Annotated in this window: 57 protein-coding genes and 4 pseudogenes (1 of these 61 running past the window's edge); 41 read left to right on the forward strand and 20 right to left on the reverse strand. The window is 61.5% G+C overall.

Annotated features, from left to right (window positions below):
- The 4 genes and pseudogenes from EN859_RS38790 to EN859_RS29775 form a co-directional block, all read left to right on the forward strand.
- Positions 1–218 (forward strand): annotated as a pseudogene (locus tag EN859_RS38790) (hypothetical protein); the annotation flags it as partial.
- 12 nt (positions 219–230) lie between these two features.
- On the forward strand, positions 231–677 hold the full coding sequence (locus tag EN859_RS29765; protein ID WP_127856274.1) for a pyridoxamine 5'-phosphate oxidase family protein: 447 nt from the start codon (positions 231–233) through the stop codon (positions 675–677).
- A gap of 107 nt (positions 678–784) precedes the next feature.
- Positions 785–1,183, forward strand: coding sequence for a c-type cytochrome (locus EN859_RS29770; RefSeq protein WP_127856273.1), 399 nt, complete (start codon positions 785–787; stop codon positions 1,181–1,183).
- A gap of 71 nt (positions 1,184–1,254) precedes the next feature.
- The gene (locus EN859_RS29775) at positions 1,255–2,811 is read left to right on the forward strand and encodes a bifunctional aminoglycoside phosphotransferase/ATP-binding protein (protein ID WP_245525764.1); all 1,557 of its coding nucleotides are present in this window, start codon (positions 1,255–1,257) and stop codon (positions 2,809–2,811) included.
- A gap of 7 nt (positions 2,812–2,818) precedes the next feature.
- Here EN859_RS29775 and EN859_RS29780 read toward each other — a convergent pair whose 3' ends face one another.
- Positions 2,819–5,509, reverse strand: coding sequence for a bifunctional acetate--CoA ligase family protein/GNAT family N-acetyltransferase (locus EN859_RS29780; protein ID WP_127856271.1), 2,691 nt, complete (start codon positions 5,507–5,509; stop codon positions 2,819–2,821).
- Between the two features lie 291 nt (positions 5,510–5,800).
- Between EN859_RS29780 and trxC the strand changes: the two genes are divergently transcribed.
- The 4 genes from trxC to EN859_RS29805 all read left to right on the forward strand — a co-directional run bounded on the left by trxC (position 5,801) and on the right by EN859_RS29805 (position 8,606).
- Complete coding sequence (trxC, locus tag EN859_RS29790) at positions 5,801–6,250, forward strand: thioredoxin TrxC (RefSeq protein WP_127856269.1); 450 nt, start codon at positions 5,801–5,803, stop codon at positions 6,248–6,250.
- An 11-nt stretch (positions 6,251–6,261) separates the two neighbouring features.
- Positions 6,262–7,515 (forward strand): MgtC/SapB family protein, encoded by a 1,254-nt coding sequence (locus EN859_RS29795; protein WP_127856268.1) that lies wholly within the window; start codon positions 6,262–6,264, stop codon positions 7,513–7,515.
- An 87-nt stretch (positions 7,516–7,602) separates the two neighbouring features.
- Entirely contained in the window at positions 7,603–7,989 is a 387-nt protein-coding gene (locus EN859_RS29800) for a hypothetical protein (RefSeq protein ID WP_127856267.1), read from the forward strand.
- A gap of 29 nt (positions 7,990–8,018) precedes the next feature.
- The gene (locus tag EN859_RS29805; RefSeq protein WP_127856266.1) at positions 8,019–8,606 is read left to right on the forward strand and encodes an NAD(P)H-dependent oxidoreductase; all 588 of its coding nucleotides are present in this window, start codon (positions 8,019–8,021) and stop codon (positions 8,604–8,606) included.
- 6 nt (positions 8,607–8,612) lie between these two features.
- Here EN859_RS29805 and EN859_RS29810 read toward each other — a convergent pair.
- The 4 genes and pseudogenes from EN859_RS29810 to EN859_RS29830 form a co-directional block, all read right to left on the reverse strand.
- Positions 8,613–8,873 (reverse strand): annotated as a pseudogene (locus EN859_RS29810) (alcohol dehydrogenase); the annotation flags it as partial.
- 41 nt (positions 8,874–8,914) lie between these two features.
- A complete protein-coding gene (locus EN859_RS29815) occupies positions 8,915–9,271 on the reverse strand; it encodes a hypothetical protein (RefSeq protein ID WP_127856265.1) in 357 nt (118 codons plus the stop codon).
- Positions 9,268–9,840 (reverse strand): hypothetical protein, encoded by a 573-nt coding sequence (locus EN859_RS29820; RefSeq protein ID WP_127856264.1) that lies wholly within the window; start codon positions 9,838–9,840, stop codon positions 9,268–9,270. The genes EN859_RS29815 and EN859_RS29820 overlap by 4 nt, the downstream gene beginning before the upstream one ends.
- Before the next feature lie 430 nt (positions 9,841–10,270).
- Positions 10,271–11,254, reverse strand: coding sequence for a zinc-dependent alcohol dehydrogenase family protein (locus EN859_RS29830; protein ID WP_127856263.1), 984 nt, complete (start codon positions 11,252–11,254; stop codon positions 10,271–10,273).
- A 262-nt stretch (positions 11,255–11,516) separates the two neighbouring features.
- On the opposite strand from EN859_RS29830, the gene arcD reads away from it, so the two are divergent.
- The 4 genes from arcD to arcC are packed head-to-tail and all read left to right on the forward strand — an operon-like array spanning position 11,517 to position 16,160.
- On the forward strand, positions 11,517–12,983 hold the full coding sequence (arcD, locus tag EN859_RS29835; RefSeq protein ID WP_127856262.1) for an arginine-ornithine antiporter: 1,467 nt from the start codon (positions 11,517–11,519) through the stop codon (positions 12,981–12,983).
- The gene (locus tag EN859_RS29840; RefSeq protein ID WP_127856261.1) at positions 12,980–14,212 is read left to right on the forward strand and encodes an arginine deiminase; all 1,233 of its coding nucleotides are present in this window, start codon (positions 12,980–12,982) and stop codon (positions 14,210–14,212) included. The genes arcD and EN859_RS29840 overlap by 4 nt, the downstream gene beginning before the upstream one ends.
- Positions 14,213–14,230: 18 nt before the next feature.
- A complete protein-coding gene (gene argF / locus EN859_RS29845) occupies positions 14,231–15,232 on the forward strand; it encodes an ornithine carbamoyltransferase (protein ID WP_127856260.1) in 1,002 nt (333 codons plus the stop codon).
- Between the two features lies 1 nt (position 15,233).
- Positions 15,234–16,160 (forward strand): carbamate kinase, encoded by a 927-nt coding sequence (gene arcC / locus EN859_RS29850; protein ID WP_127856259.1) that lies wholly within the window; start codon positions 15,234–15,236, stop codon positions 16,158–16,160.
- A gap of 232 nt (positions 16,161–16,392) precedes the next feature.
- Here the strand turns inward: arcC and EN859_RS29855 are convergent, their stop codons facing one another.
- Positions 16,393–17,667 (reverse strand): hypothetical protein, encoded by a 1,275-nt coding sequence (locus EN859_RS29855; protein ID WP_127856258.1) that lies wholly within the window; start codon positions 17,665–17,667, stop codon positions 16,393–16,395.
- Between the two features lie 50 nt (positions 17,668–17,717).
- Here EN859_RS29855 and EN859_RS29860 point away from each other — a divergent pair, with 50 nt between their 5' ends.
- From EN859_RS29860 to EN859_RS29895, 9 genes and pseudogenes are all read left to right on the forward strand, one after another.
- Positions 17,718–18,158: a hypothetical protein gene (locus EN859_RS29860; RefSeq protein WP_127856257.1), complete on the forward strand. Its 441-nt coding sequence runs from the start codon at positions 17,718–17,720 to the stop codon at positions 18,156–18,158.
- A 169-nt stretch (positions 18,159–18,327) separates the two neighbouring features.
- Positions 18,328–18,894 (forward strand): DUF305 domain-containing protein, encoded by a 567-nt coding sequence (locus EN859_RS40565; RefSeq protein WP_348632954.1) that lies wholly within the window; start codon positions 18,328–18,330, stop codon positions 18,892–18,894.
- 55 nt (positions 18,895–18,949) lie between these two features.
- On the forward strand, positions 18,950–19,189 hold the full coding sequence (locus EN859_RS39705; RefSeq protein WP_245525765.1) for a hypothetical protein: 240 nt from the start codon (positions 18,950–18,952) through the stop codon (positions 19,187–19,189).
- On the forward strand, positions 19,150–19,416 hold the full coding sequence (locus EN859_RS39710; RefSeq protein ID WP_245525766.1) for a hypothetical protein: 267 nt from the start codon (positions 19,150–19,152) through the stop codon (positions 19,414–19,416). The genes EN859_RS39705 and EN859_RS39710 overlap by 40 nt, the downstream gene beginning before the upstream one ends.
- A 117-nt stretch (positions 19,417–19,533) precedes the next feature.
- Positions 19,534–19,758: a DUF2933 domain-containing protein gene (locus EN859_RS29875; protein WP_245525767.1), complete on the forward strand. Its 225-nt coding sequence runs from the start codon at positions 19,534–19,536 to the stop codon at positions 19,756–19,758.
- A 2-nt stretch (positions 19,759–19,760) separates the two neighbouring features.
- Positions 19,761–20,428 (forward strand): annotated as a pseudogene (locus EN859_RS29880) (isoprenylcysteine carboxylmethyltransferase family protein).
- A 78-nt stretch (positions 20,429–20,506) separates the two neighbouring features.
- The gene (locus tag EN859_RS29885) at positions 20,507–21,928 is read left to right on the forward strand and encodes a multicopper oxidase family protein (RefSeq protein WP_127856255.1); all 1,422 of its coding nucleotides are present in this window, start codon (positions 20,507–20,509) and stop codon (positions 21,926–21,928) included.
- 45 nt (positions 21,929–21,973) lie between these two features.
- Entirely contained in the window at positions 21,974–24,412 is a 2,439-nt protein-coding gene (locus EN859_RS29890; RefSeq protein ID WP_127856254.1) for a heavy metal translocating P-type ATPase, read from the forward strand.
- Positions 24,409–24,630, forward strand: coding sequence for a hypothetical protein (locus EN859_RS29895; protein ID WP_245525768.1), 222 nt, complete (start codon positions 24,409–24,411; stop codon positions 24,628–24,630). Before EN859_RS29890 ends, EN859_RS29895 begins: the two co-directional genes overlap by 4 nt.
- Positions 24,631–24,735: 105 nt before the next feature.
- Here EN859_RS29895 and EN859_RS29900 read toward each other — a convergent pair whose 3' ends face one another.
- Both EN859_RS29900 and EN859_RS29905 read right to left on the reverse strand, forming a co-directional pair.
- Positions 24,736–26,049 (reverse strand): glucoamylase family protein, encoded by a 1,314-nt coding sequence (locus tag EN859_RS29900; RefSeq protein WP_189502328.1) that lies wholly within the window; start codon positions 26,047–26,049, stop codon positions 24,736–24,738.
- Between the two features lie 75 nt (positions 26,050–26,124).
- Positions 26,125–26,769, reverse strand: a complete 645-nt coding sequence (locus EN859_RS29905) for a CBS domain-containing protein (protein ID WP_127856252.1) — start codon at positions 26,767–26,769, stop codon at positions 26,125–26,127.
- Between the two features lie 135 nt (positions 26,770–26,904).
- Between EN859_RS29905 and EN859_RS29910 the strand changes: the two are divergent.
- The 13 genes and pseudogenes from EN859_RS29910 to EN859_RS29970 form a co-directional block, all read left to right on the forward strand.
- Positions 26,905–27,129 (forward strand): annotated as a pseudogene (locus EN859_RS29910) (hypothetical protein); the annotation flags it as partial.
- Positions 27,129–27,407 (forward strand): hypothetical protein, encoded by a 279-nt coding sequence (locus tag EN859_RS29915; protein ID WP_189502326.1) that lies wholly within the window; start codon positions 27,129–27,131, stop codon positions 27,405–27,407. The pseudogene EN859_RS29910 and the gene EN859_RS29915, both read left to right, overlap by 1 nt.
- 667 nt (positions 27,408–28,074) lie before the next feature.
- Positions 28,075–29,046, forward strand: a complete 972-nt coding sequence (locus EN859_RS29920; protein WP_245525769.1) for an HlyD family efflux transporter periplasmic adaptor subunit — start codon at positions 28,075–28,077, stop codon at positions 29,044–29,046.
- The gene (rbbA, locus tag EN859_RS29925) at positions 29,030–31,765 is read left to right on the forward strand and encodes a ribosome-associated ATPase/putative transporter RbbA (RefSeq protein WP_127856251.1); all 2,736 of its coding nucleotides are present in this window, start codon (positions 29,030–29,032) and stop codon (positions 31,763–31,765) included. Before EN859_RS29920 ends, rbbA begins: the two co-directional genes overlap by 17 nt.
- Positions 31,766–31,779: 14 nt before the next feature.
- Entirely contained in the window at positions 31,780–32,907 is a 1,128-nt protein-coding gene (locus EN859_RS29930) for an ABC transporter permease (RefSeq protein ID WP_127856283.1), read from the forward strand.
- An 85-nt stretch (positions 32,908–32,992) separates the two neighbouring features.
- Entirely contained in the window at positions 32,993–33,640 is a 648-nt protein-coding gene (locus tag EN859_RS29935) for a DUF6064 family protein (protein ID WP_127856250.1), read from the forward strand.
- Positions 33,641–33,883: 243 nt separating this feature from the next.
- Positions 33,884–34,531, forward strand: coding sequence for a helix-turn-helix domain-containing protein (locus EN859_RS29940; protein ID WP_127856249.1), 648 nt, complete (start codon positions 33,884–33,886; stop codon positions 34,529–34,531).
- Positions 34,532–34,887: 356 nt separating this feature from the next.
- Positions 34,888–35,070, forward strand: coding sequence for a hypothetical protein (locus EN859_RS29945; RefSeq protein WP_127856248.1), 183 nt, complete (start codon positions 34,888–34,890; stop codon positions 35,068–35,070).
- A 1,163-nt stretch (positions 35,071–36,233) separates the two neighbouring features.
- On the forward strand, positions 36,234–36,761 hold the full coding sequence (locus EN859_RS29950) for a GNAT family N-acetyltransferase (protein ID WP_127856247.1): 528 nt from the start codon (positions 36,234–36,236) through the stop codon (positions 36,759–36,761).
- Between the two features lie 283 nt (positions 36,762–37,044).
- Positions 37,045–37,590 carry an iron transporter gene (locus EN859_RS29955; RefSeq protein ID WP_127856282.1) on the forward strand — a complete coding sequence of 182 codons (546 nt, stop codon included), beginning with the start codon at positions 37,045–37,047 and terminating at the stop codon, positions 37,588–37,590.
- Positions 37,591–37,694: 104 nt separating this feature from the next.
- Positions 37,695–38,054, forward strand: a complete 360-nt coding sequence (locus EN859_RS29960; protein WP_127856246.1) for a cupredoxin domain-containing protein — start codon at positions 37,695–37,697, stop codon at positions 38,052–38,054.
- 26 nt (positions 38,055–38,080) lie between these two features.
- Complete coding sequence (locus tag EN859_RS29965; protein ID WP_281015637.1) at positions 38,081–38,899, forward strand: FTR1 family protein; 819 nt, start codon at positions 38,081–38,083, stop codon at positions 38,897–38,899.
- A complete protein-coding gene (locus EN859_RS29970; protein WP_127856244.1) occupies positions 38,896–40,311 on the forward strand; it encodes a 4Fe-4S binding protein in 1,416 nt (471 codons plus the stop codon). Before EN859_RS29965 ends, EN859_RS29970 begins: the two co-directional genes overlap by 4 nt.
- A gap of 12 nt (positions 40,312–40,323) precedes the next feature.
- Here the strand turns inward: EN859_RS29970 and EN859_RS29975 are convergent, their stop codons facing one another.
- Entirely contained in the window at positions 40,324–41,481 is a 1,158-nt protein-coding gene (locus EN859_RS29975) for an NnrS family protein (RefSeq protein WP_127856243.1), read from the reverse strand.
- 303 nt (positions 41,482–41,784) lie between these two features.
- Here EN859_RS29975 and EN859_RS29980 point away from each other — a divergent pair, with 303 nt between their 5' ends.
- Positions 41,785–42,174, forward strand: coding sequence for a hypothetical protein (locus EN859_RS29980; protein ID WP_127856242.1), 390 nt, complete (start codon positions 41,785–41,787; stop codon positions 42,172–42,174).
- A gap of 153 nt (positions 42,175–42,327) precedes the next feature.
- Entirely contained in the window at positions 42,328–42,804 is a 477-nt protein-coding gene (locus EN859_RS29985) for a plastocyanin/azurin family copper-binding protein (protein WP_127856281.1), read from the forward strand.
- A 61-nt stretch (positions 42,805–42,865) separates the two neighbouring features.
- Here EN859_RS29985 and EN859_RS29990 read toward each other — a convergent pair whose 3' ends face one another.
- The 3 genes from EN859_RS29990 to EN859_RS30000 are packed head-to-tail and all read right to left on the reverse strand — an operon-like array spanning position 42,866 to position 45,247.
- Entirely contained in the window at positions 42,866–43,120 is a 255-nt protein-coding gene (locus EN859_RS29990) for a DUF2249 domain-containing protein (RefSeq protein WP_127856241.1), read from the reverse strand.
- A gap of 37 nt (positions 43,121–43,157) precedes the next feature.
- Entirely contained in the window at positions 43,158–43,784 is a 627-nt protein-coding gene (locus tag EN859_RS29995; protein WP_348632955.1) for a UbiX family flavin prenyltransferase, read from the reverse strand.
- Entirely contained in the window at positions 43,739–45,247 is a 1,509-nt protein-coding gene (locus tag EN859_RS30000) for a UbiD family decarboxylase (protein WP_127856239.1), read from the reverse strand. The genes EN859_RS29995 and EN859_RS30000 overlap by 46 nt, the downstream gene beginning before the upstream one ends.
- Here EN859_RS30000 and EN859_RS30005 point away from each other — a divergent pair.
- The 5 genes from EN859_RS30005 to mog all read left to right on the forward strand — a co-directional run bounded on the left by EN859_RS30005 (position 45,246) and on the right by mog (position 48,867).
- Positions 45,246–45,854 (forward strand): hypothetical protein, encoded by a 609-nt coding sequence (locus EN859_RS30005; protein ID WP_245525771.1) that lies wholly within the window; start codon positions 45,246–45,248, stop codon positions 45,852–45,854. The genes EN859_RS30000 and EN859_RS30005 overlap by 2 nt on opposite strands.
- Positions 45,855–46,003: 149 nt before the next feature.
- Entirely contained in the window at positions 46,004–46,453 is a 450-nt protein-coding gene (locus tag EN859_RS30010) for an SCP2 sterol-binding domain-containing protein (RefSeq protein WP_245525772.1), read from the forward strand.
- Between the two features lie 11 nt (positions 46,454–46,464).
- A complete protein-coding gene (locus EN859_RS30015; protein WP_127856279.1) occupies positions 46,465–47,448 on the forward strand; it encodes a peptidase U32 family protein in 984 nt (327 codons plus the stop codon).
- Between the two features lie 4 nt (positions 47,449–47,452).
- Entirely contained in the window at positions 47,453–48,352 is a 900-nt protein-coding gene (locus EN859_RS30020) for a U32 family peptidase (RefSeq protein ID WP_127856237.1), read from the forward strand.
- A gap of 8 nt (positions 48,353–48,360) precedes the next feature.
- Positions 48,361–48,867, forward strand: coding sequence for a molybdopterin adenylyltransferase (mog, locus tag EN859_RS30025; RefSeq protein ID WP_127856278.1), 507 nt, complete (start codon positions 48,361–48,363; stop codon positions 48,865–48,867).
- A gap of 68 nt (positions 48,868–48,935) precedes the next feature.
- On the opposite strand, the gene EN859_RS30030 is transcribed toward mog, so the two are convergent.
- The 8 genes from EN859_RS30030 to EN859_RS30065 all read right to left on the reverse strand — a co-directional run.
- A complete protein-coding gene (locus EN859_RS30030; protein WP_127856236.1) occupies positions 48,936–49,214 on the reverse strand; it encodes a DUF2249 domain-containing protein in 279 nt (92 codons plus the stop codon).
- Between the two features lie 233 nt (positions 49,215–49,447).
- Entirely contained in the window at positions 49,448–50,314 is an 867-nt protein-coding gene (locus EN859_RS30035; RefSeq protein WP_245525773.1) for an FAD:protein FMN transferase, read from the reverse strand.
- 133 nt (positions 50,315–50,447) lie between these two features.
- A complete protein-coding gene (locus tag EN859_RS30040) occupies positions 50,448–51,002 on the reverse strand; it encodes a nitrous oxide reductase accessory protein NosL (protein ID WP_127856277.1) in 555 nt (184 codons plus the stop codon).
- Positions 51,003–51,004: 2 nt separating this feature from the next.
- Positions 51,005–51,835: an ABC transporter permease gene (locus EN859_RS30045; RefSeq protein ID WP_127856234.1), complete on the reverse strand. Its 831-nt coding sequence runs from the start codon at positions 51,833–51,835 to the stop codon at positions 51,005–51,007.
- Entirely contained in the window at positions 51,832–52,749 is a 918-nt protein-coding gene (locus EN859_RS30050) for an ABC transporter ATP-binding protein (protein ID WP_127856233.1), read from the reverse strand. The genes EN859_RS30045 and EN859_RS30050 overlap by 4 nt, the downstream gene beginning before the upstream one ends.
- A complete protein-coding gene (locus EN859_RS30055; protein WP_127856232.1) occupies positions 52,746–54,134 on the reverse strand; it encodes a nitrous oxide reductase family maturation protein NosD in 1,389 nt (462 codons plus the stop codon). The genes EN859_RS30050 and EN859_RS30055 overlap by 4 nt, the downstream gene beginning before the upstream one ends.
- Positions 54,135–54,138: 4 nt before the next feature.
- Positions 54,139–56,064, reverse strand: a complete 1,926-nt coding sequence (gene nosZ / locus EN859_RS30060) for a TAT-dependent nitrous-oxide reductase (protein ID WP_127856231.1) — start codon at positions 56,062–56,064, stop codon at positions 54,139–54,141.
- A gap of 24 nt (positions 56,065–56,088) precedes the next feature.
- Positions 56,089–56,489: the end of a NosR/NirI family protein gene (locus tag EN859_RS30065; RefSeq protein WP_245525777.1), read on the reverse strand. The gene runs 1,843 nt beyond the window's last position; the window shows 401 of its 2,244 coding nt (coding positions 1,844–2,244); its start codon lies off the right edge, out of view — the gene reads right to left on this strand; it ends in the stop codon at positions 56,089–56,091.

Here is a 56,489-nt window from a genome sequence, read left to right on the forward strand (position 1 = left end):
CTCGGGAAGCCGACCGTGTGGTTTGCCTTAGCCAGCCGGGACGGTTCCGCGCGCTGGGTTACCACTATCAAAGTTTCCCCCAACTTTCCGACGGCGAGGTCATCGCTGCGATGGACGAGGCTGCCCAGCGCCCGCAGCACCGAAATCAGAAGCGTTCCCCTGGCCCAGGTTCAGGCGCAGCCAGAGAAACAACGACACGGGATGGTCGCGAAAAATAGGAGATAGCATCGATGCTGATCCGCACGCTTTCTGCGCTGGAATGTACGAAATTGCTGGCCGCCCATCGTATCGGCCACTTGGCATGCGCGAAGGACGGGCAACCCTACGTCGTGTGCCTCAACTACGCCTACGCTGACAATCACCTCTACGCCTTTTCCTTGCTAGGCAAGAAGATCGACTGGATGCGGGCCAATCCGCTGGTGTGTGTCCAGGTCGACGAACACGGCCAGGGGCGGGGCTGGAGGAGCGTGGTTGTCGACGGCCGCTACGAAGAGCTGCCGGACCGGATCGGCCACAAGGTGGAACGCGATCATGCATGGGCGTTGCTGAGCAAACATGTCGACTGGTGGGAACCCGGCGCCCTCAAGCCGGTCATGCCTCCCGTGTCAGACAGCACGCCGCACGTTTTCTTCAGGATTCTCGTCGAGCAGGTGTCTGGCCGCGAAGCAAGTGAGTAAGCTGTTTCAGCAACTCGAGGCGACCGTCCCTGCCCGCAAATTGATCCGGATCAACGTCCCTGCGCGCCGACGCTGTAGGCTCCGGCCATCAATCGGTGGACACGCGGATGAAATTCCTGATCGCGGCAGCTTTCGTAACCATGGTCCTCAATGCGTCAACGGCGCAGGAAATGAGTTATGGACAGGCGGAATATCTGAATTCTTGCGCGGTCTGTCATGGTCCCGAAGGCAAAGGCGACGGCCCCTTGGGCGACGAGCTAGTGAAGCGACCAGCCGACCTGACACACCTCTCCAGACAGAACGGCGGCGAATTCCCTTACTGGCGCGTCTTTGCAGTGATCGACGGCCGCACCATGGTGCCGGCGCATGGCGAGCGCGATATGCCGGTCTGGGGCCGCCAATTCCTCCCCGATGACGCTAAGAAATACGGCCCCAACGCCGGAGAAATCGTCACCACGGAACGGATCCACAATCTGGCTGGTTATGTTCAGACGCTGCAGCGGTAATGTCCGATGGCGGAAAGCTATTCGAATTATCGCCTTTGGTTTCAATCGCCCAGGCGAACGGGAGGCCGATAGTGATCGTTGAAGACCAGAAGGCTGCGGTCGCATTTCTACTCAACCCCGCCGCTTATGGCGAGACCGGCCCGGTTGAGGCGATTGAGACCCACATTTCGCGTCTCTTCCTGGTCGGCCAGCGCGCCTTCAAGATGAAGCGGGCGGTCAAGCTGCCCTATGTCGATTTCTCGACGCCGGCTCTCCGTCTCGCAGCTTGCGAGAAGGAGGTCGAGCTCAATTCCAGGACCGCTCCCGGGCTCTACCTCGGTGTGCGGCGCATAACGCGAGAAGACGGCAGGCTCGCCTTCGACGGAACCGGCGAACTGGTCGATGCGGCGGTCGAGATGATTCGCTTCGACCAGTCGCAGCTCCTCGACCGAATGGCTGTCGGTGGCGAACTGACGCCGGCATTGATGACAGCGGTGGCGCGCATGATCGTGCAATACCATCGCGGCGCACCTGAGATCCACACCGGCAGCGGGTCGGCGAACCTGACGTGCGTGCTCGCCATCAACGAGGCAGGCTTTGCCACCAGCCATGTTTTCGAAAGAGCCGAAATCGACGGATTCACAGAGGCCTTCCGCATCGCCCTCGCCCGTCATTCCGAGCTGCTCGACCGGCGGGAGGCGGCGGGCAAGGTCCGCCGTTGTCACGGCGATCTGCATCTGCGCAACATCTGCCTTTTCGACGGCGAGCCACGCCTCTTCGATTGCATCGAATTCAATGACCAGATCGCCAGCATTGATGTGCTCTACGATCTGTCCTTCCTGCTGATGGACCTTTGGCATCGTGGCTTTCCGGAATTCGCCAATCTGGTGATGAACCGCTACTTCGACGAAGCAGACGACGAGGACGGCTTCATCCTGCTGCCCTTTTTCATGGCAGTGCGGGCCGCAGTGCGCGCCCATGTCACGGCAACGCAGGTCGAGGAAGCAAGCACCGATTCCGACGGACTGATCGCCGAGGCCAGATCCTATTTCGCGCTAGCCCGAACACTGCTCAAGAGTGTCTCTCCTCGCCTGATCGCCATCGGCGGCCTGAGCGGTTCCGGCAAGACGACCGTTGCCGAAGCACTCGCCGCACAGGTCGGCGCCCCACCTGGCGGGCGCATTGTCGAGAGCGACCGCATCCGCAAAGCCATGCATGGGGTGCCCGCCGAGACGAGACTGCCGGACAGGGCCTATCGGCCGGAGGTGTCGGACCGCGTCTATCGTGAAATGGCATGGCGCGCCGGCCTGATCCTTTCCGAAGGCGGCTCGGTGGTCGCCGATGCCGTGTTCGACAGGCCCGCCGACCGCGAGCGGATCGAAAAGGCCGCGCGTGACAGGGGTGTCGTTTTTGCCGGATTTTGGCTGACAGCGGATCCGCTCGTTCTTTGGCAGCGGGTCAATGAGCGCAAGAGTGGCCCCTCCGACGCCACTGTCGACATCCTTTCGCGGCAATTGCAGCGAAATGGCTCCCAATCCAACTGGCGCAAGGTCGATGCCGATCGAAAGCCCGCTGACGTCACCGCCGAGTTGATGCACCTCTCGCAAGCCGCCGCATCAGCAGGCGGCCCCCTCAAGACAGCATCCTGACAGCCGGCTATCGGCTCCACCCGAGGTCCAGCCTCGCCAGCGACAGGCCAGCCTGGCTCGGATGATGCGCAATCGAAAACCCGAATTCACGGCACATCGCCAGCATCCTGATGTTTTCGGTGAGCATTATCCCCTCGATCCGGCTGATCCGATCTGCCTTGGCATAGTCGACGATCTGCCTGAGCAGTTCCCAGCCGAGGCCATGGCCCTGCAGGTCCGTGCGCACCAGCAAAGCATATTCGGCGGTGGTGTGGTCCGGATCGCAGGAAAGCCGGCTCACGCCTGCCAGCGCGCCTGTGCTCTGATCCAACGCGACGAAAGCCATGTCCCGGTCATAGTCGAGCTGTGTGAGCCGTTTCAGCATTTGGTCCGAGAAGTTCTTGCGTGGAGAAAGGAAACGCAGGCGCAGATCGTCCGGCGAAATCCGAGCGAGGAATTCCGGATAAAGCGCAATGTCAGCCGGCTTGATCGGCCGGATGTGAAAACGGGCGCCGTTGGCCGAGAACTTCCTGTCCCAGCCCGACGGGTAAGGCCTGATCGCGAGTGCGGGGTTCGGCCCCGGCTCCTCGACGCGTTCCGGTTCGATCTCGATGCGGGCATCGAGTGCGACCACGCCATCGGCGTCGGCCAGCAACGGGTTGATGTCGATGGAGACGAGGCACGGAAAGTCAACGATCATCTGCGACAACCCATTGAGCGCAGCGACGATTGCCCCACGGTTCGCCGGCTTGCGATCGCGGAATCCGGCAAGCAGGCGGCCGATCCGGGTGTGTTCGATCAGGTCACCGGCAAGCACATCGTCGAGCGGCGGCAACGCCATCGCCGTATCGTCCATCACCTCCACCGCGACCCCGCCGGCGCCAAACAGGATTACCGGACCGAAGATCGGATCACGACTGACGCCGAGGATGACTTCCTGCGCCTGTTTGCGCGCCACCATTGGCTGGACAGCATAGCCTTCGATGGTGGCTGCCGGCGCGTGCTTGCCTACGCGCGCCTCGATTGCTCTGGCCGCCTTGCCGGCCGCCGCGGCGGTTGCGAGGTTGAGCTCTACGCCGCCGATGTCGGACTTGTGCGAGATCGTCCTCGACAGCAGTTTGACGACGACCCGTTCGGAAGTCTTCAAAAGCCGGCCTGCCGCCTGCTCTGCCTCGACGGCGGATTTGGCGACAATAGTTTGGGGTACCGCAATGCCATAGGCGGAGATCGCCGCCTTGGCTTCCGGCTCCATCAGCATTCGTCGACCTTCCTTCGCGACCTGCCTCAGTATGGCAAGCACGGCTGCGCGGTCGCTGGTGGTATCCTCGCTACGGCTCGACGGTGTTCGCATCAGCGACCGCTGGGCTCTGGACCAGTCGCTGAGGTAAGAAACGGCGGTCGCTGCATCCGCAGGTGTTTCGAAGCTGGCGATGCCGGCGTCCTGAAGGATGCGCCGCCCGTCGCGCGCCGTGTGTTCCCCAAGCCAGCAGGTCAGCATGGGTTTGCCGCCGATCTTGCCCTCACTGGTGAGTTCGGCCACCGCCTTTGCCACAGCAAGCGGCGAGCCCAGCCCCGTTGGGCAGTTCATCACCAGGACGACGTCGGTTCCCGGATCGGCTGCGACGGCCTCAACGGCCGCCTTGTAGCGTTCAGGCGGAGCATCCCCAATGATGTCCACCGGGTTGGCGTGCGACCAGGTGGGCGGCAGTGTGGTATTCAGGCGGACGACCGTCGCCGGCGAAAGGGCCGCCAGTTCCCCCTTGCAGTCCATGAGCTGGTCCACAGCCAGCACACCGGCGCCGCCGCCATTGGTGACGATGCCGACACGGGCTCGATCGAGCGGTGCGAAGCGAGCGGTCGTTTCAGCGGCGTCGAACAATTCGGCAAGACCCTTGACGCGCAAAATACCCGCTCGCTGAAGAGCAGCCTCTACCACTCGGTCGGCGCCCGACAGCGCGCCGGTGTGGGTCGCCGCTGCTTTCGCCGCCTGCTCGTGGCGGCCCGACTTGATCGCGATCACCGGCTTTATGCGCGCCGCAGCACGTGCGGCCGACATGAACTTGCGCGGATTGGGAATGGTTTCGAGATACATCACGATTGCGCGTGTCCGCGCATCGCCCGCCAGCATGTCGAGGCAGTCGGCGACATCGACATCCGCCATGTCGCCCAGGGAAACGATCTGCGAGAAGCCGACATTGTTGTCCGCGGCCCAGTCGATCAACGATGTGGCAATGGCGCCGGATTGCGACAGCAGCGCGATGTTGCCGGGCCTGGCTGCCATATGCGCGAATCCTGCGTTCAGCTTCACAGGTGGGATTATCAGCCCGAGCGTATTCGGCCCGATGATCCGGAAAAGAGTAGGCTTCGCAGCGTCGAGCATCGCCTGGCGCAGGCCATTCTCGTGCGTCAGTCCGGCGGTGATGACGACCGCTGCGCGCGTGCCCTTTTCACTGAGGTCACGCACGACGCCGGGAACCGTCTCCGGCGGCGTCACGATGACGCCGAGGTCGGGAACGCCTGGCAGGTCGGCAGCCTTCGCATAGCAGTGTCGACCAGCCAGTCCCGAATATTTCGGGTTGACCGGCCATATCTCGCCCTCGAACCCGCCATTGACGATGTTGTCAAAGACGACACGGCCAACCGAGCCGTCACGCACGGATGCGCCGAAGACGGCAACCGACTTCGGGCTGACTGCATGTTCGAGATTTCGGATCGTCACTGCTTGGTCTCCCGTTCGTGGCGATAATCGGCGGGCGATCTTGCGCGTTCATTGCGTTGGATCAAAGCCTCTCCCGGCGATCGCAATTAGCTGTTGCCAGAAGTCGAGGCGATCGCCGGCGCTCGCGAAATGCCAATTTCAAGCAGTCCTCGACCATGGGACAGATCACGCCCGTGGCGGGAGCATTGCTTCAGGAAGGTATCGACATAGTGGTGATCCTCAACGCGCTACGCACTCTTGGCGATGCGCGTCTCGGGCGCGCATAGTTGACAACAGCAAAGGTGAATGGCCATGGCGCAGGAAAATCTGGTGGTTTGCGGCAAGTGCGGCGGGGTCAATCGCCTGCCGCCAGCGCGCAATGCCAAGGATGCAAAATGCGGAAAGTGCGGCATCAAGCTGTTTTCGGGTCACCCGGAAGATGTCGATGCAGAGACCTTCGATCGCCAGATCACGCGAAGCAGCCTACCTGTTGTCGTCGATATCTGGGCGCCATGGTGCGGCCCCTGCAAGATGATGGCGCCGGCCTACGAAGCGGCAGCGAACGAACTGGAGCCGCATGTTCGGCTCATCAAGCTCAATTCCGACAACGAGCAGGCCGTTTCAGCCAGGCTCGGCATTCGCGGCATCCCGACTATGATCCTCTTCGATGGCGGGCGCGAACTTGCGCGCACCTCCGGCGCCATGACGGCCGGTCAGATCGTCAGGTGGGTTCGCGACCATCTGCCGATGGCCACCGCCTGAAGCCGTCAAAAATGGATCCGCTCATCGCCCGACTCGGACTGGCACTGGCAATAGGCCTTCTCGTCGGATTGGAGCGCGGTTGGCGGGAGCGCGATGCGCCAGATCGCAGCCGGACGGCCGGAATTCGCACGTTTGGCATATCCGGCCTGCTTGGCGGCATCCTCGCGGCACTGGCCACCGCGCTCGGTGCAGTGTCCGTGCTGGTCGGCGGGTTCCTCGCCTTTGCGGCAATTTTCGCTTGGTACAAGGCGCGCGAGGCCGCCCACGACGAGGATTTCAGCGTCACGACAGTAATAGCAGGCCTTGGTGTGTTCGCGCTCGGCGGGCTTTCGGTCGCCGGCGACTACCGGGCCGCTGCTGCCGGAGGGGCGGCACTAGCGGCAATCCTTGCCAGTCGCGAGATCCTGCACGGTCTCTTGAAGCGGCTGACCTGGATCGAACTTCGCTCGGCGCTGATCCTGGCAGTGATGACCGCGATCGTCCTGCCCTTGTTGCCAAACCGGACATTGGACCCGTGGGGCGGTTTCAATCCGTGGGAGGTCTGGTTCCTTACGGTGCTGATGGCGTCGATATCGTTCGCGGGCTATGTCGCCGTTCGCGTCCTGGGAGATACGCGCGGTCTGCTCGTCAGTTCGCTCGCGGGCGCGGTCGTCTCGTCCACCGCCGTGACGATGGCGCTTGCTCGTAGCGCCGTGTCCGCAAACAGTCCGCTGCCGCTCGTCGGCGCGGCTTCGCTGGCGGCTATGGTTTCGGTCCTGCGCGTCTGCACCGTGGTGCTGATCGTCGAGCCAAGCGTATTCGTCGTGGCGGGCATCCCAGCGATTGCAGCGGCGCTCGCCTTCGCATTCTGCGGAGCATTCTTTTTAGTCCGCGCCAGCGGGGATCACAAAAGTGGCGGACCGGCACGTAACCCATTCGAATTGGTTCCGCTGCTGCTCTTTGCGCTGCTCTTTGCGGTTGTCGCCACCGCGAGCGCCGCATTGGCTGCTCAATTCGGTGGAGGCGGCTTGCTGGCGAGTTCGATGCTTGCGGGCACGTTCGATGTTGATGTCTCGGTGCTCAGCGCGCTGCGCCTGGTCAAGCATTCGGTCGCTGTCGAGACAGTGGGCCAGGCGGTGCTCGCAGCACTGGCGGCAAACGCCATCGGTCGGCTGTCTCTGGCCGTATTTGCCGGCCCGGTCAGGTTCTGGCTGCCGCTGGCCGGCATAACCCTGGTTGCGGCGGCTGCCGGCTTCGGCGCCATGTTGCTGCCACCGAACTTCTGACAGCGCCAAGACTCCTAAGCCTCCCTTGATGCGGATCAAGGCCGAGCCTGCTCGTCGCATTACAAAACTCGGTCAAAGGAGTTCGCCATGACCAATGTGAAGCACCTCAGCCCGAAATTCCGCCACGTTAGGCTGCTGCTTGCCCGTGAGAAGGCCCATCCGGACGGCGACCGCGAGGAGGGCTATGACGTGCTCGCCCCGCTGGGCAGCGACGGCCGGATCGACGCCAACGAGTGGAAATCTCACCGGGCTTCCTGCCGCGTTCGCCATTTTCGCACCGGTGAAGAGGATCTGATCGGCCGTCTGCGGCGCAAGTCCGGCGGACAATGGTATTTCGACTATGCCGAAGGCGACCGCGACGACGAGATCGGCTTTCATCTCGGTGACGAGCGCTTCGTAACCGGTGAGTATGTCTCGATCGAACGCAACGGCGCCATGCACACCTATCAAGTGGCAAGGGTCGAACGGCCTTAGCTCAAGACAAGGCGCCTCTGGGGCAAACCATGCCGCGACGCACTCTGATTGTGGTCGGCCATCCTGATCCATCTCCGGATCGGCTCTGTAGCGGTCTGGCGCAAGCCTATGCCGAGGGCGCGGAACAGGCGGGGCATGTCGTCCGTCGGGTCGATCTCGCGACGCTCGATTTTCCGATGCTGCGGACGATGCAGGAGTTTGAACACGGCGCGGTGCCCGGCAGCTTGAAGGAGGCCGCCGAAGCGATCGTCTGGGCGGAGCATATCGTCTTTGTCTTTCCGCTTTGGCTCGGAACCATGCCGGCCCTGCTCAAGGCGCTTCTGGAACAGGTTATGCGGCCGGGAACGGCCTTTGCTTACCCGGACAAGGTCGGCGGCTTTACCAGGACACTGCTTCGCGGCCGCTCCGCTCGTATCGTAGTGACGATGGGCATGCCTTCCATTCTTTACCGGCTTTGGTTCCTCGGCCACGGCATCGCCGGCATGCGTCGAAGCATCCTCCATTTTGTCGGCATCCGTCCGGTGCGCGAGACCTTGTTCGGCATGGTCGCGGGCGCCAGCGACTCGACACGGGCGAAGTGGATCGAACAAATGCGCAGGCTGGGGGAGTTCGGCTAAAGCAGTTCACGGCACAAGGACGGCGGCACCACTCAGTCTTCCGGCGCGCAGATCGTCCAACGCCTGGTTTGCCTGTTCCAGCGGATAGACCTTTGTATGCGTGCGAACCTGCGCGCTCTTCACAATGGGAAAGAACTCTTCCGCGTCGCGACGTGTCAGGTTTGCAACCGACACCAATTCTGCGCACTCCCACAGCAATCGGTAAGGCGTAGCCGGAATATCGCTCATGTGGATTCCGCTCACCACTCGCCCGCTTCGCACACGCCGCGCGATCTCAGTAATGGATTCGCCGGACCGAACCTCTTAGCTTAGACGAAAAGGTACCAGAACGGCGGGAAGGTTAGCAGGAATCCTATCCCGAGCAAGACGAGTGCTGCGATATTGACGGTGCGCATGTTCACCGTTTCCCTTCGCCAAATCCGTGACAGCCCGTACCAAGCAACCAGCCAAACGATGATCGCTACGGTCGTCTTGCCGGAGAGCGGGCCGACAGGATTGTAGAAATTCAATAGATCATGCAGTCCGGGCGACAGCTCGGACGCGAAGGCTAGAACGCCGATGGCAGCACAACCGATGCCCGCAGCTAGAATGGCCGCAGCTCCGGGGCCATTCGGGATCGTCTCAGGCGTCTTTCCAAACTCGACTGTATTTCGCAACGTGTTCATGGCGCTTCCCCCTGCATCAGAATGATCACATCGCCACCCCGAATCGGAGCGTATTTGTTCAGGAATGCACCGAACGCTCCGGCGATTCCCGTGGCGACAAAGGCAGCCACGGCGAAGGCCAGTACGGAGATGCGCATGTTTCGGTGTTGAATGATTGCTCGTCCGTATTTCATGGTGACGTAGGCCACCATGGTTATGGCGATCGGCGCCAGCCAGCCTGCATGCTCTTTCCACTCCATGCCGATGTTATGCCACTCGGATGTCTTCCCGCTCGACAGGAGCAATCGCCGCGGATAGTCCGCGAGATCGGTCACGCCTTCTGCCGGAACGGCTCGATACCAAGGATAGATGACGTAGGTGCCAGAGAACACAGTGAGCCACGCAAGTATCACCATCGCCACGAGGTAAAGACCAAGCAGTGTTTGGCCTCCCGCGCTCATCGCCGACGGCGCCCCGGGCGCGGAAATTCGATACAGTTCGACCAGTGCGCCGGAGAACGCCAGCATGAACAGGGCTCCAAACCCCATTCCGTGCAGCACAGTCATGAAGTCGTGCGTTGTAATTTCCATGACACACCCCTTTCATTGCCTGGCTATGTTAGCGATCCCGCATGTTGTGCCATTGATCTATATCAAAATAGCCCACTTACGGGCGTTACGCTACTCACCGCTGGCAACGTTTTACCCTTCTGCCGGGTCAACCTCGCGACGCTCGATTTGCTGATTCTGCGGGCGATGCAAGAGTTCAAACACGGCGCATTTCCTGACAGCCTAAAGGTACCGCCGAAGGATCTGGAGCAGGTCATGCGACCGGGAACGGCTTCGCCTACCGGACAAGCGTGGCGGCTTCACCACGACACTGCTTCGCGGCAGATCTGCTCGCGTGGTCGTGACCATGGGCATGCCCTCCGTTCTTTACCCGCTATGGCTCCTCGGCGACGCGACACGGACGAAGTGGATCGAACAAATGCGCAGGCTGGGGGAGTTCGGCTAGAGCAGTTCACGGCACCAGAACGGCGGCACCACTCAGTCTACCGGCGCGCAGATCGTCCAACGCCTGGTTTGCCTGTTCCAGCGGATAGACCTTTGTATGCGTGCGAACCTGCGCGCTCTTCACAATGGGAAAGAACTCTTCCGCGTCGCGGCGTGTCAGGTTTGCGACTGATACCAATTCACGCTCTTCCCAGAGCAATTCATAAGGCATCGCCGGAATATCGCTCATGTGAATTCCGCCGCATACTACGCGGCCGCCCTTGCGCACAGCTCGCAGCGCGGTCGGCACCAGGCCGCCAATAGGCGCGAAGATGATCGCGGCGTCGAGCGGTTCGGCCGGGCGCTCGTTCGAGCCGCCGGCCCAGGTCGCGCCGAGCGAACGCGCAAAATCCTGCGCGTCTTTGTCGCCCGGCCGCGTGAAAGCGAAAATCTCACGACCCTGCCAGATCGCCACCTGCGCGATGATGTGCGCGGCAGCGCCGAAGCCATAGATCCCGAGCCGCCTGCCGCCGCCAGCCTTCTTCAGGCAACGCCAGCCAATGAGACCGGCACAAAGCAGCGGCGCCAGCGATATTGGATCGCCATCGGCATCCAGATCGAAGGCAAAATGCTCGTCGGCGATGACATGGCTGGCAAAGCCGCCGTCGCGTGTATAGCCGGTGAATTGTGGTTGATCGCAGAGGTTTTCACTCCCAGCGACGCAATAGGGGCAGTGGCCGCAAGTATGCCCGAGCCAAGGTACGCCCACTCTGCTTCCGAGCCGGGACCCGGCGACGCCCTCACCAACCTTATCGATGACGCCGACAATCTCATGACCGGGGACGAGCGGCAGTTTTGGATGAAGCAAATCACCATCCACGACATGCAGATCGGTCCGGCAGACCGCGCATGCCTCAACCTTCAGCCTGATCTCGCCCGCCCCAGGGATGGGATCGGGTCCGTCGACCAGCTTCAAAGGCGTGCCGACGCTTTCGAGCACCATCGCTTTCATGACACCTCCTATGCCTGCCGGAACGACGAAGAAGGTCACGATCCACTTCCCTTTGACGTTCCGACATATCAGGGCGATTGTAATGCGATCTTCGACCATGCGCACTACGGGCACGGCCCAGCATGCCCGGCCCTGCGAAATCCGGAATAGCTTCGAGACAGCAAGCTTTCAGAGCGAAAATGGACTTTGACCAGCATCAAAGCTGCTGGTGCTTTTTCGTGTTCATTGCCTCCCATCAAGGCCTCAAATCTGGGAGAGCATTATGACCACGGCTGGAATCAACATCCCTATCGGCAAAGTCACGACCGCAGCAGCGACGAAGCTTCGATTAGGCTCCCTTACGGCGCTCGTGATCGGCTCGATGGTTGGTTCAGGCGTATTTAGCCTGCCGCAGAACATGGCGGCTGGTGCCGGCCCTCTTGCCATCCTGATTGGCTGGGCCATCACAGCGGTCGGCATGCTGGCGCTCGTCTTCGTCTACCAGTCGCTTGCGACCCGCAAGCCCGAGCTCGACGCAGGCCCTTATGCCTACGCCAAGGCCGGCTTCGGTCCCTTCATCGGCTTCAACAGCGCCTGGGGCTACTGGATCAGCGCATGGCTCGGCAACGTCTCCTATGCCGTGATCGTCTTCAGTGCGCTTTCCTATTTCTTTCCGGCCTTCGGCGACGGAAACACCTGGCAGGCGGTGCTCGGCGCATCGGTCCTGCTGTGGCTGATCCACGCCCTGGTTCTCGCCGGCATCCGGCAGGCCGCCGTCATAAACCTGATCGTCACGGTGGCAAAGATCGCTCCGATCGTCCTGTTTGTCGGGGTCGTGGCGGTTGCCTTCAAGCTGGAGGTCTGGTCGCTCGATTTCAGCGGGCTTGGCAACGCCAGTCTCGGCTCGATCACCGCACAGGTGAAAAGCACCATGCTGGTCACCCTGTGGGTGTTCATTGGCATCGAAGGCGCCAGCGTATTCTCCAGCCGGGCCGAGCGCCGCAAGGACATCGCGATGGCGACCGTTCTCGGCTTCTTCACCTGCCTCGCCCTCTACGCCCTGGTCTCGCTGCTATCGCTCGGCATTATGAGCCAGCCTGAGCTCGCCGCGCTGAAGAACCCCTCCATGGCTGGCGTGCTCGAGGCGGTTGTCGGTCCCTGGGGTGCCATCCTCATCAACATCGCCCTCGTCGTGTCGGTGGTTGGTGCATTCCTGAGCTGGACGCTGCTGGCCGCCGAAATTCCGCATGTCGCCGCCAAGGACGGAACAATGCCGAAATTCTTCGGCCGGGAGAGCGAACGCGGCGTGCCATCGAGTTCGCTGTTGATCACCAACCTGCTCGTCCAGGCATTCCTGGTGATCACGCTTTTCGCGCAAAGCACCTATCAGGCGCTGTTCTACATCGCGTCGGCGGCGATCCTGGTGCCTTACATCTTTTCCGGAGCCTACGCGGCCAAGCTTGCGCTGACCGGAGAGAGTTACGAGAGCGGAGAGCAACGCGCCGGCCCGCTTTTTGCCGGGCTGCTGGCAACGGTCTATGGGCTGTGGCTCGTCTACGCAGCCGGTCCAGCGTATCTGTTCATGTGCGCGATCCTCTATGCGCCCGGCATTCTTTTCTACATCTGGGCCCGTCGCGAAACCAATCAACGAGTGTTCCATCCTGTCGAAGCAGCGCTCGCCGTCGCCCTTGTCGCTGCCGGTGTCGCCGCGGCCTACCTGATCTGGAACGGGAGCATCAGCCCGCTATGAACGCACCTATCACCACGACCAAGCTTGGCGCTTTTTCTGAAACTGGCCGACTCCGTGAGGTGCTGGTGCACCGCCCCGACCTCAGCCTCCAAAGGCTGACACCTGACAATTGCAAGGGGTTGCTCTTCGATGATGTGCTTTGGGTCAAGAAGGCACGTCAGGAGCATGATGTCTTCGTCGATGCGTTGCGTGAGCGCGGCGTGCTGGTGCATTCGTTCGGGAAACTGCTGGCCGAGACCGTGAGCCTGACCGAGGCTCGCGACTGGCTTCTCGACCGCAGGATTCACTCCGGTGTCGTCGGGCTCGACATGGTCAATGAGATGCGGGGATGGCTCAACGAGATGCCGTCCGAGCAGCTGGCAGCCTACCTTGTCGGCGGCATCGCCCGTGCGGAGCTTCCATTCGAACCCAGGGGATTGACCGGACGGACGCTCGCCCCTCAAGACTTCGTGCTGCCGCCGCTGCCGAACCAGCTTTTCACCAGGGACAGCTCCTGCTGGATCTACGGCTCGGTCTCGGTCAACGCCATGTACTGGCCCGCCAGACGCCCGGAAGCGGCCAATATCGAAGCAGTGTACCGTTTCCACCCCCGCTTTCGCGACAGCGGCATCCCCTTCGTTTCGCCGGACCTCGGAACAGGCACCAGTCTGGAGGGCGGTGATGTCATGCCGATCGGCGACGGAACGGTTCTCGTAGGCATGGGAGAACGCACCACGCCGCAAGCGGTGGGCGACCTTGCGCGCAGCCTGTTCGCGGCCGGCGAGGCAACGCGCGTGATCGCGGCGCTGATGCCGCGGGACCGCAGCTTCATGCATCTCGACACTGTTTTCACCTTCTGCGACCGCGACCTGGTCACCATGTACCCGCCCGTGGTCGAGCGGCTGCGTACATTCTCACTGCGGCCAGGCGACGGAGCAGCAACCGTTGAGGTCACGGAAGAAACCAAGCCATTCACAGTGGTGGTTGCTGAAGCTCTCGGATTGAAATCGCTGCGGATCATCGCCACTGGCGGCGACCGCTACGAGGCCGAACGCGAGCAATGGGATGACGGCAACAACGTCGTTGCCGTCGAGCCGGGCGTCGTCATCGGCTACGACCGCAATGTCTACACCAATACGCTTCTCCGCCGGGCAGGCATCGAGGTGATAACGGTCGAAGGCGCCGAACTCAGCCGCGGTCGCGGCGGCGGCCACTGCATGACCTGCCCGATTGCCCGCGATCCAATCTGACCCAAAAGGAAACATACCATGCCGACCAATCTCCATGGCCGCTCCGTCCTCACCCTGGACGATCTCACGGCCGACGAGATCCGCTTTCTTCTGAAGCTGGCTACCGACCTCAAGGCGGCCAAGCTCGCAGGGCACGAAGTGCCGCGTCTCACCCGGAAGAATATCGCGCTGATCTTCGAGAAGGATTCGACACGCACGCGGACGGGGTTCGAGGTGGCAGCCTATGACCAGGGCGCCCATGTCACCTATTTCGGTCCCAGCGGCAGCCATATCGGCCACAAGGAATCCATGAAGGACACCGCCCGTGTGCTCGGCCGGATGTACGACGCGATCGAGTATCGCGGCTTTGCCCAGCACCAGGCTGAACTGCTTGCCCTGCATGCCGGGGTGCCGGTTTATAACGGTCTCACCGACGAGGCGCATCCGACGCAGATCCTTGCCGATTTCATGACCATGCGCGAGTTCACGCACAAGCATCTTTCGGACATGACCGTTAGCTTCGTCGGCGAGGGTCGCGACAATGTCGCGATGTCGCTGGCACTCGGAGCGGCCAAGGTCGGCATCGACATGCGCATCGCCTCGCCCAAGGAGCTTTGGCCGGATGAGGAATTCTGCGCCCATGTCAGGGAACTGGCGGAACGCAGCGGCGGCCGCTTCAGACTCGACGAAGACGTGACGGGCTGCGTCCAGAACGCCGACTTCATCTATACCGATGTGTGGATGTCGATGGGCGAGGACAAATCCGGCTGGGCCGAGCGCATTCGTCTTTTGACGCCTTATCGTGTCACTGGCGAAGTGATGGCTGCCGCCGGCAACCCGCACGTCAAATTCATGCATTGCCTGCCGGCGTTCCACGACACCGAAACCGAGATCGGTGCGCTCATTGCGCGGGAATACGGCATCGACTGCATGGAGGTGACCGACGAGGTGTTCGAATCGGATGCCTCGATCGTCTTCGACCAAGCCGAAAACCGCATGCATACGATCAAGGCCCTGCTCGTCGCCACGATCGGCAACTGAGATGCTCATCGTCGTAGCGCTCGGTGGAAATGCATTGCTGCGCCGTGGAGAACCGATGACGGCCGGGAACCAGCGCGCCAACATCGTGCGCGCCGCTTCCGTATTGGCGGATCTGATCGGCGAAGGACATTCGGTGGTGATCACACATGGCAACGGCCCGCAGGTAGGGCTGCTCGCGCTGCAAGCTGCAGCCAACCCGGGCGACGGGGCATTTCCCCTCGACGTGCTCGGCGCCGAGAGCGCCGGCATGATCGGCTATGTGATCGAGCAGGAGCTCAGCAACCTCCTCAGGCAGAGGCTATTTGCGACGCTGCTGACGGAGGTGAAAGTCGACCCGCACGACCCGGCCTTCGTTCACCCGACAAAGCCGATAGGCCCGGTCTACGATGAAGCAACCGCGCATCGGCTTGCCGCGGAACGCGGCTGGCAGATCGCGCCGGATGGCGATAAATGGCGCCGCGTCGTGGCGTCGCCCAAGCCGCTGGAGATTCTGGAAGCATCTGTGATTTCGTTCCTCGTCGAGCGCGGCGTCATCGTCATTTGCACGGGCGGCGGCGGGGTTCCTGTCATAGCGCGAGATGATGGCAGTCTTTGCGGTGTGGAAGCGGTCATCGACAAGGATCTCGCGAGTTCGCTTCTTGCCCGCCAATTGAATGCCGACATGCTGCTCATGCTGACCGACGTCGATGCCGTGTATGTTGATTATGGCACCGCTACCGCCCGTGCGCTCCGGCGGGTTACCCCGACAGAGGTATCGGGGCGGGACTTTCCAGCCGGCTCCATGGGCCCGAAGATCGGAGCCGCAATCGAGTTCGTTGAAGCAACAGGTAAGCCTGCCGCGATCGGCAAGCTCGATGACGCCGTCGAGATTGTCAGAGGCGAGCGCGGCACATGGTTCGACGCCAGCGCTCCCGATCTCATCCATTGAGTCTCTGCACGGCCGAGCAGTCCTGCAATTGGTTCCAGGTGGTTTCCCGTAGGGAAAACCGAATTTCGCGACACGCAGATTTGCGTCGTTGCTATGCCACGGATCAACCGGAAAACAGCCACCAAGGATTTCCCTGCCGTCGCAATCCGCCCAGACTAGCCTGCCAAAGGCTTTCGACGCCGCACCGCTGCAACCGGCCAGCTTCTCGTCAGCACTGATGATCCGTGCATGGTCAAACGGCCAGGACAGGGGCAAAACCGCCGCCGGCCGTGCGGAAGTTCGTGGTTTGGCCCTGGTAGAGGCGCGCGGCGGCGAGCAACATCCGGCCATCGTAAGTGTAGAGCCGCACGTCCATCTTGCGCGGCGTTGGCGTGCCATCGATCTCGATCATGCGCTGCCCGGGTGCCGCAAATGACTGGGCCACATAGCCGCCGCGAGCGATCTCGGCCCACACGCCTTTGGTCACCTTGTCGCCGCGGTAGACCGCCTTGCTGCCGTGGCCGGAGAGCGACTTGAAAAACATGTCCTTGCGGGATTGCCAAGCGGTATCCGAATTGTCGGGCGTGACCAGCGTGGTCCGCGGAACGCCGGCGAGCCGCGCGCGCAGCTCCCGAGAAAGACCGAATGCTTCGAGCGCCGCCGGATCGGACAGCAATGTCAGATTGCGCTTGCTTGCAAGGAGCGCATGGTGGTGCGGATTGGGCGTGACCACCACCGCGCCGTCCTGATAAGCCGCCCTGAGCGCCGCATGCTCCGGCCCATCGAGCGCAAAATCGACCAAGCGATTGTAGACCAGATCGATCTCGTCGCCGTCGAGCCGGAGCCTCCCGCTATCATATTTCAGCTCGCTTGCGTCCACGATTGCCGCCTCGATGCCGTGCTTCAGCAACAACTGCCTGGCAAGCACGAATTCAGGATAGAGATACTGCTCCTCAGGCCGATCATCGACGATCGCGATCCTTCGCGGCGATCCGGTGCCGCGCTGGCGGCGCCATTCGCCCTTGAACATCGCGATGCCGCTGGTTTCGAAATGATCGTCCCTTGTGCCGATCAACGCCCGGTCGACTTCGGAGCAGCAAGCCTTCTGCGCCCTGGCGAGCAGCGCATTGAGGAAAGCGCCGCCGGCGTTGGTGTTCACCTCGATCAGCTTGGGACCGTCATCGTCGAGATGGAAATCGTAGCCCATGAGAGCGCCTACGGGTCCAAAATCCCGTTGCGCGATTTCCGGAGCCCAGGAAAGGACCGCTTCGCGGTAAGCTGGCAACTTTGCTGTCGCCTCGACGGCGAGGACGATTCTCTGCATCTCGTCGAGAGCGGACGCGGCGAGGAAGACCGGGACATTGGAGAACAAGTGCGGCCGCGACGCCATGAAGGCTTCACAGAAGCCGGGCTCGCCGGCCTCATAATCCAGCGCCGCCCAAAGTTCCGCCCGGTCGAGCGTGATGCAGAAGCATTTGCGGTTGAGCCGCGACGCGCTGGCTTCCGCCACCCCGGGGACTGTGAGCATGTCGCTATCTCCTCATTGCCGCCGGAATGGTACGAATTTCGGATTCGCCCATGCTGGCGGGCATTGATTTGCGTCAAAGTGGCAACGCAAAGTTAGGCTACACTGAACCAATGAAAATCGCTTTGGCTCAGCTTCGGTTGCTGCTGGCCGTGATCCTCCTGATCGCGGGCGGTGCCGTTGCTGGATTTGCCGGTCAGGCTTCTGCAATGGGTACCAGCGTTGACGTTGCGACGCTGTCGACGAGCGCCTCGCACGAGATGATGGGTCACGTCGCGTCCACAGACCAGGACAACCATCGCGCGCCCTGTAACGGTTGCCTGGATTGCGCGCACTCGACCGGCTCCGGCTGTTGTGCTGCAGGCATTTCCGCCAGCGAATGCGGCATTCTTCGTCCCGCGCCGGATGCCGCCCATTTCATGGCGGGCAGGGCGTTCCCGGCAACGGGCATCGACCCCGAGGCCCTCCTGCAACCTCCCCGAATCTTCGCCTGATATCGCGCCGTCGCGACCTTGGGAACTGTTGAATCCAGCAGTGCCCGTCAAGGCCCCATAACGCGCGAACGATCCGCGAGACCATAGCCGGTAGCGGCGATCTGGCTGCATTGCGCACCCATTCCAGAGTTCGCCTGTCGGTTGCACATCAGCGACAAAGGAAACAGTCATGAAAATCCACCTTCGATTGATCACGCTTGCAGTCCTCGCAACTCTGTCCGGCGCGGCTTTTGCCCAGACGGATCCACATCATCCGGCGACCGATGCATCACAAACCAAGACAACGGCTCCTGCCGCGGAGGCGATGCCGGGCGGTTTGCCCGAGCAGTGCACGGCGATGATGTCGACGATGCAGAAGATGATGCCCATGATGGAGCAGATGGCTCCCAGGATGCAGCAGATGATGCAAGGCGGCACAACGCAGGGCGGCGGCGTGATGCAGGGCGGCGGCATGATGAACATGCCGACGGACACCGCCAACATGCCCGAGGCCTCCAGGACTTACATGGATGCCATGAAGCGAATGGACGGGCCGAAGATGCAAGGCATCCAGGCCGGCGATCCCGATGTCGCCTTCGTCCAGGCAATGATTCCGCACCATCAAGGGGCCATCGACATGGCTCGTGCGGTTCTGCAATTCGGCAAGGATGATCAGGCAAGGACTGGGCCAATCAGATCATCACGGCTCAGCAGGCCGAAATCGCCGCCATGCAGGAATGGCTCAAGCAACACGTGAAGTGACAGGAAGTCGTCGCCGCCGGGCGCCGGTAAAGCAAGTCGAGGCTCAGCCCATGAAAGCAGCAGTCAATCCATGGACGGTGTCGTCCGCAACCCTTGCCCTGGCGGGAATGATCATCTCCGGGATCGGATTGTATTTCATCGTTCTCAGGCCGCCACTGCTGCCCGAGGATGTCCGCTATATGCGGCTCTCGGCCGGCGAACTGGAAGCCATTGGTCCGCGTCTTGCGATGTGGCTCACGCAGGTTTTCCGGTGCTCGGCGGCTACGCCCTCGCCACCGGCTTTCTCCTGATTGCGCTGGCAATCACCGCGTTCGGCACGCGCCACCCGGCCGCGGTGGCCGGAGCTCTGATCGGAGGAGCGTCGTCCATCGGCCTGATGTCGATGGTCAACTTCATGATCGGCTCCGACTTCAGGTGGCCATTGTTTGCCTGCGCGCTGGTCTGGGCTCTGAGCCTCATCGCGTACGGCTTCGAAAGCTACGCCTCGGCCGCCGTACCCGGCAGCGGCAACCGCTAACAACCAAAGGAACCCAAACCCATGAACTCCAACACACACCCTATGGCCGGTCCCGCAACCGGCTCCGAACCAGAGCCGGAGGCCGAGGCAGGCGGATTTTGGACTTCGAAAACCGGCATGGTCACCATCGCCTTCCTGCTCATCGCGGCGTTTTTTCTGCTCTCCGAGCACTGGGCGCATACGCTCGGTGCCCTTCCCTTTCTGCTGCTGCTCGCCTGTCCTTTGCTTCACATGTTCATGCATGGCGGCCACAGCAGCCATGGCGGTCACGGCAGTCATGCCAGGCACAAGGCAGCCGAGCCGGGCACGCAAGACCGTACCACACACCATAAAGGAGCATGACGATGGTCGAGCAATCTCCCGCCTACGGCCTCTGGGGCCTGGTCATAATCAATTCGGCAGTTTTCATCCTGTTCGCATTCAGCTTCTTCAAGCCGCGAACCAGCCGCGACTGGCGCTCCTTCGGTGCATTCAGCGCCTTCCTGGTGGCGCTGTTTGCCGAGATGTACGGATTCCCACTGACGATTTACCTGTTCTCGGGCTGGCTGCAGTCACGATTCCCCGGCATCGCCTGGTTCTCGCATGATGCCGGTCACCTCCCGGAGATGATGCTCGGCTGGCGTCTCAATCCGCATTTCGGCCCGTTTCACATTCTCAGCTTCTTCCTGATCGGTGGCGGATTCGTGCTGATCTCGACCGCGTGGCGGGTGCTTTACCAAACGCAGCGTCACAATCGCCTCGCAACGGCCGGTCCATATGCCTTCGTTCGGCACCCGCAATATGTCGGCTTCGTCCTCGTCATGGCGGGATTCCTCGTGCAGTGGCCGACGCTGCTGACGCTGGCGATGTTTCCTATATTGGTCGGCATGTATGTGCGGCTTCCTTCATTGAAGAGCGTGAAGCCAGAAAGGAATTCGGCGACGCATACGACCGTTACGCAGCCCGTGTCCCCGCCTTTTTTCCGCATCTGGTCAGACTGTTCGGTTCCGCCGGCGAGCGCCGTGCGCCCTGAAGGCAGGAACGTTTGAGCCTGGTCCTTGTGTGCTGAACGAAACAACGAAATCCGAACTCGAAAGCGAAGGAAATGACCATGAAACGCCGAGATATCCTGAAGGGCGCAGTGGCAGGCGCCGCAGCTTTTGCGATCCCGTCAAGCTTGCTCGCAGTAGCCCCAACCACTCAGTCAGGCGGCCAGACGCTCGGCATCTCGCGCCGCACGATCGAGGTGAACGGCAAATCTGCAAGCGTCTTCGGCCTGCGAGGGGCCGACGACGCGCCCGGCCTGCGCTTGCGGGCGGGCGAAGCCTTCAACGTGCTGCTTCGAAACGAGACAGCCGAGCCGACGATCATACATTGGCACGGGCTGACGCCGCCCTGGCCGAGCGACGGCGTCGCCGACGCGCCACTGCCGCTCATCGGCGCTCGGGCCGATCGCAGTTTCGATTTTCCGGTCGGCGAGCCCGGCACCTTCTGGATGCACGCCCATACCCTTCAGGAACAATTGCTGCTCGCTGCGCCGCTCATCGTCGCCGATCCCGCCGATGACGCAAAAGACGAGCAGGAGATTGTCATCCTGCTCCACGATTTCTCGTTCTCGTCGCCGGAGGAGCTGCTGGCCGGGCTGCAGAGTAAGAATACCGGCGGCTCCATGGACGGCATGGATATGTCGGGAGCGCAACCCGCCATGGCTGGGATGAACGATGGCGGCATGATGACCGATATCAACGACATCGATTATGACGCCTATCTGGCCAATGACCGGCCCCTGGACGACCCAGAGATCGTCCCGGTCGAACGGGGCGGGCGGGTGCGGATGCGGATCATCAACGGCGCCACGGCGACGGCGTTCACAGTCGACTTCGGCGAGCTTGAAGGCGAATTGATCGCGGTCGACGGCCAGCCTGTCGAGCCGGTCAAGGGCCGGCGGTTTCCAATGACGATGGGCCAGCGCATCGACGTGCGCGCGCAGTTGCCGCGCGACCTCAGTTCCTCCTTTCCGATCCTGGCGCTGCGCGAGGGGAGCAAGGAGCGCACCGGAATTGTCCTGCGTCCGGCCGGGGCGACCGTGGCCAAGCTCGGAACGACGGCCGACGTCGACGCCCCGATTTTGGACCTGACGCTCGAGGCGCAACTTCGAGCAATCGCGCCACTAGCTTCACGCCTGGCGAACAAAACGTTCGAAATGGCACTTACCGGCGACATGGCCACCTATCGCTGGGGCCTCGAAGCCAGCGCGCCCATCCTCGTGGACAAGGGCGATCGCGTCGAGGTCACGCTGCGCAACGACACCATGATGGCGCACCCGATGCATCTTCACGGCCACCATTTCCAGGTGGTCGCGATTGACGGGCAGCGCTTCCAGGGCGCGGTTCGCGACACCGTGCTGGTGCCGCCGATGCGCTCGATCACCATCGCCGTGGATGCCGTCAATCCCGGAAAATGGGCCTTCCATTGTCACCATCTCTACCACATGGCGAGCGGTATGATGTCGACCTTTGCCTACCGTAGCTGAGACACCGCAGGCGGTGCGATTGCTGCCGCGGCACGGAGAACCTCGATGAAGAAGATCAATCTTGAGGTGCGCGACCTTGTCGGCATGATGGATTTCGCGGCGGTCGAAAAACGTCTCGCAGCTCTGCCGGGCGTTGCCAGTGTCGCCATGAACGCGGGATCGACCACCGCAACCGTCGAATTCGATGAAGCGCAGACGAACCCGGAAACCCTTGCCCGCGAAATCGAGGCCTGCGGCTTCCATTGCCGCGGCGAAACCGTGCCGCGGCATCTGTGCATTCCCGACAGCACGACGCTACCGCCAGGGCATCTGCGCGCGGTCTCCAGGCACGGGCATGATCACGCCGAGCGCGGTCATGGGGGGCACGCCGCCGTGATCGAGCCGGCTCCCGCGGGCGAGCGGACGGCTGCAGCCAAGGCGCCGCACGACGCCATAACTCATGAGATGGGACACGGCGCCGGCATGGACATGCAGGGCATGGTCAAGGACATGCGCAACCGTTTCCTCATCAGCCTAGTCTTCGCACTGCCGATTTTCGCCATGGAGCCGATGGGTCTGGGCGAGCCTTGGTTGCGCCCGCCTTTCGGACTGAGCGAAGACGTCGCGATGTTTTTCCTCGCCAGCGCCGCGATCCTTTATCCGGTCTGGCCGTTCCTGGTCGCCGCCTGGCGGGCCCTGCGCAACGGCGTCCTCAACATGGCCGTGCTGGTAGTGCTTAGCGTCGGCACCGGCTACCTGTTCAGCGTCGGCGCGACCTTCTTCTTCGAGGGGCAGCAGTTCTATGAGGCCGCGAGCGTGCTGCTCGTGTTCATCCTGCTCGGTCACTGGCTTGAGATGCGCGCCCGCGCCGGAGCCTCGGCCGCGATCAGGGCCCTGCTCGACCTCGCCCCGCCCATGGCCACCGTCTTGCGCGATGGCAAGGAGGTCGAGGTTGCGACCGCGGACGTCGTGCTCGGCGATGTCGTGGTCCTGCGCCCCGGCAACAAGCTTCCCGTCGACGGCGAGGTGATTGAGGGCACGTCAACGATCGATGAATCGATGCTGACCGGCGAGTCGATGCCGGTTACCAAGAAGGTCGGCGACAAGGTCATCGGGGCGACCATCAACAAGAGCGGCACGCTGCGTTATCGCTCGACCAAGGTGGGCGCCGACACGGCCCTGGCCCAGATCGTCAAGCTGGTCCAGGAAGCCCAGAATTCGAAGGCGCCGGCGCAACTGCTCGCCGATCGTGCCTCGCAATGGCTGGTGCTCGCCGCGATCGTCATCGGGCTTGCGACCTTCGCCGTCTGGTTCTGGTGGTTCGGTCAGCCCCTGCTGTTCGCGATGACCCTGACCATTACTGTCTTCGTCATCGCTTGTCCCGATGCGCTTGGCCTCGCCACCCCGATGGCCGTGATGGTCGGCACCGGCCTTGGCGCCGCAAACGGGATCCTGTTCAAGAATGCCGCCGCTCTCGAGGAGGCGACCAAGCTCGACGTGATCGTGTTCGACAAGACCGGCACGCTCACGATGGGCCAGCCCAAGGTCGTCGAAATCGTCCCTGCTGCCGGCGTTTCACCCGACGACGTCCTGCAAGTCGCGGCTGCCGTGGATCAGGGCTCGGATCACCCGCTCGCCGTCGCCATCGTCGAGCGGGCCAAAGACCTGAAGCTCCCCAAGCTCTCGGACTTCCTCAATATCGAAGGCAAGGGTGCCAGCGCCGCCATCGGCGGCAGTCCGGTTTTCCTCGGCAACCGGCGCCTCATGGACGAGCAGAAGATCGATCTTCTGGCGCTCGGCGAGAAGGCCGAGACGCTCAAGGGCGAAGGCCGCACCGTCATCCATGTCGCACGGTCCGGCAAGTTGCTCGGGCTGATCGCGATCGCCGACACGCCGCGCCCGACGGCCATCGCAACGATTGCCAAATTGCACGACCAGGGCGTTCGCGTGGCGATGCTCACGGGTGACAACGCCGGCACCGCCAAGCGCATCGCGGACGTGCTCGGAATCGACATCGTCCTCGCCGAAGTGCTTCCGGGGCAGAAGGCCGAAAAGATCAGGGAGCTGCAAGGACCGGGCCTGAAGGTCGGCATGGTCGGCGATGGCGTCAACGACGCGCCGGCCCTGACGCAGGCCGATGTCGGGTTCGCGATCGGTGCAGGCACCGATGTCGCCATTGAAAGCGCCGACATCGTGCTGATGAAGAGCGATCCCTACGACGTGGTCGGTGCGATGACACTCTCGCGCGCCACGCTGCGCAAGATGCACCAGAACCTGTGGTGGGCGGTCGGATACAATCTCATCGCCTTCCCGGTCGCGGCGGGCGTTTTCCACCCGTTCCTGCTGAGCCCCGAGATTGCGGCGCTGGCAATGTCGGGCAGTTCGGCTCTCGTCGCCATCAATGCCCTGCTGCTCAAGCGCACCAGGCTCGAAGGCATTCGACCTGCCGCTGCATCGATGACCGAAGGCGTCGCTCATCAGCACCCGAGCGGCGCGCAGGCGTGAGCGTGTCGATGCACGCTCGCCTGCCCACGTCGCGGTTGGCCCTGAGCGCCCTCCTCGCCTCGGCCTTTGTCGTTGCGCTTGGCTACGGAATCGTCTTGCCGGTCCTGCCGATGATGGTCGAGCGGCTTGCCGGTTCCACCGACCCGGCATTCAATGCACGGCAGATTGGCTTTTTGACGCTGCCGCTGCCATGGGGGTCACCGCGGTCGCAAGCCTGAAGCTGCCGCAACGGCCGTCGCTGGAGAGGGCCGAGCCTTTTGTTCCTGCTCCCTAGTGAGCAGACTTCTTCAACTGCCGAATACACTCTGCTTCGGGCAAGCGGATCAAGCAGCCGGCGTCGGTTCCTGATCGAACTCTCTCAACCAGCCGCCTTCAAATCCCGCCCGCTGCAAGCCGCTGCGGATATACCGGCACGAGCGCATCAAGCGCCACAAAAGGTCGCTGCGGTCGTTCTCGATCATCAGCACGACGGGGCCTTCGTTGAGGCCGAAGTGCCAAGGCGAAACCCACCATCCAAAGGCGTTGCCGGAGGCCCCCGGATGCGTCGGATTAAAGGCCGCCTTGAAGCCATAGGCATTGGCGGCCTTGAGCTTGGCCTGATGAATGCAGAAGCTGATCGCTGGCCGGACGATTTCGGGTGCAAACGGCAAAGAGGCGGCGACGGACCACGGCGCGAGCGTGCCATCGTCGGGACCATAGGGCACACCGCGCCCGACGTAGCCCTCGAACCGGCGCTCGATGCCGTTCAACTTGAGCGTGGAAGGGCCAGGACCCTCGCTTGCGGTAATGCCCCAACAGTGTTCGCCATAACCCTCGAATCCACGCGGATTGTCGACAGCGTAACGTTGATGGACGTAGGTAGCGCGTCGGCTGTTCTCGAAATAGTCGCTTCCCTTGCTGCGCATAAAGTCATCCTGCAGGCCGCGAAAATCGATCCACACATGCGAGAGCTGGTGGATGAACAGCGGCCCCGCATAGAGGTAGTCGTAGCCGTAGCAGAGCTCCCATCGAAACGTCGCGGTCCACGCCGTGTAGCTGCTCTTGGGCAAGGGGTGGGTCGGTGAACCGAGTCCCAGGACGTAGAGCAAGAGCGCTTCGTCATAGCCTTCCCAGCGATATTTCAGGAATCCATGCTCCGGTGTCCAACCATGGGTGACGGTTTCTCCCCCGTCCTGCGCCCAGCGCCAGTCGGCTCGGTGATAGAGCACCTCTGCCAAGCTGCGAATCTCGGTTTCCGCTTCGGTATCGGCATCGAAATACTGTCCTGCAGCCAGCACGCCCGCCAGCAGGAACGTACTGTCGATCGTGGACAGCTCGCATTGCCAGGCACGCCGGCCAGTTTGCATGTCCAGGAAGTGATAGTAGAAGCCATGATATCCCGTAGCGTCCGGCTCCGGGCCTTGCGGACTGTTCCAGAAGAAGCGCAGCGTTGCCAAGGTGCGTTCCGCAGCCGCGCTTCGCGTCATGAATCCGCGCTCGACGCCCACCGGATAGCTCGCCAGCGCAAGGCCGGTGGCCGCGATGCTTGCCGGCCAATTCGCCTCGGTCTTGTCCAGAATAAGACCGTTGGCGGGGTTCGCTTCATGAACGAAGTAGTCAAATGTTTCCCGCTGCAATGTCGCTAGATCGTCTTGCATCGCGGAGGTGTTCACCAGATGGTTGGTTTCCGAAGGGTGTGCCCCCATCGCTGTATGCTCCCCCAGATCCGTTGTTCACGGATGCGCCAGGTACAGGTGGTCGTACACACCTTTAACGCCCCTGACGCCCTCGGCAACCACGCGGACGGCATCCCGTTCACTCTGCGATCTGACTGCTCCCGAAAAATGCACCAGACCATCGGTGACCGTAAGGCTTAACGCGTCTCCTTTCACACCTGCGTCCTCTCGCAGCCGGGTGAGAATGCTGCGCCGGATCGCATCGTCGCCTGCCGCCGTGTCGTCGTCGAATTTCGTCGCAACGATGATGCGCAAAAGGTCGGTACGGCTGACGACGCCAACCAGACGCGGCCCCCTCATCACCGGTATGCGCTTGATGCCATGCTCCTGCATCAGCGCAGCAATTCGCGCTATCGGGGTTTCCTCGTCTGCCACGACGACATCCGAAGTCATCAGATCCGCCACTTTCCAGCTGTGGCCCTTCACATAGCCGCGCGCGCCACCTGTCGGAAACGCTGAGGCACCGAGTTCCGACCTGCGCAAGAAATCACCTTCGCTCACAATTCCAGCCAGCCGGCCGTTGTCATCGACGACAGGCATGCCGCTGATGCGATGATCCAGCATGATCTTCGCGGCGTGTCTTACGCTGTGGTCAGGCGACACGGTAACAACCTTTGCAGTCATTACATCTTTTGCTTTCATCTGCCTCATCCTTGGCTCATTGAACAGGCGCCCGAGCACCGATTGACGACATCGTAGCTTGGCCGCCTCCGACCTCCTTGAGGCAAATCAATACCGGCTCAGAATTAGCCGATCCGGCCGACTTGAACGGTCATTCTGGCTTTGCAGCGTGTCTCGCTTGCGAATTTCCGAAAACTGGTTGCCCCGCTGATTACCACCATGGCCAGCATTTACACCGGGCTGGCCGCCGACATCGCATTTGGCATCGTCTACACCAGCGCCCGTATCTCGCTTTCCGAATGTGCGCGGGAGTTGGCCAGCTTGCGCGTCCTCGGCTCCACCCGGGGCGAAGTACTGCGCATCCTCCTGCTCGAACTCGCATGACCATCGACTTCGCTGACCCTCCCGCGAAATGGTCGGCTCTGGGATATGATTATCGGGTGATCGTGCATGTCACGATTTGGCAAGCCGAAGACGTCCTGACCATGCCGGTCGGCGCCCTGTTCCGACAAGGGGACGACTGGACGGTGTTCGCGCTCAAGGATGGCCGCGCACGCGCGACCATCATAAGGATCGGTCAGCGAAACAACCGACAGCGGAAGTTCTGTCGGGCCTTGCCGCAGGCGATAGCGTGGTGCTGCACCCGAGCGACAGGGTAAAGGACGGTGTGGTCGTTGCGGGGCGCGATGTTCGACAAGCCGAAAACGATCCCGACGGCCAGCAGCTTCAGCCCGTTTTTCGCAACCAGTTTAGACTAATACTTCCGCCGAGCGCCGGAACGAAGGCCGTGAGGGATAATCTTCTTTTGCGATTTCTGAACACCCCCGCACGCGCCAGAGGTGTCCGCCGGCTAGTGGGCTGTAGTTCGTCGTTTTGCGAATAACCTCCAGGACCGCGTCGAGTGCCTCGCGATTGGCATGGGTATCACACAGTATCGCGATGGGCATTCTGTTTCATCGTGGCGCTACACCGCGTCCCGCGTCAGCGGTCATGCGAATGAGCTAGTGGTGTCGCAACACTCTGCTAGGTCGCCCACTGCGCGTAGCCAGTCGCAGCCGCCGCGATCCCTTTGACGCAGATCAACGCTCGTTCGCGGCATTCGGGCAAGGGTGGAAACGAGGCAGGGACCGCGTGTTTCCTTCTTGGCAGATCAGGAATTGACAAATGTCCAATACCGAGGCCGTTGACGCCGGCGGCACCGAAATGATGCTCCCCTCGAACGCCCCTTCGGCGGGCCGAATGCTCGTGCCAGGCCCACCTGAGCGCCATCTTCCGGAGCTCGTTCCTGCCTCCGCCGTGAGATCGCGCGCTCGGCTTTGGCTCGGGTTGGCGCTGGTTGTGGTTGCCGGCGTGGCCGCGACAGCGGGATATTGGTGGCAGCATGCCGAGCCTCGACTACCCGTCGGGATCGCGTTTGGCAACGGAAGGGTCGAAGCCGACGAGATCGACATCGCGACCAAGTTCAGCGGCCGCATCGCCGCGCTCCTCGTTGACGAGGGTGATACCGTTCGCGCAGGCCAGGTGGTCGCGAGGATGGACACGCAGGACCTTGAGATGTCGCTCCACAAAGTCGAGGCGCAAGTGCTCGGGGCCAGCCGGATGCTCGACGAAGCGCAGGCCGATGTCCAGCAGCAGAAGGCGCAGGCGAAGCTCGCCGAGCAGCAGCTCACCCGCACGATCGTCCTCGTCGACAGGGGTTACGCAACGGCCGAGGTCCTCGACCAACGCCACCAGCAGATGAGCGCCGCCAGTGCCGCACTCGCAGCAGCCAATGCGCGCGTCGGGCAGGCCGAACAGATGCTGGCGGCCGCCAATCACGATGCCGACCTCTATCGGATCAACATCGCCGACAATTCGCTCGTCGCCCCGCGCGACGGCCGTGTCCAGTATCGCCTTGCCAATATCGGCGAGGTCGTCGGCGCCGGTGGCAAGGTCCTGACCATTCTCGACACCGGCTATGTCTATATGGACATCTTCCTGCCCACGGCGGAGGCCGGTCGCACGACCGTGGGCAGCGACGCGCGCATCGTGCTCGACGCCGCGCCCAAAGCGCCAATCCCGGCCAAGGTGGTCTTCGTCTCCGGAGAGGCGCAGTTCACGCCCAAGGCGGTGGAGACCAAGGCAGAACGCGACAAGTTAATGTTCCGCGTCCGCGTGCGCGTCGACCCGGACCATCTCAGCACTCATGCGGCGGAGATGAGCTCGGGTCTGCCCGGGCTCGCCTATGTTCGGCTCAACGGTGACGTCGAGTGGCCGGCCTCTCTTGCGCTGGGGCGGACGGATGAGCCATCCCGCTAGTCCGGTCATAGCCGTCGACGGGCTCTCGCACCGCTACGGTCGCACGCTCGCGCTCGACAGCGTGACGCTCACGGTCCCGGCTGGTGCGCTCGTCGGACTGATCGGCCCGGACGGCGTCGGCAAGTCGACGCTGCTCGGCTTGGTCGCCGGGGCCAAGCGCATCCAGACGGGCCATGTTGCGGTTCTCGGCGGTGACCAGGCCGACGGACGCCATCGATCGGCTGTGTGCCCGCGCATCGCCTACATGCCGCAGGGGCTCGGCAAGAACCTCTATCCCGATCTAAGCGTCAAGGAGAACATCGACTTCTTCGGGCGCCTGTTCGGCGAGCCGGCGCGCGAGCGCGCCTGGCGCATCGATGCGCTGCTCGAGGCGACCGGCCTTGCTTCCTTCTCTAACCGCCCTGCCAAGAACCTTTCTGGTGGCATGCGGCAGAAGCTCGGCCTGTGCTGCGCACTGGTCCACGACCCCGACCTCCTCATTCTCGACGAGCCGACTACGGGCGTCGACCCACTGTCGCGCCGGCAATTCTGGGAGCTGATCGAGCGCATGCGCGCGGGGCGGCCCGGCATGAGCGTGGTGGTGGCCACCGCCTACATGGAGGAGGCCGAGCGCTTCGATGACCTCATCGCCATGAATGCCGGCCGCATCCTCGCAACTGGCACGCCGGCCGAGCTCAAGCGGCTGACCGGGCAGGAAAGGCTGGAGGAAGGCTTCATCGCGCTGTTGCCGGAGGCTGTTCGCGCCGGGCGCCGCACTCTCTTCGTCCCGCCGCGCCCGCCGGGCGAGCACGAGATGGCCATCGTCGCCAGCGGCCTCACCCGACGCTTCGGCGAATTCGTGGCGGTGGACCGTGCGAGCTTCGCCATCGAGCGCGGCGAGATCTTCGGCTTTCTCGGTTCGAACGGCTGCGGCAAGACAACGACGATGAAGATGTTGACTGGTCTGCTGCCGGCCTCCGAAGGAACGGCAAGGCTGTTCGGGCAACCGATCGACGGCACCGATGTGCGCCTGCGGCGGCGCGTCGGCTACATGTCTCAATCGTTCTCGCTTTATACCGAGCTGACCGTGCGGCAGAATCTCGACCTGCACGCACGCCTCTTCCATATCGCCGCCGATAGGGCAAAATCGCGCATCGCCGGGCTTGTCGAGCGGTTCGGCTTCGGCCCTTATATGGACCAGCGGGCGGCGCAGCTGCCGCTTGGCATCCGCCAACGACTCTCGCTTGCCGTCGCCGTGGTGCATGAGCCGGAGCTCCTCATCCTCGACGAGCCGACCTCAGGGGTCGATCCGCTTGCCCGTGACAGCTTCTGGGAGCTCCTCGTCGAGCTTTCGCGGCAGCAAGACATCACCATCTTCGTCTCGACCCACTTCATGAACGAGGCGGCGCGCTGCGACCGCGTCGCGCTGATGCATGGCGGCAGGGTGCTCGCCACCGGCACGCCCAATGAACTGGTCCAAGCCAGTGGCGCAGCCGATCTCGAGGAAGCATTTGTTGACTATCTCCAGGCCGCAAGCAGCGAGAATGCCAGCTCTGTCAGGCGCCTGCCTGAAGCCGGGACTACCGCGATCCCCTCACCCCGGCCTACGCGGTCGCGCGCCGGCTTCAGCCTGGAACGGCTTCTAGCCTATTCGCGGCGCGAAGCGCTGGAGCTTTGGCGCGATCCGGTGCGGCTCGGCTTCGCCATCCTTGGCACGGCATTCCTTATGGTGGTCTTCGGGCTCGGCATCAACACTGACGTCAACCGTTTGACCTTTGCTGCTCTCGATCGAGACAACACGCCGGAGAGTCGGGCCTATCTGCAGGAGTTCCGCGGATCGCCCTATTTTGCCGAACGCAAAGTGCTGACCAGCTACGAGGAACTCGACGAGGAGCTGCGCAGCGGCACTTTCGCGCTGGCCATTGAGGTCCCGCCAGGCTTCGGCCGCGATATCCGCCGTGGCGCGACGCCCGAGATCGGTGCCTGGGTCGACGGCGCCATGCCCTTCCATGCCGAGACGGCCCGCGGATATCTAGCTGGCGTGCATCAGCAGTATCTCGCAGATCGTGCGGCGGCGGTCGGCAGCCGGCCGGCGCCGCCGGCCGTCGAGACCCGGTTCCTCTACAACCAGGACTTCAAGAGCGTCTTTGCCATGGTGCCCGGGACCATCGCGATGCTGCTCGCATTCATGCCGGCCATGTTGATGGCGGTCGGTGTCGTCAGGGAGAAGGAGCTGGGCTCGATCACCAATCTCTACGTCACTCCCGTGACGCGACTCGAATTTCTCCTGGGCAAGCAACTCCCCTATGTTATCCTCTCCCTGGTTAGCTTTATCATCCTCTTCGCCATGGCCGTTTTTCTGTTCGGCGTGGCACTGAAGGGCAGCTTCTGGGTGCTCCTTCTCGGTGCGCTTCTCTACGTGACGGCGATGACCGGCTACGGTCTGGTGATCTCGACATTCACGCGAACCCAGATCGCCGCGCTCTTCGTTGCGGGAATCACCACCTCACTGCCCGCGGTGCAGTTCTCCGGCATGTTGACGCCCGTCTCCTCTCTGGTGGGTTTCCCGGCCTTCATGGCCCACACTTTCCCGGCGATGTATTTCATGCGCATCTCGGTCGGCACTTTCACCAAGGCACTCGGCTTCCAGGAGCTCGCCGGGAGCCTGCTGGCCCTTACGGCCTTCATCCCTCTCCTCACCTTGGCCAGCCTGGCTTTTCTCCGCCGGCAGGAGCAATGAGGAGCAATGACATGATGCAGCATCTGGCGAACATCTTCTGGCTCGGTACCAAGGAGTTGCGGAGCTTCTCGCGCGATTTCGTACTCTTCGGCTTCGTCGTCTATTCTTTCACGTTGGCGGTCTATGCGCAGGCCGAGAGCCCGGCGCAGGAGGTCCACAACTCTGCCGTCGCTATCGTCGACGAGGACCATTCGGCCCTGTCGCACGCGATTGCCGCGGCTCTGCTGCCGCCCTATTTCAGTCGCCCGACTGAGATCGCGGCCGGTCAGGTTGATCGGCTGATGGACACGGCCCGCAGCACGTTCGTCCTCGATATCCCGCCGCATTTCGAGCGCGACATCAAGGCGGGGCGCCAGCCGGCCATCCAGGCCAATATCGACGCCACCGCCATGATGCAGGCCGGCATCGGCGCCGGCTATCTGCAGCAGATCGTCGCTCTCGAAATCGCTCGCTTTGCCACGCGTGCCGAACCGTCGCGGGCCGAGCCAGTGAATCTCGCCGTCCGCGTCGCCTTCAATCCCAACCTCACCACGCAACTCTTCAACGCGGTCATGGCCATCATCGGCAACGTCAACATGCTGGCCATCATACTTGCGGGCGCAGCCATCATCCGCGAGCGAGAGCACGGCACCATGGACCATCTGCTGATCATGCCGCTTACGCCTTTCGAGATTGCAGCTGCCAAGGTGTGGGCAAATGGCCTGGTGATCACCGTCGCGGTCGGCCTGTCACTGTGGCTGGTGATAGAGACACTGCTTGGAATTCGGATCGTCGGCTCCGTTCCGCTCTTCATGGCGGGCGTTGTGCTTTATTTGTTCTTCGCCACCGCCATCGGCATCTTCCTGGGCACGGTCGCCCGCTCGATGCCTCAGCTTGGGCTCCTCTTCATCCTGATCGCCCTGCCGATGAACATCCTCTCCGGTGGCAACACGCCGCTCGACAGCATGCCGACGTTCCTACGAGGGGTAATGCAATTGTCACCCTCGACTCATTTCGTGAGCTTCGCTCAGGCGATACTTTATCGCGGTGCTGGCATTGAAGTGGTGTGGCCGCAATTCGCCATGGTCGGTCTGGTCGGTGGTGTATTCTTCGTCCTGTCCGTCACGCGTTTCCGCAAGATCAGTGCCACGGCCGCGATGTGAGGTCAGCGCAAGCGCGATTTCGTGCCTGCCGGCAGAAGGCGTCGACGCGCGCGACCGCGGTTAAGATGGACCAGAGGCTTGCCCGATGCTGCCCTTCACCCGTGATCAGTTTCTCGCCAATCTGGTTTCATACAATGAAGCCATCTGGCCGGTGCAACTGGCGGCATTTGCCATTGGCGTCCTCGCCGTGGCCCTGTTGTTTTGGCCACCGCGAATGGCGGATCGCCTGATCGCCAGCATCCTGGCGGTCATGTGGCTGTGGACGGGCGTTGCGTATCACTGGCTCCATTTCACCGAGATCAACAAGGCCGCGCTCATCTTTGGGGCCTCCTTCGTTGTGCAGGGAGCCATGCTGGCCTATGTCGGCGTCGTCAGGGGTCAACTGCGTTTTGGCTCGGGTTCTGGACCTGCCGCAAGCGTGGGAATTGCCTTTGTCGCCTATGCGGCCGTCCTTTACCCACTTCTAGGCATCTGGACGGGTCACGCATACCCCGAAATGCCCGTGTTCGGTGTCACGCCCTGTCCGGTGACGATTTTCACCTTCGGATTCTTCCTCCTTGCAAAGCCGCCCATGTCGCGGTGGCTGCTCGCGATCCCTTTCATCTGGTCGTTGATCGGAGGAAGCGCAGCGTTCCTCCTCGGCGTGCCGCAAGACTGGCTGCTTCTCGTCAGCGGTGTCGTTGCCGTCTTCTTGGTCGTTGCCTACCACAGGGAAGCCGATTGGAAGGCCTGAAATCCTCAGAAGCCGATGTCTTGTCTTACATTCCCTCCTGCTACTCCGGACTGACTGCACTTAACTTAACGACGCTGCCATAAAGCTGATCACGCCGATCGAGGGCCACCAACGCTTGCCATTTTGAACGGCTCCCAGTGATGTCCGCGATTGGCTCTAGGTAGTTTCCCGTAGGGACATAACCGAATTTCGCGACCCACGGATTCGCGCGATTGCTGTGTCACGGAAACCGGGGAAACAGCCATGTACGCCTACACGACCTCCAGCATTTCAGCACCGTCGCAGTCCGCCCAGCCGAGCCTGCCTGCGGCATTCGACGTCGCACCACTGCAACCGGTCAGCTTCTTTCCCGCCGGTGCGGAAATCTACGCCCAGGGCGAAAAGGCTGGAACCTTCTACCAGGTCGAGTTCGGCGCCGTCCGCATCTATCGTCTGCTTGCCGACGGGCGCCGGCAGATAAGTGCCTTCCATCTGGCCGGGGAAACATTCGGCTTCGAAGCAGGCACGACGCATCATTTCTTCGCCGAGGCGATCAACGCCACCGCCATCCGCACCTTCCGCTTCGCCGCCGGAGCCGACATGTCCGATCGGCTGCTGCCCCTTGCTCTCAAAGGGCTGACAAGAGCTCAGGAACACCTATTGGTTCTTGGCCGCCAGAACGCCATCGAACGCATTGCTGCTTTCCTGGTCGACATGGCGGAGCGGCAGGGCGGATTGCGGCAGGTGGAACTTCCAATGTCGCGCATGGACATCGGCGACTATCTCGGCCTCACCATCGAGACCGTATCGCGGGTCTTCACCCGGCTTAAGGACAAGGGCGTCATCCGCCTGCCAAGCCTGCGCAGCATCGAAATCGTCAAGCATGACGCGCTTCATGCGATGAGCGAGTGAATAAGCAAGGCACGATTTCTAGCCGATCGCTGGCCTTTGGCGAGGGCCGCTCCGCCGCCCCGTCGCCGCCAGCCGAGGTTTCAAAACCAATCTCGAGCGTGAGGACCGCAATCGTCGGATAACCTGAGCCGTCGCGCTTTCTCAGGCATCAGGGTCGAAAGCCAGACGATCGCAATTCTTGACGGTCCTCGCCTTGCTGCCGAATGCATACCGCCCCGCTTATCGGTGGGGCGGATGCCGACGACTTCGCGATCTGATTGGCCAGTCGTGACGATAGTCGTTCGCGGTTGATCCAGATCAACGCTTGTCCACCATTCGTGCGGTCTCCTCAAGCAGTGTTGTAAGGGAGAACAAACGTGCCAACGGATAGCTTGCTGATCACTATCGCAGTGGTGGCGGTCTTTGCATTTTTCATGGTTGTGCTCGGCTATGCCTCTTTCGATGAATCGCGTCGTCAACCACGCAAACAGCGCATGGTGCCGGTCAAGACGGATTCGGAAGGAAGATCGCGCCGAGATTCAGTCAAGCCGAAAGCCTGAAGCGCCAAATATGAGATGGCGACCCGTTGTCAGGGGAACCTTGAGGATAGGTCCTTCCTCATCCCGGTCCTGTATCGGCGGTCCTGCAACGTACGAATGGCTCTTCAAGGTGGTCTGCCAGATGGTCGGAAAGTCCACGCCCTCGTTACGCGTCAAATTGCACTCCCTGACAAGCCTGGACACAACATCGGCCATTTGGGGGCGACCTCTTCGATAAACTGCTGGGTTTTCAAAGAACAGTTTGATCTCGGCCGGCCGCATTGATCCAGATCAAATGGGTCGACATTTCTCGCTCGAGCGGGCTACTAAATCCAGTTTCAAACTGGTTCGCGAAGCGTCCTGCTGATCATCCATTAGTCTTAACGCATAAACCAACAATATTTGTTGCAACGTGGCAATAACCCACATCGTAGTTATCCGCTTGGCGCAGAAACTATAGTCTCGGTACCGCTGCATGCCTCGATACAAGACGCAAACCCCCATCGCGCCGGAGCGCCACGGAGCGCGAAGGACCTTGGGTACCAAGGATCCGGCGGCAACACCGCCGGCCTTGGCCGAGCAGTCGGGCATGAGACAATGCTGCCCGGCCGCGATATGCACGACAGACCTGAGAGATTGCCCCGCCAAAATGCTTGGGGCCCACCCAAGGCATAGCCGGGTGAGCCCCTACGAGTCCTACCGGTTGGGGGGAACGCCGGTATCAGTGCTAACCGCGATCGAACGAATTCGTTCCCCAGCGCGGGCCTCTGGTTGTTTTCGTACATATGCCCGCCGCGAGATATCTGCAGAAAGCAGGGAAAGCTTGTGCCTTTTGCAGACGCAGGCCGACCGGATTGCCCCCTATCCAGCAGCAGATACTGAGGCCGCTGTTGTTGTAAACTCGAAGCGCGGGCGCAAAAAAGCCCGCCAGTTGCGATGGCGAGCTCTGTGACTAGCCGAAGGCTCGAAGTTGTTCAAAGGCCGCGCCGCCCGGTTCGGCGCCTTCGTTCGGGCGAACTTGCCTCAGTGGCCTGAGATCCGCAAGCAAAGCTCACGTAAAAAAGTCGCGAACCAAGACACGTCTTTGATGCGCATCAAAGTGGCGACCGCCATCGGCTGCTATCAGGTCGGCGATGAAGCGGAGCTCCATCACGTCGAAAGCACTCGAGATTTGCAGGCAACATATGACTACGGACAGCAACGGCATTCTCACCACACGCACTGGATTTCGCTTCGAAGTGCGCCGCGCACGCCCTGAAGACGAGCCTGCTTTGGCGGAGTTCTTTACCCATGTGACGCCGGATGACCTGCGGTTTCGCTTTCTCGGCGGAGTGAAGGCGGTTTCGCATGAGCGGCTCGTCGCAATGACACGTTCCGATGATGCCGGGATACACAACTTCGTTGCCTTTTCGGTCGACGGAATGCTGATCGCGGTCGCGACGTTGGCATGTGATCAGCTTCGTCGGCACGGAGAGGTCGCGATCTGCACGCGCGAAGATCACAAGCACCTGGGCGTCAGCTGGGAGCTGCTCTCCTACATTGCGAAATACGCTGAGGATCTGGGCCTCGACACAATCGAGTCGATTGAGAACCGCGAAAACCGCGCAGCCATCGAGCTCGAACGCGATATGGGCTTCACCGTGACGACCTACCCCGATGATCCGGCGCTCCTTCTGGTTCGGCGACAGCTGGGTTTCATAGCACCTTCTTGAAACAGCAGTCAGCAGGACACCCAAAGAGTTGCGGATGAACACGCGCCCACTTCCGTAACCGGCGCGATCGGCAGACATCAGAGGCGGCCCACCTGCAAGTATCAAAAAAACGCTGTGTTCTTTGCGCTAGCGCAAAGAAGTGCCTGATCCGGAAAATAAGTAGACAACCATGATCATGTTTGCCGGCTTGCCGGTCCGGGACATGTCGCAAGCCACTTCGTTGCCGATCCGGAAACATCAGCCGAGGGCAAAGATCGTCGCCGTTGATAGCAAGGAAGCCGTCATGTCTCGTCAGTTGATTTTGTTTTCATCCATCGCAGCTTTGCTGGCAGCCGCTTCAGGAGCTTGCGCCCTGGAATATCCCATTGGCGAGCCCAAGCTGATGAACGGCATGGAGGTCGCCGCCGTCTATCTGCAGCCGATCGAGATGGAGCCAGCCCACATCATGAGACCCGCGGCCGATTCCGATATCCATCTGGAGGCCGATATCCATGCCACGCGTGACAATGCCAATGGCTTTGCCGAAGGCGATTGGATCCCCAACCTCAGAATCGAATACGTGCTGACCAAGCTAAATGACAATCAGAAGACGGGTGGCGTTTTCATGCCCATGGTGGCCAGCGACGGTCCGCACTATGGCGACAACGTGAAGCTGATGGGACCAGGCAAATACAGCCTTCAGTTTACTATTGCCTCGGAAGGATCCGACGCGTCCTCGCATTTCGGAAGACATGTCGACAAAGAGACGGGTGTTGGAGCGTGGCCCGAGGCCTTTCGCGTCGAATACGAATTCACCTATGCCGGCGTCGGTAAAAAGGGCGGCTACTAGACAGGTCGGCTGCCTGCTTCGCAATTTGCATCAGCTCATTCCGCATTGCCGCCTTCCGGCTCGTCGAGCGCAACGCTGGGCGGTAAACAGGACAGATAGGCGAGATGACCCTTTCCCTCCATCCGACGCTGGTCTCCATTGGTGTCTGCCTTCTGGCGAGCCTGCATGCGGCCGTCGCCGATGAAGATCCGACTTTCGTCATCGAGTTTAAGGATGGCGCAATAACGCCACCATCTGTCGAGGTTCCGGCCAACGCGCGCTTCAAATTGGAGCTTCACAATACCGGCTCTAGCCCTGTCGAGTTCGAAAGCGTCGAACTGCACAAGGAGAAGGTGCTGGGCCCCGGCGTGACTTCCTTCGTCATTATCCGGCGCCTCGATCCGGGCGATTATCGCTTCTTCGATGATTTTCATCTTGATATGCCGCCCGCCACGCTCACCGCCAAGGAGATTCCGATCCGGTGACCGCTCTCTTCGGACAGGTCGTCTTCGTGGTTTGGCGCGAGAGCGTGGAGGCGCTTCTCGTTGTCGGCATCCTGCAGGGGTGGATAGCGCATCACGGCAACGCAAGAGCCGCAACCGCCCGATATTTCCTTTGGGCCGGCGTCGCCGCAGGTATGGCGGGGGCCGCGCTTCTGGCTGCGGTCATCATGTCCTTGGCGAGCCTGCTCGAAGGAGACCGAGAAGACTATTTTCAGATCACCATGGCCGGACTGGCCGCATTGCTCATACTGCAGATGGTCGTCTGGATGCACAGGCAAGGCAGGGGGCTGAAGCAGGAACTTGAACGCGGCGCAGAGCGCGCCCTGACCGGCCATAACTGGTTGGGTCTTTTCTTCCTGGCTACTATCGCCGTGATGCGAGAAGGCAGTGAAACGGTTGTTTTCCTCTACGGCCTTTTTGCGTCCGCAAGCGATACGAACTTGCCCGGGAGCATCGCGGCTGTCGCGGTGGGATTTGCTTTGGCAGCTGCGTTCTACTGGCTGATTCAAATGGCCGCCAGGCGCTTCCCCTGGTCCATATTCTTCCGCGTCACGGAAGTCCTTTTGCTGGCGCTGGCCGCCTCACTTCTGATGACTGCCCTTGACCGCGCCATTGGGCTGGAGCTCGTATCACCGCTCTCCGGGTCCTTGTGGGACACGTCCTGGCTTCTGGACGATACGGGCAGGCTCGGCGGCTTGGTCGCCGCTATGACAGGCTATCGTGCCCGTCCCGAGTTGACAACGGTCCTGGTCTATACGCTCTATTGGATCGCTGCGGTTGCACTGCTACGATCGGCCCGGCCGCGTGCCGCAGAACGTGCATTATGACGATACGAGCGGCACCGCAACGACACGCTCAGTTCGTGCCGGCTCACGACATATGGCAGAGGCTTGGCGATTGGCTCCGAGATCATCAAGGATCGATCCGGACCGTGCAATGGATCGTCGTGCTGTTTTACGTCGTTCTGCTCATCGTTCCAGTCTTCCTGCCCCTTCCGGATCACACGGCCTATCTGTGGACCAACTTCACGCGCTTTGCGCAATTCGTCTTCTGGGGTGTCTGGTGGCCGCTTGTGCTCTTGAGCACCGCCCTTGTCGGGCGGATGTGGTGCGGCATCCTTTGTCCCGAGGGAGCGATAACCGAATTCGTCAGCGGCCGCGGGCGCGGCAGGGCGACGCCACGCTGGATGACATGGCCGGGCTGGCCGACCATCGCCTTCGCCTGCACGACGCTGTATGGCCAGATGACAAGCATCTACCAGTATCCCCGTCCGACGCTGCTGATCCTCGGCGGCTCGACCCTGGCAGCCGCCGTGATCGGCTATCTCTACGGGCGCAACAAGCGTGTGTGGTGCCGCTATCTTTGTCCGGTCAGCGGTGTCTTTGGCCTGCTGGCCAAGCTGGCTCCACTGCATTTCCGTGTCGATCCGCCGCTCTGGCAACAGTCCCAGCTCTCCGGGATCAAGCCCGGAGCCGTCAACTGCGCTCCGCTGGTGCCGTTCAGGACTATGCGCGGCGCCACTGACTGCCATATGTGCGGACGGTGCAGCGATTTTCGTGGGGCGATCCGCCTGGCTCGCCGTTCGCCGAACCATGAGATCGTTCATGTTGCCGGGAGCGTTGCGAAACCCTGGGAGACGATGCTGATCGTCTTCGGCCTCATGGGTCTGGCCGTTGGCGCATTTCAATGGTCTGTCAGCCCCTGGTTCGTCGCCGCGAAGCTGTGGCTGGCGGAACGGCTGGTCGAAAGCGGGGTGACCTGGCCGCTCGAAGCCACGGCACCTTGGTGGCTGCTCACCAACTATCCCCAGCGGAGCGATGTGATGACGCTCCTCGACGGGGTGCTGCTTGTCGCCTACATGCTCACCATCGCCCTCGCCTGCGGCGCACTGACGGTGTCCATGCTGGCCTTCGCCACGCGCAGCCTTGGTTCCTGGCAGCCGGCGAGATTCCATCATCTTGCTCAGGCGCTGATACCCTTGGCCGGCGCTGGCGTCTTTCTTGGCTTGTTCTCACTCACGATCAGCCAACTTCACTCGGACGGCATCGAACTTCCATTTGTCATCCCGTTGCGCGCCACGATGCTCGTGCTGGCGACTTTCTGGTCGGGGATGCTGTGCTGGCAGGTGACGGGTCTCTACAGCTGGCAACCTGGCCGGCGGGTGCTCGCGGTATTTTTCGTCGGGTTGGCCATGATCGTCACCGATGCCGGCTGGCTGCTGCTTTTCTGGATCTGGTAAGCCCGAGTTACCTCATATCTGCGATATGAGTATTCGACGGAAAGCAACCAGAAACAGGCCGAAGGCGCCAACCCACAATGTGCCCGAAAGACCCGTTAAGGGAGCGACATAGCCAGGCAGCAATTCGACCAGGAGGCGCGACAGGCAGCAAATCGTTATCGCTATGAACGCACTCGTCGCCGGAACCGAGGGCGCAAAGGCGCGACGGCTATGCTTGCGGATCATGCTCGCCATGATGGCGAGGGCCATCGTGCCGATGGCGCCGATCGTCCAGGCATGAACGGCAGCCGCCTGTCCCAGGCTCGCCGGCGCGAAAATGTGGGTCGCCAGAAGTCCGAAACCCACGATGATCCAGCCATATCCGATGTGAAGAGCCAGAACTGTCGACGACGCCACGCTTCGCCAGCCGTTCCATTGGGCGGCTCGCATGGCCTGGCTGCATGCGGCGAGAGCACAGGCAATTCCGGTGAGTTGCGCCTGGGGTGCAACAATCCACATCCCGAAGCCGCATGCGGCCACAACCGCTGCCGTGTATTCCAAAACAGCAGAGCGATCGAGGGTGACCCGACCGCCGGCACTTTCGACGTAGGCCACCGTCAAGGCCGGCACGACCCGCCCTCCGATGATCATGACGAGGCCGATGATCGAAGCCAAGGCCAGCCGCAGTGCAAATTCTACTTGGTAGGACGCTGCTGCGAGCACGTTGCCACCGCAAAAGACAAGCAGCAGAAACAGTATCTTCAGGTTGCGGCGGTCGCGGCTGGCGATCACTTGTCCCGCCGCGATCAAGAGGAGCGTCAGCACCAAAAGCGCCGAGAGGGCAAGCCCGGCCGAATGCGACAGGAACAGGAAAGTCCCGCGGCTGCACAGCCATAGAGCAACCAGCAAACGCGTGGTGATCGGCGACACTGCACGTCGTCCTGTCCATCGGGGCAGCGCCGTCAACAGAAAGCCAGTTAAAATGGCTGGAACCATCCCGAACAGAAGCACGTCGCGATGCCAATCGCCGCGGGAAATCCCGGTCGGGCCGATGCCCTGTATTCGCAACACCGACGGCAGCCAGACCGCCGCGCCTACAATCGCGTCCAACCCGGCGATGAGAAAAAAAGGCCGAAACGGCGCAGGCATCCGCTTCGCATCGAAAGCGGGCACACTTGCGTCAGTAGCCATGCAACAATTCCTCTCCGGAGATGACTGACACCGCATCCTCGTGCTGCTTCGTAACTCGCAAGATCGGCGGTTGGAAAAGGTCAACCCGAAGGCAATACCGTCGACGATCGATCTCCGTGTTTGCTCCAGCGCAAACAGGCTTCAAAATGGTCGATTATAGTCTAACCAATTTTGAGACCGGGTGGGCGGCAAAGGCGAGGCGTCTGTTCGGATCGCGACCGGCCGCGTTTTCCTTGCGCTGCGCCAAAAGCTCGATCGGACGCCGGCAGATGTGATTGGCCTTGCAACAGGAGCGAAGAAGATATGAAGCAGAACGTTCCATTGAGTGGCATTGGCGACGGCACCCGGCGCTTTGCCGACATGGCCATTGTCGGCCGGCTGGCAAATGTGATCAAGGACGCCCGGCTCGATTGTGAGTGCCGTTCCAGGCTCGACGAGACGCTGGCGCGATTTGCGGCTCTGGAAATCCGCCGAGCAGCGCGCGAACATCTTGCCGATGCCCGCAGTCAACGCGAGCGTATCGAAGCCATTCTCTTCTTCCTGCAGGACATCGATGAAATGGGCGCAACCGAACGGGATCGCAGCGTCTACCTGGATGTCGCGCTCCTGTTCGACGACATCGCGAACACTGCGAAGGAAGGCGCGTATTCGATGCGGCAGCTCAGTTTGTCCCCCGTGCAGACCGCGCCATAGGTGCTCGGCCGCATGAGCTGATGAGGGCTGCAGCCATCCCTACCGACCCGGTTCCAGCGATCGTCGATCGCGGTCCGAACACAGCCCGTGGCCACCTCCAGCATGGGTGAAACTCAACACATTTCGCAAAGGAGAAATCGCGTGAAGAAATGCATGATGCCAACAGTCGCTATGGTCCTCTTCGCCGCCCCAGCGCTTGCCACAGGAATGCATTCCGGCATTCATGGCGGTCATGAAATGATGACCATCGGTCAGCCGGGTACGGCGGCCAAAGTAGACCGTACCATCAGGATAGGCATGCTTGAGAACCAAGATGGATCGATGGCGTTCGATCCGGTTTCAGTCACCGTAAAAAGAGGCGAGACGGTGCGTCTCGCCTTCACCAATGAAGGCGAATACGACCACGAATTTGTGATGGATACGCATGAGCAGGTGATGGACCATAAGGCGGGGATGGAGAGGCTTTCCGATATGGAACACGCCGACCTCAATGCAATCCGCATCGGACCCCAGGGAAAAGGCGAGATCGTCTGGACCTTCACCAATCCCGGCCAGTTCGACTTCGCTTGCCTGATACCGGGTCATTACGATCTTGGAATGAGGGGCTCCCTAACGGTCACTGCCAACTGAGCCTCGATGGTGACCCGATTGGGTGATCGGCGTATGCGACCTCTTTTCGTTGAGTTCGACATCACCGCGCCGATTGAGGGCGTGCTATCTCGATCAGCCATTCCGGTGGCCCAGGTTTAAGGCAAACCCAAATGTGTTCGCCAGCGAAGAACGCCTCGAACTGACGCTTGAGTTTATCAGGATCGAAATCGAGAACGACCGTGAATGTTTGGCTGGGCCTGAGCCCGTCGAACATTGACAAGACAGCGGACTGCTTCCTTTCAGAAGGAAGTCTCCGCACGTCATATATCGCGCCTGTCGGCTTCTGGAAATTCATCACAATCCTTGCGTGTTGAGCAAATCCATCAGGACGATCACCCGACGGCGACTTTCTTTTCACCCCACCGCGTCAGTTTGTTGCCTGGGTCCACGCCCGCCCAGCTGACCAGCCGGGCAGCCATCTCGACGACCATTTCCTCAATCGAGGCCGGCTTGACATAAAACGGCGGTACTGGCGGCGCGATGACCGCACCCATCCGTGCCAGCCTGAGCATCGCGTCAAGATGCCCTTCATGCAGCGGCGCCTCGCGTGGCACGATGACCAGACGGCGCTTTTCCTTCAGGATGACATCGGCGGCCCTTGTAAGAAGGTTGTCGCCCAAACCATGCGCCATAGCCGCCAAGGTCCGCATCGAACAAGGAACGACGATCATGCCGTCCGTTCTGAAAGAACCGCTGGCAATGGGCGCGGCCAGGTCCTGGTAGGAATGTGCATGGTTGGCGACGGAGGTCAGTTGAGCAAGGCCGTCGGCGCCGAGCTCATGAGCGATGGTCATGAGCGCGCCTTTGGAGGCGACGAGATGCGTCTCCACCCCGGCCCTGACCAGCTGGCGTAGGGTTTCCAGCGCGAGCACGGAGCCGGATGCACCAGTGACACCGACTATTAGCCGTTTGGTCATTCTTGCCCCCGAACGATCGTTTGCGAAAAGATCTCGTTCCATCGCTGCGACACTTGCTCCTCTATGTGAGCTGACATCTTCAGCTCCTTTCCCCATTCGCGAGAGGTCTCGGATCCGATCTTGCGCGTCGCGTCGAACCCGACCTTTCCTCCAAGTCCTTCGAGCGGCGATGCAAAATCGAGATGGTCGATCGGGGTCCGGTCCACCTGCATCAGATCGCGCGAGGGATCCATGCGCGTGGCGACCGCCCACATGACGTCCGGCCATGAGCGAATGTCGACGCCGTCATCCACCACGACGACCATCTTCGTCATCGAAAACTGCGGCAGCAGGGACCAGAACCCCATCATCACCCGCTTGGCCTGTCCGGGATACTTCTTGGCAATCGAGATGACTGCAATCCTGTAAGAGCAGGCTTCGGGTGGAAGCCACACGTCGATGATTTCCGGTATCTGCTGGCGCAGGAGCGGCTTGTACACGTCGAGCAGCGCTTCCCCGAGTGCGGAGGGCTCGTCGGGCGCGCGCCCGGTGAACGTGGTCAGGTAATTTGCCCCGTCACGGACGCGAACGCGCTTGAGCCTGAACACGGGGTATCGTTCCGGCGCGTTGTAATATCCGGTGTGGTCGCCGAAGGGACCCTCCAGTGCCGTTTCTGTGGGAGAAACGACGCCTTCGAGCACGATTTCCGCACTGGTTGGCACATGGAGCATGATGCTCTTGCACGGCGCCAACCCGACGCGGCGGTTGTTGATCATCCCGGACAGTGCCAGTTCCGACACGCCTTCGGGCGCCGGCATCACAGAGGCGATCAACGTGGCGGGATCTGCCCCGATGACGACCGCCACTGGCATCTCGAGGCCCCTCGCCTGCCATATGCGATGGTGCGCGGCGCCACCTCGCATGGGCAGCCATCGTATGATCGCACGGTCACGGGCCAGCACCTGCATCCGGTATATGCCCAGATTGTACGTGCTCGGATCGTCCTCACCAGGCGGGCGGGTAACAACCACCGGCCATGTAATGAGCGGGCCGGCATCCCCCGGCCAACAAGTCTGGACGGGAAGAAGCGAAAAATCCGGATCGGCGTCTCTCCACTCTCTGGGTGGCGAGACGACCTTCGGCCGCGCAACGAGTGCACCGCGCGCCGCCGGCAGCATCAGTCGAGCCTGACGAAGATTCTGGGGGGCGTGGGGCGATCTCATCCACGCAAGGAGCGCGCCAAGAGTTCCTAGCCCGTGAAGGTCGGTACCCAGACCCCAGGCGACACGCTCCCGGGTGCCGAAAAGATTTGTGACGACCGGAAAGGCCGACCTGACGCCGCGGCCGTCGACCGGCGCGGTCAGGCGCAGCGCCGGGCCTTGCGCGGAGATCACCCGCTTATGGATCTCGGTCAGTTCGAGCCGCGTCGAAACAGGAACTCCAATCTCCTGCAACTGCCCGTTCCGATCCAGATAAGAAAGAAACGAGCCGAGATCCGAAAACGAAGGAAGGCAGCGATGATGCATGGCGAAAATCCGGCTCGACCGGTTCGTCGGCCAAACAATTCTGCCACGGGCACCGCCGAAGAACTTTGAGCTAGCGCAAAGAGCGATCGATCCGACCGTGCTACTTTCAAAATCAGTACTGTGGAAAGCGGTCGGCCTACCGAAGTTGGGGCGGACCATGATTGGCGGCAAAGGGGAAATTCACATGGCCGGCAATCTGATCAGTGAGACCTTCGAAGTTTGCCGGTTCGCAATCGCCGTTCTCAAGGACCATAAACGGAGCAGGGCAGCGCGACGGGATTTTTGGGCGCTCGGGCCGGATGAATGCACGGGCGTCCTGGATGACATCGGTCTATCGCGAAGTGAATTCGACGATGCCATGCGTCTACCTTATGCCTCGGAAGACCTGCTTTCTTCGGCGATGCGCTCGATCGGCATCGACCCGGACGATTTTAACTCGCTGGAAGCCGCGCGGGACCGTTTCATGGCACGCATCTGCATTACCTGCCCGAATCGCCGCCAGTGTCACGGTCATCTGGACGCCTTCGATTTCGAAAGCCATTATCAGGATTTCTGCCCCAACAGCGCGAATTTCGCAGATCTGCTCAGGAACGGATGCAGTACGTAGTCTGCTGCAAAATCCTCTTGAGCGACCTCCATGTGAACAGGATGCACTGAATGGTGACTGGTAGCACAGAACCGACATTGCCAGCGGTCGTTCGCCATCTTTTCCCAACTATCGCCGGGCTGCCCCTTGGGCCGTTGCTGACGCTATCGTTGCGCTCGCTGGCCGGGAGACAGCCTCGATTGTTCGAGCGCTTGGGCGAACACCGCTCAGCTTGCTATTTCATCGATCCGGTCGACCTCGCCTTCGCATTTACCGTGATACCGGACGGAGAGCGTTCCTTAGTCCGTGTGGTGCGGAAAAGTGAGACCGCAACATCGAGTGTCCTGATCAGGGGACCTCTTCTGACATTGTTGGGCCTGCTCGACGGCACGCTTGATGGCGACGCGCTTTTCTTCAGTCGGGTTATTTCGATCAGCGGCCGCACGGAAGCGGTGCTCGCGCTGAGGAACACAATCGAAGACGCCGAGCTTCGCCCGGCGGATCTGCTCGGCCTGCACGGCCACTTGGCTCGTCTTGTCGACAGGGGGATTCTCGGAGCGTTGAACGTCGCTCGGCAGATGACCGATCGAAATCCTGGATGCGAGGCGCCGGAGGCATGACAAACGCACGCATGGAACTCGTCTGCCCGGCTGGAACCCCCGCTACGCTGAGGGCAGCCGTCCAGGCGGGTGCGGACGCAGTCTATTGCGGCTTTCGCGACGAAACGAATGCCCGGAATTTCCCGGGCCTCAACTTCTCCGGGGAAGAACTGGCCGAGGGCGTGCGCTTCGCGCATGACCACGGCAGCAAGGTTCTGGTCGCCATCAACACCTTCGCGCGGGTCAACGATGTCGACCTGTGGAAAAGGGCAGCGGATACCGCGGCCGAATGCGGTGCAAATGCCATCATCGCGGCGGACATCGCCGTCCTCGATCACGTCGCGAAGAACCACAAACAAATTCGTCTTCACCTGTCCGTACAGGCAGCTGCCGCAACGCCGGAAGCGATCGGGTTCTATGCGAATAGCTTCGGCGTCCGCCGCGTCGTGCTGCCGCGGGTTCTCTCGATCCAGGAGATCGCTGCGCTCAATCGTGCGATCGACGTGGAGACGGAAGCATTCGTGTTTGGCGGCCTTTGCGTGATGATCGAAGGCCGATGCTATCTCTCTTCATACGCGACAGGAAAATCGCCAAATCTGAATGGCGTCTGCTCGCCACCCGAAATGGTGAGTTACGACGACGAAGCGACCAGTACGGCAGCACGGCTTTCTGGTTTCACGATCGACCGCTATGAACCAGGTGAACCAGTGGGTTACCCCACCCTGTGCAAGGGCAAATTCAAGGCCGGCGGCAAGACTTCCTATTTGTTCGAAGATCCCGTCAGCCTGAACGCCGGCGGGATGATTGCCGGTCTGAAAGCTGCCGGCGTAACCGCCTTGAAGATCGAAGGACGCCAGCGCGGCAAAGGTTACGTCACCGAGGTCGTGCGCGCCTTCAGGAAGGCCGTCGACGCGGTCGAGGAAGGCGGCGACGCGATCGAGATCGACCGGATCCTCGCTGGCCAATCGGAAGGCGCCCGGCAGACGGCGGGAGCTTACAGCAAGAAGTGGAGATAGGACCGTGCCTGGAATCGCGTTGACACTTGGGCCGGTCTTCTTCCATTGGTCGCCCGAACTCCTCTCGGATTTCTACCGCAGGATAGCAGACGAGGCTCCGATCGACCGGGTCCACGTAGGCGAAGTCGTCTGCGGCAAGCGGATGCCGTTTTCCGACCCCGTATGGCCTGAGATCATCGAACGCCTCGAGCGCGCCGGAAAGGAAGTGGTGCTGTCTACACTGGCGGCACCGGCGACCGTTCGGGAACGCAGGAGCATCGAAGACCTTTGCGCCGACGAGCGGCTGGTCGAAATCAACGACGTCACTGCCCTGCGGCCACGCTCCGGCAGGCCGTTCGTGACCGGTCCGTTCCTGAACGTCTATAATGAGATTTCCGCGCAATTCCTGATCCAGCGCGGCGCCCGAACGATATGCCCGCCAGTGGAATTGTCGCTCGCCGCCATTGGCGATATGGCCCGCGCATGTCCCGAGGCGGAATTCGAGATCTTCGCCTTTGGCCGGCTGCCGCTCGCGCTTTCCGGACGATGTTACCACGCCCGCATTCACGGCCTTCACAAGGATTCCTGCCAGTTTATCTGCGAAAGAGATCCGGATGGCCTGGCGGTCGATACGCTCGACGACCAGCAGTTCCTTGCAATCAACGGCGTGCAGACTCTCTCCAACCAGGTCCAGGCCTTCTGCCCTGTGCCGGCGGATCTCACCTCCAGAGGCGTCCAGCGCATCCGCCTGTCTCCCCACACGTGCGACATGGTCGAGGTGGCGAAGACCTATAAAGCGCTAGTCGATGGAAAAGAGGATCCAAAGGCTGCCCGCTTTGTCCTTTCGTGCCTCGATCTGCCCGGCACACTGGTCGAGGGATACGCCCATGCGAAGCCTGGATGGCAAGCAACCGCTTCGGTCTGAACAGAAAAATGACCCTGATTGCCATCGTCACGGTGTCGGACCGTGCAAGCCGCGGCGACTACGAAGATCTTGGTGGGCCTGCCATCGAGCGTTGGCTTCGCCGTGTCGTGGCGACACCCTGCGCTTTCATCCGTCGTATTGTCCCCGACGGCCTGGAGAGTGTCCGGGACGTGCTTGTCGAACTTTGCGACCGGAGCGGGGTTGATCTGATCCTTACAACGGGAGGAACCGGTCCCTCTCCGAGGGATCTTACACCTGAGGCCATGCAGCAGGTCATCACCAAGGAGCTTCTCGGTTTTGGCGAACTCATGCGACAGGCCAGCTTGGAGCATGTGCGCACGGCAATACTTTCACGTCAGACCGCTGGAGTGCGCGGCCGTTCGCTGATCATAAACCTGCCCGGAAAGCCGGCCTCGATCGACGCGTGCCTGAACGCCGTTTTTCCCGCCGTGCCGTACTGTCTCGAGCTGATCGGCGCCGATCCGATTGTCGCAGACCCGGCGATGTTTGAATGAAGGTGCCGCCGTCGTAGCGGCCCTATGCGGATGTCGTGCACCGTAACGCCGGGACGTTGGCCTAGCAATCAGCTGCCGCAGCAACAGTCGCAGCCAGACGATTGCAGTCTGCTGATTTCGACGCGCCAGATATCCGGCCCCCGCTCGAGATATTCCCAGGAAAACAGGCCGGGATATCTAGCCTCGATCTGGTAGTGCAGGGGCCGCGGATCGTGGTCGTTGACAATGATGAAAGAAGAGCCCTCGGCCAGCGCGGTCGCCACCCCGAAAATTCGCGGATGGCGATCGATCGGCGGGATGGTCCGCACGTCGATTAGGGGTACCGATGCGAGTTCTGAATCTGCCATGTCGGTTGAATTCCTGGCCGCCGGAAATGATGGCGCCGGGAGACGGCGGCGATCGTCGATCCCGGCTCAAAAATCTAGCGCCGCGGGCAGCCGGTCTGTTTGTCGAAACGCAAACAATTCGAGGAAATCTGGTCCCTGGAAATTTGACGTATTTCGCAAAGAGCTGTGTAGCGATGCCGCCTGAATTCAGGGCAAGAAACTGTTCTGCGCCACACTTCCACAGGGACTTAAGATTAGATGTGCGACCATCGAGCGTCCTGCGATAAAACATAGGCCTCGACGCCGTCGAGCTGTCGAATCGCACCGGCAATTTTCTCCACGTCCATCAAGTTGAAGCCGGTAGACAGCGCATCCGCCATAACGGCCTCCCGCGTGACGACGCTCAGGCTCGCATAGCGCTGTGGAGTGGACCCGGTTCGCGGATCGATGAGATGTGTGAATTGCCCGTGCCCGTCGAACCGGAAACCGAACGGGCTCGAGGTGGCGACGGCGCTGTCCGTTACCTGCAACACCTTCAGAATGGAATCGGAATTGGAGGGGTCAGCGATACCGATGCGCCAAGGCTGGTCCTCCGGCGCCGATCCGATCGCACGGCTCTCGCCCATATCGACGAGCGCGTGCTCGACGCCACTGCGACGCAGCAGATCGATGACCCTGTCCGTGACGTAACCTTGCGCGATGCCGTTGAGTGTGAGCGCCGACCCGGCCACCGGCAATTCGATGCGGTCTTCCGAGTAGGCCAACTTGTCGAAGCCGACCCGATCGAGGGCCTCCTGTATGACCTTACGCGACGGCCCGGTCGCAGTGGCTCCGGGATCGGAAAAATGCCGTTGGTAGGCGATCCACAACGGCTGGACCGTGGGATCAAAAGCGCGCTCGGTGATACGCCAGACCTCGTTGCAACGACGGAGGATTTCGACGAATTCCGTCGCTGGCGAGACCAGGAATCCTTGGCGATTCAGCCTCGCAAGGTCCGAATCCTCGCGATAGAGGCTGAATATCCTTTCCAGGCGGCGGACTTCGGCGGCAACTTCGTCAACGAGCCTCAATGCCAGGGCCCGGTCGGGATGATTGATGACGAGTGTTGCCTGGGCGCCCATCGCTTCTCCGCGCCACGAAACGGCCGATGGTGTCGCGAGAGCTTTGCGGCCGAGCGGAAGCAGTGCCATTCCCGCGGCAGCTGCGGTTATGCCAATGACCCGGCGGCGAGATATGTCGGACGTCATAGCACCCTCAATTGGTGTTGTCGGCATCAAGCAATTGCTTGTCCAAGCCGCCATACGAAGCCGTCCCGGAATCTTGTCCCAGGACATAGTCGCGAGGAAGGTCGGCGAAGCTTGTGACTTGGCCGCCATGTTCCCTGGCAAAGGCTCGGGCGGATTCGCCCGAGGAAAAGGGCACGGCTTCCGCTGCTCCCATGCCGCCTTTCCTGTCGCTGCCAATGACAAAAAACGCATCCTTCGCATTCACCCAATTGTCCACGCCTGGATCATCCCAACTGGGCGCCGTGGCCATGTCTGACACATAGATTGCCCGAATGTCCTTGGGCTCTTCGGGGAGCATCGTGAAGGCGATCGTGTCGCGGGCAGAGGAGAACCAGATAGGCTCGTCATACTTGGCAAGAATGATCTGCCCTTTGGGACCCGGATGCTCGAGAATGTTCATGCCGCAATACCTGCCCATGGCATCTTCGGTCATGGCGAACGGAGCCGGCAGTTCCTCCGGGCTGCGCTGACAGCCGGCGAGGACAACGAGGCTCACGGTGAGGAGGATCATTCGCAAGCGCATCGTCACAGCTCTCTCCTCGAAAATATGAAAGCCGCGGCGGCCATCGGCATTGCCGTCCACGCCGCTAGTGCCGCGACGAGCGAGAACGAGCCGAGTGCGGCATTCTGGATGGTTCCGGACATGCCGGATGCCGAACTGATTTCGGCCGTACCCATAAGGTTGAGCAACCTGTAGGCATCGGTTGGGTTGAGAAGAAGCAGTGGATCCAGCATGCCCGGTGTAACGAACCGCCCCTGATCGGCCACCAGCAGTCCCAGCAGCGCCATGTCGTAGATCAGCACGAACAGCAGCCAGATGCCGATGGCGACGCCGCTGGCGGTTCCGTGGTCGCGTGAGAGCGCGCTGACCAGATAACCGATCGCCACGAAGACAGCTCCGAGCAGCACCGATGTTGCCGTCATTGTCGCAAAGGCGAACCAACTCGCGCCGCCGATCGACTTTCCGGTCGCCGCCAGCGCCGCAGCGGCAACCCCATACCCGATGAGGGTAGCAAACGCCAAAATCGCGAGATGGCCGAGAAACTTGCCGAGAAGCACTTGCCAGCGCCGGATAGGATAGCTCAGCAGCAACGTCATCGTGCCGCGCTCGATCTCGCCGACGATCGCATCATGGGAGATCAGAAGGGCGATGAGCGGAACGATGAATATGGTGAGACTGGCCAGACTGACGACGATCACGTCGAGGGCATCCGCCCCGACATTGCCGGTCGGCGCGCTGCCGAGAAAGGTCAAAGTAAGCGCGAGTGTCGCCAACAGTGCCGTCGACGCGATCACCCAGCGATTTCGCAGGCCTTCGCGGATCTCCTTGACGGCCAAAAGCGCGATCATGTTCATGCCGATGGTCTCCCGCCGAGGAAATGGGCATAAAGTTCATCGAGGCCGGGCGGCACCATGTCGACGTCGTCGAACGGCGCTTCGGCGCCCGCTGCCCGGCGCAGGAACGCGACCTTGCCCTCCGGAGACGCGTCCAGTTCGATAGTGTGGCCGTTCACCTGCCTGAGGTCCGGCCGATTTCCCATCCAGTCCCTGATGCGCTGGACGCCGCCATCGGCAGCCCTCATCCGGATAACCGTCGGCAGGCGAGCGATCCGCCGCAATTCTTCGAGCGACCCGTCCGCGATTTTCTTGCCTTCGTTCAGGATGATGACGCGCGTGGCGTTACCTTCGAGTTCGTTGAGGGCGTGAGACGACAAAATGATCGTTGTCCCCGCATCTCTCATTTCGCGCACGATTCGGTAGAATTGCTGGCGCAGTTCCGGATCGAGGCCGGTGGTTGGCTCGTCCAGCAGAAGCACCCTGGGCGTTCCGATCAGCGCTTGCGCCAATCCCAGCCGCTGCCGCATGCCCTTCGAATAGGTACCGATGCGGCGGTCCGCGGCATGTGTCAAGCCGACGCGATCGAGCAGCCCGTCCACGGAACGGCGGCTCTCGCTCTTCAATCCGACGTAGAAACGAAGCATTTCCCGACCCGTCAGGACCGGATTGAACGAAACATTCTCGGGCAAGTAGCCAAGACGCCTGCGGACGGCGGGATTTCCAGCTGAGGGGTCCTGCCCCAGCACGGCGACGGAACCCGAGGTGGGGCGGCTCAGTCCCAGCATAAGCTTGATGAGGGTCGTCTTGCCTGCCCCGTTGTGTCCAACAAGGGCGACGGTCTCCCCCTCGCCCACCTCGAACGAGACATCATCGAGGGCCTTGACCCTGCCGAAGTGCTTGGCGACGGAATTTAATTGAACATTGCGAATCACGGGCGTTCCACTCCCTCGATTTCGATCGGTGTCATCAGCGGACGGGTGTCGACGACGCCTCCAGGAAAGACCGCTGGAAATCGGGTCTGCGCCCAGCGGATCACCTGCACGGCGGGGCTGTTGACGAGAACCTTCGCCGCTGGCGCTGTCCACAAGACCTTGTCGATCAAGTCGTTCGGCCGGTAGGAATTGTCACCAATGCCGTCCCCGTTCAGATCGAAGGCCGGATTGTCGCTCCAGTAATTACCCCGTCCGCCGCTCGACCAGTCGAGGTAGCGCGTGCCGACATACTTCACCTGGTTGCGATTGCGAATGAAGGCATTGCCGGCCATCTCGTTGCCTTCCGAGCCGGCCGTGAAATGCACGCCGATCTCGCAACCCTCGAAACGGTTGCCGCGGAAGCGGTTCTTGTTGGCATTGTAGATGAAGACGCATTTTTCGGGTCCCAGGCGCGTCGCGGCCGCGGTCGCAGTCACCGCCGCGTTTGCGCCGCCTGCAGGAAGGTCGTCAGGGTCGGCAAAACGCTGTCCGTTGCTCGTCCATCTGCCGATGGGCTGCATCTGGCCGCGGACCACGTTGCCGCTTATTTCGGAGCCATTGGCATAGTTGAACAGCAGTCCGTTGTCGCGGTCGCCGTCGGACAAATTGCCCGTGACCCGCAGCCTGCTGGAATACATGATGGCGTAGCCGACGACGTTACCGACCGAAACGTTGTCGCTGATCACGCTGTCGTTGGTGTACATGTAATGGATGGCAAAACGCACATCGTGGAAGATGTTCGCTCTGAATTCATTGTGTTTGCTGGCGGCCGCAAAGATGCCATCACGGCCGAAGCTGATCTGGTTGCCGACGACCTTGGCGCCAGGTGCGTTCCAGACGGATACGCCATTTCCCGCCTGGTTCGTCCTCCCTCCGCGCATGCCCTCAATGCGGTTACCTCTGGCGACGGCATCCGCGGCACCATGGAGATAAATCCCGTAAAGATTACCGAGAATTGTATTTCCTTCCACAAGTGCGCCCTTGGCAGTCTCTTTCACGAACACGCCGGCGTCCATCGTATCCAGGTTGGAGCCGGAACCAACGATCTGCAGACCGCGAACCGCAGCGTTCGCCGCCTCGACGGTGATGACACTCCCTTGGCCGTCACCGTTGACGATTGCGCCCGTCTCGCCTTGCAGCGTGACCGGCTTGGTGATTGATACCGGACCCCGATGCTCGCCGGTCTCAAGCAACAGCACGTCGCCAGCCGCGGCGGCATCGATGATCGTTTGCAGGCGCGTCTCGTCGGCCGGCACGACGATTTCCGCCGCTCCGGCAGAGAAGCCGGGAATGACGGCAAGAAGCGCCGCCATTCCCAAAGTCGCGATGTTGGCCAAGCGAGCCATGCCGTCACGCAGCCTGCGGCTCGACGAACATCCGGCCCTGCATCTCCATGTGCATGGCGTGACAGAACCAGGAGCAGTAGTACCAGTAGACACCTGCCCGGTTGGCCGTAAACGTCACCGAAGCTGTCGCCTGGGACGCGACCTCCATGTTGATGCCGTAATTGACGATAGCAAAGCCATGGGTGAGGTCTTCCACCTCATCGATGTTGGTGACGTAGACTGTGACCTCGTCGCCTTGCTTGACGGTGAAGCTCTCCAGCCCGAACGCTGGTGCAGCCGATGTCATGTAGACGCGAACCTTGTTCCCGTCGCGGATGACCTGGCTATCCGACAGCAGGTCGATGCCGTCGGCAGTTGCCTGTTTAACCGCATCGGCGAAGAACGGGTCTGCCCGATCCCATGCGCTGACCGGATTTATTTTCGACCTGTGGACCAGGGTCGCGTCATGCGGCTCGGCAAAGCTCGGACCGTCATGGACGAGCGCCATCGTGTCACCGGAAATGTCGATGAGCTGGTCGTTCTCCGGCTTGAGCGGGCCGACATTGAGGAACCGATCCTTGGAGAACTTGTTGAGCGAGATGAGCCATTTGCCGTCTGCCTCCTTTGTCTGCCCCATCGAGGCGTGGTTGTGGCCGGGCTGATAATGGACGTCGAGCTTCTGACGGATCGGGTCGACGGATTCCCCAGCGAAGGAGCGCTTGGCATCGTCGATGTTCCATTTGCAGATCTGGCTGTCGATGAACAGCGTGGTGTAGGCATTGCCCCGACCATCGAAAGCCGTGTGCAACGGTCCAAGGCCGAGCTGGGGCTCCGCCACGACGGTATCGCGCGGCTTGATCTTGTCGTCGAAGAGATCGTCGAACTTGCGCACGTCGAAAACCGTGCAGGTTGGCGACAGCTTGCCGTTCGCCACAACGTGGATGCCGTCCGGCGCGGTATTGATGCCATGGGGGCTGTTCGGAACCGGAACGTAGCGGGTGTAGGGCGACCCGTGGCGTCCGTCGATGACCGGCACGCCGCCGATCTCCTTGAAATCACCCCTGGCGACCGCTTGCTCGATGCGCTTGAGATTGAAGATGACGACCCAGTCCTGCTCTTTCGCCATCGTCTCCGCGAGGTTGACGCCCTCTTCGGAATTGTAGGAGGTGGCGTAGCAATATTTGCCTTGGTAGTCGGCATCCACATTGTCGAGGTTGCCATCCACCATAACCTGCCAGGCAACGTTCATCGTCTCCCCGTCCACGGCGGTGAAGATGGCGTGGTACTTCGTCTTGTCGTCGAGGACCTTGCCGTCGTTCGGGATCGGGACCCTGTCCTCGCCATTGCAGAATACGTAGCCTGTCTTCGGATATTTCTGTACGCGCAGACCATGCACGGTGTGCTGGTTCGGCAGCTGGATGATCTTGTCGCACTTCATCACGTCGAGGCGGATACGGGCTACACGCGTGTTGGCCTTGTCGTTCGCGAACAGGTAGCGGCCGTCATAGGTGCCGTCGGTAAACGAGAGGTGCGGGTGATGGAGATCGCCGTTGAGATAGATGCCGCCCTTGTCCTTCAGGAATTCCTTGGTTTCCGGCAGCAGCCCTTCGGTCAGCACCTTGCGGCTTTCGTTGGTCAGGCCCCATCCGGTCGCGCTGCAGCGGTTAAAAACAGGGATCCGCATAAGTTCGCGCATCGAAGGCGCGCCGACAATGCGGATCTCGCCGGTCTGGCCCGAGGAGAAAAACACGTAATATTCGTCGAGTTCGCCAGGCATGATCTCGAACTTCTGCCCTCCCGACGCTGCGCTCTGTGCCGCCGCCGGCGACACCATGCTTCCGCCCAATGTCAGGGTGCCGCCAATGCCCGTCGCGCCAGCGGCCGCCACGATTGCTGACGTACCCAGCAGCTGGCGCCTGCTCAGGGTTGTCTTATGTTCTTCTTCCGACATATTCCGTCTCCTTCTGGTTGGCTTTCAGGTCGTTGAACTGGGGACCGGGCTGCTCTGCTCGATAGGCTTGCCCTTGAAGGCAATCACCGGCTTGACCGGGCCCTTGCCCCGGCTCGACGGTGATGAGAGTGCTTCGAATTTCTCGCGTTTCAGGCGTACCTGGATCATGTGCGGGCAGCGGTGGTCGTCGTGGTAGAGTTCCTGGCAATGCATGCAGTAGATGCATTCATTGACGTTGATCTGCCCCTCGGGATGGATCGCCTGGACAGGGCATTCCTTGGCGCAACGCTGGCAGGGCGAACCGCAGTCGGGATAGCGTTTCAGCCACTCGAACATGCGGATGCGCCCCGGGATGGCGAGCGCGGCGCCGAGCGGGCAGAGATAACGGCAGTAAAAGCGTTCGATGAACAGGCCGGCGACGAGAA

Source organism: Mesorhizobium sp. M00.F.Ca.ET.216.01.1.1, from assembly GCF_004010325.2.
Lineage (GTDB): Bacteria > Pseudomonadota > Alphaproteobacteria > Rhizobiales > Rhizobiaceae > Mesorhizobium.

What these genes read in the sequence shown, in the direction of transcription:
- EN859_RS29840 (WP_127856261.1), top strand. Translation starts at nt 12,980, where the DNA reads ATGAACGCACCTATCACCACGACCAAGCTTGGCGCTTTTTCTGAAACT.
- arcC (WP_127856259.1), top strand. Translation starts at nt 15,234, where the DNA reads ATGCTCATCGTCGTAGCGCTCGGTGGAAATGCATTGCTGCGCCGTGGA.
- EN859_RS29955 (WP_127856282.1), top strand. Translation starts at nt 37,045, where the DNA reads ATGTCTCGTCAGTTGATTTTGTTTTCATCCATCGCAGCTTTGCTGGCA.
- EN859_RS29820 (WP_127856264.1), bottom strand. Translation starts at nt 9,840, where the DNA reads ATGGAAATTACAACGCACGACTTCATGACTGTGCTGCACGGAATGGGG.
- EN859_RS29915 (WP_189502326.1), top strand. Translation starts at nt 27,129, where the DNA reads ATGACCATCGACTTCGCTGACCCTCCCGCGAAATGGTCGGCTCTGGGA.
- EN859_RS29800 (WP_127856267.1), top strand. Translation starts at nt 7,603, where the DNA reads ATGACCAATGTGAAGCACCTCAGCCCGAAATTCCGCCACGTTAGGCTG.
- EN859_RS29960 (WP_127856246.1), top strand. Translation starts at nt 37,695, where the DNA reads ATGACCCTTTCCCTCCATCCGACGCTGGTCTCCATTGGTGTCTGCCTT.
- EN859_RS29940 (WP_127856249.1), top strand. Translation starts at nt 33,884, where the DNA reads ATGTACGCCTACACGACCTCCAGCATTTCAGCACCGTCGCAGTCCGCC.
- EN859_RS29765 (WP_127856274.1), top strand. Translation starts at nt 231, where the DNA reads ATGCTGATCCGCACGCTTTCTGCGCTGGAATGTACGAAATTGCTGGCC.
- EN859_RS29885 (WP_127856255.1), top strand. Translation starts at nt 20,507, where the DNA reads ATGAAACGCCGAGATATCCTGAAGGGCGCAGTGGCAGGCGCCGCAGCT.
- EN859_RS29930 (WP_127856283.1), top strand. Translation starts at nt 31,780, where the DNA reads ATGCAGCATCTGGCGAACATCTTCTGGCTCGGTACCAAGGAGTTGCGG.
- EN859_RS29990 (WP_127856241.1), bottom strand. Translation starts at nt 43,120, where the DNA reads ATGAATTTCCAGAAGCCGACAGGCGCGATATATGACGTGCGGAGACTT.
- EN859_RS29980 (WP_127856242.1), top strand. Translation starts at nt 41,785, where the DNA reads ATGAAGCAGAACGTTCCATTGAGTGGCATTGGCGACGGCACCCGGCGC.
- nosZ (WP_127856231.1), bottom strand. Translation starts at nt 56,064, where the DNA reads ATGTCGGAAGAAGAACATAAGACAACCCTGAGCAGGCGCCAGCTGCTG.
- EN859_RS29815 (WP_127856265.1), bottom strand. Translation starts at nt 9,271, where the DNA reads ATGAACACGTTGCGAAATACAGTCGAGTTTGGAAAGACGCCTGAGACG.
- EN859_RS30055 (WP_127856232.1), bottom strand. Translation starts at nt 54,134, where the DNA reads ATGGCTCGCTTGGCCAACATCGCGACTTTGGGAATGGCGGCGCTTCTT.
- EN859_RS30035 (WP_245525773.1), bottom strand. Translation starts at nt 50,314, where the DNA reads ATGGGCGCCCAGGCAACACTCGTCATCAATCATCCCGACCGGGCCCTG.
- EN859_RS30040 (WP_127856277.1), bottom strand. Translation starts at nt 51,002, where the DNA reads ATGCGCTTGCGAATGATCCTCCTCACCGTGAGCCTCGTTGTCCTCGCC.
- EN859_RS29975 (WP_127856243.1), bottom strand. Translation starts at nt 41,481, where the DNA reads ATGGCTACTGACGCAAGTGTGCCCGCTTTCGATGCGAAGCGGATGCCT.
- EN859_RS29905 (WP_127856252.1), bottom strand. Translation starts at nt 26,769, where the DNA reads ATGAAAGCAAAAGATGTAATGACTGCAAAGGTTGTTACCGTGTCGCCT.
- EN859_RS29875 (WP_245525767.1), top strand. Translation starts at nt 19,534, where the DNA reads ATGGTCACCATCGCCTTCCTGCTCATCGCGGCGTTTTTTCTGCTCTCC.
- EN859_RS29805 (WP_127856266.1), top strand. Translation starts at nt 8,019, where the DNA reads ATGCCGCGACGCACTCTGATTGTGGTCGGCCATCCTGATCCATCTCCG.
- rbbA (WP_127856251.1), top strand. Translation starts at nt 29,030, where the DNA reads ATGAGCCATCCCGCTAGTCCGGTCATAGCCGTCGACGGGCTCTCGCAC.
- arcD (WP_127856262.1), top strand. Translation starts at nt 11,517, where the DNA reads ATGACCACGGCTGGAATCAACATCCCTATCGGCAAAGTCACGACCGCA.
- EN859_RS29795 (WP_127856268.1), top strand. Translation starts at nt 6,262, where the DNA reads ATGGATCCGCTCATCGCCCGACTCGGACTGGCACTGGCAATAGGCCTT.
- EN859_RS29890 (WP_127856254.1), top strand. Translation starts at nt 21,974, where the DNA reads ATGAAGAAGATCAATCTTGAGGTGCGCGACCTTGTCGGCATGATGGAT.
- EN859_RS29970 (WP_127856244.1), top strand. Translation starts at nt 38,896, where the DNA reads ATGACGATACGAGCGGCACCGCAACGACACGCTCAGTTCGTGCCGGCT.
- EN859_RS30030 (WP_127856236.1), bottom strand. Translation starts at nt 49,214, where the DNA reads ATGGCAGATTCAGAACTCGCATCGGTACCCCTAATCGACGTGCGGACC.
- EN859_RS29830 (WP_127856263.1), bottom strand. Translation starts at nt 11,254, where the DNA reads ATGAAAGCGATGGTGCTCGAAAGCGTCGGCACGCCTTTGAAGCTGGTC.
- EN859_RS39705 (WP_245525765.1), top strand. Translation starts at nt 18,950, where the DNA reads ATGAAAGCAGCAGTCAATCCATGGACGGTGTCGTCCGCAACCCTTGCC.
- EN859_RS29935 (WP_127856250.1), top strand. Translation starts at nt 32,993, where the DNA reads ATGCTGCCCTTCACCCGTGATCAGTTTCTCGCCAATCTGGTTTCATAC.
- EN859_RS30015 (WP_127856279.1), top strand. Translation starts at nt 46,465, where the DNA reads ATGGAACTCGTCTGCCCGGCTGGAACCCCCGCTACGCTGAGGGCAGCC.
- trxC (WP_127856269.1), top strand. Translation starts at nt 5,801, where the DNA reads ATGGCGCAGGAAAATCTGGTGGTTTGCGGCAAGTGCGGCGGGGTCAAT.
- argF (WP_127856260.1), top strand. Translation starts at nt 14,231, where the DNA reads ATGCCGACCAATCTCCATGGCCGCTCCGTCCTCACCCTGGACGATCTC.
- EN859_RS30005 (WP_245525771.1), top strand. Translation starts at nt 45,246, where the DNA reads ATGGCGAAAATCCGGCTCGACCGGTTCGTCGGCCAAACAATTCTGCCA.
- EN859_RS29995 (WP_348632955.1), bottom strand. Translation starts at nt 43,784, where the DNA reads ATGGAACGAGATCTTTTCGCAAACGATCGTTCGGGGGCAAGAATGACC.
- mog (WP_127856278.1), top strand. Translation starts at nt 48,361, where the DNA reads ATGACCCTGATTGCCATCGTCACGGTGTCGGACCGTGCAAGCCGCGGC.
- EN859_RS30045 (WP_127856234.1), bottom strand. Translation starts at nt 51,835, where the DNA reads ATGAACATGATCGCGCTTTTGGCCGTCAAGGAGATCCGCGAAGGCCTG.
- EN859_RS29900 (WP_189502328.1), bottom strand. Translation starts at nt 26,049, where the DNA reads ATGCAAGACGATCTAGCGACATTGCAGCGGGAAACATTTGACTACTTC.
- EN859_RS30000 (WP_127856239.1), bottom strand. Translation starts at nt 45,247, where the DNA reads ATGCATCATCGCTGCCTTCCTTCGTTTTCGGATCTCGGCTCGTTTCTT.
- EN859_RS29855 (WP_127856258.1), bottom strand. Translation starts at nt 17,667, where the DNA reads ATGCTCACAGTCCCCGGGGTGGCGGAAGCCAGCGCGTCGCGGCTCAAC.
- EN859_RS29770 (WP_127856273.1), top strand. Translation starts at nt 785, where the DNA reads ATGAAATTCCTGATCGCGGCAGCTTTCGTAACCATGGTCCTCAATGCG.
- EN859_RS29985 (WP_127856281.1), top strand. Translation starts at nt 42,328, where the DNA reads ATGATGCCAACAGTCGCTATGGTCCTCTTCGCCGCCCCAGCGCTTGCC.
- EN859_RS40565 (WP_348632954.1), top strand. Translation starts at nt 18,328, where the DNA reads ATGAAAATCCACCTTCGATTGATCACGCTTGCAGTCCTCGCAACTCTG.
- EN859_RS29950 (WP_127856247.1), top strand. Translation starts at nt 36,234, where the DNA reads ATGACTACGGACAGCAACGGCATTCTCACCACACGCACTGGATTTCGC.
- EN859_RS29860 (WP_127856257.1), top strand. Translation starts at nt 17,718, where the DNA reads ATGCTGGCGGGCATTGATTTGCGTCAAAGTGGCAACGCAAAGTTAGGC.